Source organism: Candidatus Endolissoclinum faulkneri L2 (genome assembly GCF_000319385.1).
GTDB classification, from domain to species: domain Bacteria; phylum Pseudomonadota; class Alphaproteobacteria; order Thalassobaculales; family Thalassobaculaceae; genus Thalassobaculum; species Thalassobaculum faulkneri.
This window is the reverse complement of sequence record NC_019566.1, coordinates 115,343-173,013: the sequence shown is the minus strand read 5'-3', so window position 1 is coordinate 173,013 and position 57,671 is coordinate 115,343. Positions and strand designations below refer to the sequence as shown.

23 protein-coding genes, 3 tRNA genes and 2 rRNA genes (1 of these 28 cut by a window edge) are annotated in these 57,671 nt (G+C 33.6%); 10 read left to right on the top strand and 18 right to left on the bottom strand.

What is annotated here, in order from left to right:
- Positions 1-176, top strand: partial view of a glycosyltransferase family 2 protein gene (locus A1OE_RS00515; RefSeq protein ID WP_015087877.1) — the final stretch only. Its footprint begins 2,140 nt before the window's first position; 176 of the gene's 2,316 nt are visible here — the last part of the coding sequence; its start codon lies off the left edge, out of view; it ends in the stop codon at positions 174-176.
- A 1,291-nt stretch (positions 177-1,467) separates the two neighbouring features.
- Here the strand turns inward: A1OE_RS00515 and A1OE_RS00510 are convergent.
- Positions 1,468-1,541: transfer RNA gene (locus A1OE_RS00510), tRNA-Met, on the bottom strand.
- A 2,919-nt stretch (positions 1,542-4,460) separates the two neighbouring features.
- On the opposite strand from A1OE_RS00510, the gene A1OE_RS00505 reads away from it, so the two are divergent.
- Positions 4,461-7,436, top strand: a complete 2,976-nt coding sequence (locus A1OE_RS00505; protein ID WP_237737657.1) for a YhdP family protein — start codon at positions 4,461-4,463, stop codon at positions 7,434-7,436.
- Between the two features lie 34 nt (positions 7,437-7,470).
- On the opposite strand, the gene tyrS is transcribed toward A1OE_RS00505, so the two are convergent.
- Positions 7,471-8,724 (bottom strand): tyrosine--tRNA ligase, encoded by a 1,254-nt coding sequence (gene tyrS / locus A1OE_RS00500; RefSeq protein ID WP_148276830.1) that lies wholly within the window; start codon positions 8,722-8,724, stop codon positions 7,471-7,473.
- 879 nt (positions 8,725-9,603) lie between these two features.
- The gene (locus A1OE_RS00495; protein ID WP_015087868.1) at positions 9,604-10,254 is read right to left on the bottom strand and encodes an alpha/beta hydrolase; all 651 of its coding nucleotides are present in this window, start codon (positions 10,252-10,254) and stop codon (positions 9,604-9,606) included.
- A gap of 1,600 nt (positions 10,255-11,854) precedes the next feature.
- Here A1OE_RS00495 and A1OE_RS00490 point away from each other — a divergent pair.
- From A1OE_RS00490 to A1OE_RS00475, 4 genes are all read left to right on the top strand, one after another.
- The gene (locus tag A1OE_RS00490; protein WP_015087865.1) at positions 11,855-12,955 is read left to right on the top strand and encodes a cysteine desulfurase family protein; all 1,101 of its coding nucleotides are present in this window, start codon (positions 11,855-11,857) and stop codon (positions 12,953-12,955) included.
- Between the two features lie 1,550 nt (positions 12,956-14,505).
- Entirely contained in the window at positions 14,506-17,103 is a 2,598-nt protein-coding gene (gyrA, locus tag A1OE_RS00485; RefSeq protein ID WP_015087863.1) for a DNA gyrase subunit A, read from the top strand.
- 108 nt (positions 17,104-17,211) lie between these two features.
- Positions 17,212-17,754 (top strand): pantetheine-phosphate adenylyltransferase, encoded by a 543-nt coding sequence (coaD, locus tag A1OE_RS00480; protein WP_015087862.1) that lies wholly within the window; start codon positions 17,212-17,214, stop codon positions 17,752-17,754.
- Positions 17,755-17,844: 90 nt separating this feature from the next.
- Positions 17,845-17,921 (top strand) — tRNA-Lys (locus tag A1OE_RS00475).
- 1,025 nt (positions 17,922-18,946) lie between these two features.
- Here the strand turns inward: A1OE_RS00475 and A1OE_RS04535 are convergent.
- The 7 genes from A1OE_RS04535 to A1OE_RS04530 form a co-directional block, all read right to left on the bottom strand.
- Positions 18,947-19,078: a hypothetical protein gene (locus A1OE_RS04535; protein WP_272942671.1), complete on the bottom strand. Its 132-nt coding sequence runs from the start codon at positions 19,076-19,078 to the stop codon at positions 18,947-18,949.
- Positions 19,079-19,153: 75 nt separating this feature from the next.
- On the bottom strand, positions 19,154-19,324 hold the full coding sequence (locus A1OE_RS04465) for a hypothetical protein (RefSeq protein ID WP_237737656.1): 171 nt from the start codon (positions 19,322-19,324) through the stop codon (positions 19,154-19,156).
- 2,425 nt (positions 19,325-21,749) lie between these two features.
- Positions 21,750-22,883, bottom strand: coding sequence for a magnesium/cobalt transporter CorA (gene corA / locus A1OE_RS00470; RefSeq protein WP_015087858.1), 1,134 nt, complete (start codon positions 22,881-22,883; stop codon positions 21,750-21,752).
- A 2,021-nt stretch (positions 22,884-24,904) separates the two neighbouring features.
- Positions 24,905-27,613: a pyruvate, phosphate dikinase gene (gene ppdK / locus A1OE_RS00465; RefSeq protein WP_015087856.1), complete on the bottom strand. Its 2,709-nt coding sequence runs from the start codon at positions 27,611-27,613 to the stop codon at positions 24,905-24,907.
- Between the two features lie 1,387 nt (positions 27,614-29,000).
- Complete coding sequence (gene glyS, locus A1OE_RS00460) at positions 29,001-31,109, bottom strand: glycine--tRNA ligase subunit beta (protein ID WP_015087854.1); 2,109 nt, start codon at positions 31,107-31,109, stop codon at positions 29,001-29,003.
- A gap of 44 nt (positions 31,110-31,153) precedes the next feature.
- Positions 31,154-32,062, bottom strand: coding sequence for a glycine--tRNA ligase subunit alpha (locus A1OE_RS00455; protein WP_044283175.1), 909 nt, complete (start codon positions 32,060-32,062; stop codon positions 31,154-31,156).
- A 1,434-nt stretch (positions 32,063-33,496) separates the two neighbouring features.
- Positions 33,497-33,628: a hypothetical protein gene (locus A1OE_RS04530; RefSeq protein WP_272942670.1), complete on the bottom strand. Its 132-nt coding sequence runs from the start codon at positions 33,626-33,628 to the stop codon at positions 33,497-33,499.
- A 491-nt stretch (positions 33,629-34,119) separates the two neighbouring features.
- Between A1OE_RS04530 and A1OE_RS00450 the strand changes: the two genes are divergently transcribed.
- Together A1OE_RS00450 and A1OE_RS00445 are read left to right on the top strand one after the other, a co-directional pair.
- Positions 34,120-35,286: an ATP phosphoribosyltransferase regulatory subunit gene (locus tag A1OE_RS00450; RefSeq protein WP_015087849.1), complete on the top strand. Its 1,167-nt coding sequence runs from the start codon at positions 34,120-34,122 to the stop codon at positions 35,284-35,286.
- A 50-nt stretch (positions 35,287-35,336) separates the two neighbouring features.
- Positions 35,337-36,632 (top strand): adenylosuccinate synthase, encoded by a 1,296-nt coding sequence (locus tag A1OE_RS00445; protein ID WP_015087848.1) that lies wholly within the window; start codon positions 35,337-35,339, stop codon positions 36,630-36,632.
- Between the two features lie 1,985 nt (positions 36,633-38,617).
- On the opposite strand, the gene glmS is transcribed toward A1OE_RS00445, so the two are convergent.
- Both glmS and glmU read right to left on the bottom strand, forming a co-directional pair.
- A complete protein-coding gene (gene glmS, locus A1OE_RS00440; protein WP_044283322.1) occupies positions 38,618-40,441 on the bottom strand; it encodes a glutamine--fructose-6-phosphate transaminase (isomerizing) in 1,824 nt (607 codons plus the stop codon).
- A 4-nt stretch (positions 40,442-40,445) separates the two neighbouring features.
- Positions 40,446-41,801, bottom strand: coding sequence for a bifunctional UDP-N-acetylglucosamine diphosphorylase/glucosamine-1-phosphate N-acetyltransferase GlmU (gene glmU, locus A1OE_RS00435; RefSeq protein WP_015087844.1), 1,356 nt, complete (start codon positions 41,799-41,801; stop codon positions 40,446-40,448).
- Between the two features lie 2,188 nt (positions 41,802-43,989).
- On the opposite strand from glmU, the gene A1OE_RS00430 reads away from it, so the two are divergent.
- On the top strand, positions 43,990-44,349 hold the full coding sequence (locus A1OE_RS00430) for a DUF2852 domain-containing protein (protein WP_015087841.1): 360 nt from the start codon (positions 43,990-43,992) through the stop codon (positions 44,347-44,349).
- 1,302 nt (positions 44,350-45,651) lie between these two features.
- Here A1OE_RS00430 and pgmG read toward each other — a convergent pair.
- The 3 genes from pgmG to A1OE_RS00415 form a co-directional block, all read right to left on the bottom strand.
- Positions 45,652-47,031, bottom strand: coding sequence for a phosphoglucomutase/phosphomannomutase PgmG (gene pgmG, locus A1OE_RS00425; protein WP_015087838.1), 1,380 nt, complete (start codon positions 47,029-47,031; stop codon positions 45,652-45,654).
- A gap of 12 nt (positions 47,032-47,043) precedes the next feature.
- Positions 47,044-48,393 (bottom strand): UDP-glucose dehydrogenase family protein, encoded by a 1,350-nt coding sequence (locus A1OE_RS00420; RefSeq protein WP_015087837.1) that lies wholly within the window; start codon positions 48,391-48,393, stop codon positions 47,044-47,046.
- 2,523 nt (positions 48,394-50,916) lie between these two features.
- Entirely contained in the window at positions 50,917-52,164 is a 1,248-nt protein-coding gene (locus A1OE_RS00415; RefSeq protein WP_015087834.1) for an aspartate kinase, read from the bottom strand.
- Positions 52,165-52,332: 168 nt separating this feature from the next.
- On the opposite strand from A1OE_RS00415, the gene ubiG reads away from it, so the two are divergent.
- On the top strand, positions 52,333-53,139 hold the full coding sequence (gene ubiG, locus A1OE_RS00410) for a bifunctional 2-polyprenyl-6-hydroxyphenol methylase/3-demethylubiquinol 3-O-methyltransferase UbiG (protein ID WP_015087833.1): 807 nt from the start codon (positions 52,333-52,335) through the stop codon (positions 53,137-53,139).
- Positions 53,140-54,195: 1,056 nt separating this feature from the next.
- Here the strand turns inward: ubiG and A1OE_RS00405 are convergent.
- The 3 genes from A1OE_RS00405 to A1OE_RS00395 all read right to left on the bottom strand — a co-directional run bounded on the left by A1OE_RS00405 (position 54,196) and on the right by A1OE_RS00395 (position 57,368).
- Positions 54,196-54,272: transfer RNA gene (locus A1OE_RS00405), tRNA-Met, on the bottom strand.
- A gap of 62 nt (positions 54,273-54,334) precedes the next feature.
- Positions 54,335-54,449: ribosomal RNA gene (rrf, locus tag A1OE_RS00400) — 5S ribosomal RNA — on the bottom strand.
- A gap of 168 nt (positions 54,450-54,617) precedes the next feature.
- A 23S ribosomal RNA gene (locus A1OE_RS00395) occupies positions 54,618-57,368 on the bottom strand.
- Between the last annotated feature and the right edge of the window lie 303 nt (positions 57,369-57,671).

Genomic DNA, 57,671 nt, shown 5'->3' with positions numbered 1-57,671 from the left:
AAAAACAAAAACGTTTTTGTAGCGAAAAGCAATGGATGCAAAATCAATGGGGTAAGATACTTGATTATGATCCATATTTTAATCCTAATCTCAGCCTAGATAATGAAACTCCAACATGGGCATTTCCACCGCGGACTATCAAGCCTTGGATAGCAGTAGATAGGAAAAACAGTTAATGATTAATAGGTAAAATACTAAAAATAATATTGATTTTTTTTTAAAGCACTTTGTGCTGCATAGTCATTAAAAATGTTTTTAAAGACAGTTGCAAGCGTATTGCTTAAAAAGAAATAGCATATTTTCATAATACAAGTTATCTTATTTTAATTATACATTGTTAAATAATATTTTAATAGTTTAAATTCTTGAACGCTAAGTTGATTAGGCAATTTTCAACATTTTATGTTAAGTGTTGTGTTATTGAAGAAAAGTCATTATGTTAAATTTTATGCATCAACTTAGATTAGTTTTATGATTATAAATTATTTTAACTATTATTAAAGCACTGCCAATTATCTTTTGCTAATATATTTTTTTATTTATTGTTTATAAAATATAAGCCGATAAAAATGCAGCATATACAACTATCGAGCATTAATGCAGATTAAATCCTAATTTTAACAAAAAAATCTCAGTGATTTTTTAATATATCAATCTTAGATTTATTTAAGTCAGTTTTCATCTAAACTAGGTATAAGTTTTTCTTCTATAAGAAGTGTCAGATCTTACTAATTACACTAGAAAACAGCTAATTCGCAAGATGTTTAAAAAAGAATTAGTACCTTTATTTGATAAACACAAAATATTTTCAGCTGTAGAGTGCAGATACATAAATCGTAATTTAAGCTTATTGCGATAATGCTCAAAGAAAGGTTTATAGCGTATAATATCTAATAAATGATCTTAACCTTAAATAATAAACAGCAATTTATGTATTCTTATAATAAAAATGTTTAATTTATATCAACCAGTAACTAAACAATACTAGTTTTTATTATTATCAAATTAATCTTATCTTCAGTAGTACGGGGAAGTGAATTTACTACCCTTTATCTATAATACTGGAATAATAGCTAAAAATGGACAAGAAAATTAGATTATTTACAAAATAAATATAGCAAAAGCATTGACTTAATCTGCTATCATACTAACCTTACGCATGAGATATGCATTTGACTATAATCTAACTGAAAGAAGCAAATTAACCTTTATTTCATCTAGTAAAGCATTAAAAATTTTTTATAGAGATACCAATTTTACTTACAATTAAGGGATTATCTATTTGGCTCATTATACAAGCAGTTAACATAAAAATTAGTACAAGCAAATGCAAGTAGATTTTAATAAATAACTATTCTATATCATTTGCAACTACGATAGCAGTACCTGTACAAAGTATAATACTTTAGCAGTATCGTATTTTTAAACAATACTTGTAGTTTAATTTTATTATATTTGTAAGACTATTAGCGGAGGAGGGATTTGAACCCCCGCCACGCGAATTATGATTCCGCTGCTCTGACCAACTGAGCTACTCCGCCAAAAGTCACACAAGTACAAGATAAGCGATAGATTTGTCAAGTTTTATGATGCAACATTTAGAGTGTAAGTCTTAACTTAGTTTTTACTATTTTATATCTTTAAGATATCGCTATAAAAGATATAACTAATTGGATGCATAATAAAACAAAAGCTTATGCATTTTTACTATAAAGCTCAATTATTGTCAGGCTATATTGATAATATCAAATGTATAGTAATTGATTCTAGTCATAGATGAAATTTACTATAAATACTTATAGCATAAAATAGTAAATAAAGTTAAGTTAACTGATATAAATTTTTATATTATAGTAAAATTTATTATACCTTAGGATAATTGCCTTTGTTTTAAACTATAAATTATGATTTAGAATAATTGATAATTGTAATAATTTTATTTTATATATCCTATTATATTACTTAGTCAAATAACTATAAAGATTATTTTTTTTTGATAAAACACTTTTCGAGAAAAAAAGAAAAGGCAAATTAATTACCTATAATTTGCATCAATATTGAATGCTAATTATTTAGCTGGCCAATATCTAATTTTAGATAATCCATTGTATTGCGTTACTGCTAAAATATCTAAACTAATTACAGATAAAATGACACTAAACTTTAATTTAATGATGGTCTAATCAATCTAGAGTAATACTTCAGATAAAATAGGACAAAACGTAATCTTCTTATATATTAATTCTATTCTAAAATTATCAATTTTCGAAGATATGAAGATTATTACGAGAAATTAATACATTGTCTATACTAGACTTTTATAAATTTTTTTATTAAGATAGTATTGTGTCATAGTTTAAAAATATTAGTCTGTTTAAAAGATCACTCCGTAGCCTTGATTGTAAGGGTAATGGTAAATTATAAACATCAAAGGAAATCACCCTGACAAGAATTATCACAGATAATTCTTGTCAGGGTGATTAGCACGAATTTGATTAATCTTCTCACTCTAATAATCATTAAATTTATAATTATTATTATTCTTAATAATATTAAAAATTACTTGATTAATCAATCATATTACATACACAAATATATTCTGGTAAATTAATGCAAAATGATATAGAGGATATATATAATAATCCTATGTTATATAATGCATACCTATCGTGAATAGATACTTATTATAAGTTTATTATTGATCTAATTATTATTAATTTATCACCATAAATAATCATCGCTTTAATTTTTAGTAGATCATATTAAGATAATAATACTTAACATATTAAGAAAATCATTAATAATTATACAACAAATGATGTAAATAAAATAATCTTTTTTTAATGCTTTGATCCTATCATTCACATGGTGCACTAGTAATTATCTTTATTCTAGATTATTTATTCTAAGTGTATAAACTTCTACACTCTTTAGTTTGTTTAATTGAAGCACTTATATATTTTATAGAGTACTACTATAGTATGATAGCTTATATACTACTGCAATTAAACACAAAAATTATTTTAAATACTAAACCATAAGTATGCCAAACAGAGCGAAATTATATTTAAAATACCTTAAAGGAATTGCTTATGCCTAAGACAGTAAATAGTAAGAATAATTTACATTATTCTTACTATTTACGTTAAAAATAGCGTAAAGGAATCAAAACTTAAATAACCAAGCAATTAATTTGATGTCCAAGAATCATTTACATGTTACCCACTAAACTTTAGTTATTAAGTTTTGCTAGAAGTGAGGTCATTTACTATATTTTGCAAATCTAGAAGCTCTTTTGAACAAGTCCTAATTTACATTTTGATTCTAGATAGAAATATGTAAAATGCAATCACCAATCTAATAGCTAAATATAACTCTAATTAACTTCTCTAGTAAATACAATAAGCGTATGATCATAAGTAAGAGAATAAAGAAGATATAATAGCATTCAAAAATTTTTTCAGTAATATCATAATCAATGTTAATAATTTTAACTAATTGACTACAAAATACCCAAATAGATTAAAAATCTAATCTCGTAAAAAATACAGTCAAGCAACAGAATATTATAATATTCTATATGAAGATCTTAGTTTTATTATAAAAAATAAATTTATTATTTTACATAAATTGATGGTTTAAATAAAAAATATTAAAATTTAGTGACTTGTTAATGATAATGGGATCAACATAAAATAAATTAGCTAATAATATTTCGCTAACCTTTATCAAACTTATTTGTTAAACCGATTTTCTCTAATGTTTATCAAAACATAATGCAATGCATTATGTTTACTTTAAATAAACTACAAACAATATTATTGTTTATTAACACAATAATTTTTAACCATCTGTTAGTTGATTATAGTGAATATTATACCAAAAATCTAATTAGATAATATAAATTTAACGCTAATTCATTGTATATTATAACTACTAACATAATGTAGATTTGCTATATAATGCAGATTATCATTTATTCTTATTGGTTATAATTTTTCTATCATTGTGCAGTAATACGGTATTATCAATTTTATAGTTAACTATAAAATTATGTTTGTACCCATATTGTATGAATTACAATTCACTGCTCAATAAACTAAAAATGGCATCCTTGCACTAAAAAAGGTAAAAACCTAATAATTTTTAACTCAATCATTTAAGCAAAGCGAATAATAAGATTTTATCCTCTGAATGCCATGTCACCCTAAAATTCCTTGATTATGATAACATAAATAGCTTGTAGCTACCATAGCTCTATATAGCTAACATATAAATTACTAATTAAACTAATATAAATAGTGATTTATAAGAAAAGCTATAGATTGTTGTTTAACAAATCAATGATTTTTATTATAGAATTATTTATTAATCTATTTATTTCATTAGCAATTGGGATTTATGCATTTGCTTGCTTCTTCTCTCATCGAGAAATTGAGATTAATTGGGCGAAAAGCTATTTGGAAAATGCGCTAAACCATACGTATTGTGGAATTACAACGCAGATCGGCAAAGCTAGTCTCCGGATTAATATTAAGGACAGAAATATCGATTTAATTGTCAAAGATATAAAAATTATAGGATGTAATCATTTAGTAAGCGCACTAATCGAAAGTATTTCACTTCAACTTAGTTACGAATCATTATTGGCAGGAAAGATAGGGCCAAGATATATTAGCATAATTAACCCAACTATTGATATAGTAAAAAAAACTAATGGAAATGTTATGCTAACGAATAACACCATTCGTAGTTGTAAATCTATTACCTCATTGAATCTAAATAGTATGCTTAAGTTGATACTAGGAGAACGATCAAGTAAAGGAATGCTTTATTTTCTAAGAGAGGCTAGGTTTAGCGACGCTCGCATTCGTTTACTAAATAACGCACTTATACAAACCGATATGCTGGCTAAAATATCTGTTAATATTAAACTATTTTCTACTCATACGTACTTTCACATAAAAGGTTATGCTAAATGGTTTAATTCGACGACTACTCCAATTTTATTGTCTGGAAAATATCAACCTAAAAATAACTGTGTCAGCGCTCAAATGCAGTTCGCAACAGTATCAGCAGTAAACTTAACGGCATCTCACCCTCATCCAAGAGAAATATCCTGGATAGTTCTAGCAATTTCTGGCACAGTAACGGCTAATTCTACATTAGATAGCAAAACACCAGTGATCCATGCCAAGCTCAACTTTGGCGAAGGCAGGATAAATATTTCTAAAATAAATCCTGTTCCACTAGCTGTTTCTCGAGGTAATCTCAGTTTAAAAATCACGCCAAATGCAAAACAAATCTATGTTTATCTTTCTCTAGAGCTTAAAAAGGCATTACTGACAATCAAAACACACGCAATTCGTGATCCTGCTGGCTATGCAATAATTATAGATACAGCAATATCTAATTTTGCTGTTAACTTGATTAAAGATTTTTGGCCATTTCAACTATCTGACAAATCCCGTAAATGGATTACTAACAACCTAGTTAATGGTCAAATCACAAATGCTACTCTATTAGCTAAAGGACGAATTGACAGCACTAAGCCTATTTTGCATCCGCTCAACATCATCTATGGCACAATAAAATTCCAAGGCATAGATGCTTACTATTTTCGTCCATTACCACCCATCACTAAAACAAAAGGTTTAGTAAGATTCGATAACAGAAGCATAACAACTACTATTCAAAGCGGGCATTTGGGAGACTTATCAATCGAGTCCCTTAATATTGCTTTAGTTAATTTAGATCAAAACAAGAAAGAATATGCTCATGTTAATCTAAACATCCGGGGAAATACTCGAGAAGCTTTAAAAGTGATTGCGTTAGCTTACCCAAATAAAATTGCTAAAGATACACAAAAAATTGAAGGTATTTTTGGTGCTAAGGTTAAGCTAGATGTTCCTTTGATAAATAATTTCAATATAAATGATATCGGATTTAGTGTATCTGCTAACTTAAAGAAAGTTGTGATCCCAAATATTCTACACGACACACCTTTGACAAACGGCGATTTAGAATTAAAACTCAATAGATTTGGTATGTGCATTAAAGGAAAGGCAAAAATTGGTAAAATCCCAGTAATTCTGAAACATGATGAGCTGTTTCAATCAAATCGCCCATTTCGATCTCGTTCTTATGTCAGTGCTATTGCTGATGTATCCAATTTTACCACATTTGGTCTAGATCTGAGTGCTTATGCAAATGGCCCTATATCTCTTAATGCCTTAGTATTAAAGGATTTATCAGGCAATGTAACAGCAACAATTAAAGGTGATTTACAGTCAACTTCCATTGTTGCTTCTGAGCTAGGTTGGTCAAAGCCAATTGATGCCAAAGGCAGCTTTCAAGTATATATCACACACAATAAAAATAATATATTAACTATTCCTAGATTTGAGTTTCGTGCAAATAGTCTGTACGCTGCTGGCAAGGTTGCGTTTCATATCAATGGTGAAATAAACGCCGTATTATCAGCATTTTGCTTAGGTCGCACAAAAGCGACAGGTACTGTAAAACGCCAAGCAAATGGTAGTTTGCTAATTTTTCTCAAAGGTCCGAGCATTGACTTAGTACCAATCCTCACAATGAAACAACATAGCCAACATAATATGTTGGACTTTAATGGACAAAAAGTAGAAGCAAAGTTTGCTGCCGAGAGGATTTATTTAATTAGAGACATTAGATTAATGCCAGGAATACTGACAATAAAGCATAATGGCGTTAATGTAGATAATTTTAGCTTGATCGGACAGGTGAATGGTAATCCAATGCGCCTGCTAATACAAAAGGAACAGGGCAGCCAATTGTTGACAGCAGAAACTAATAATGTAGGTAGATTTTTGAATGCAATAGGCATTACTAAATCAATTAAAGGCGGCCGATTAAGAATTAATGGTATACTTATTACGCAAGGGCTAAATAATAATAAAATGGATCTGATTATGCGGATTGATAATTTTTATATTGTTGACCCACCATTCTTTGCCCACCTTTTATCGTTAATATCCTTCAGTGGCCTGCTTGATGCACTATCCGGAAATGGTATACGTTTTGCTGAAACCACAGCACATATATTGCTTACTTTAAACAAGATTAAAATCAAGAATGCCAGTGCTTATGGATCTGGCTTAAGGATCGAGATTAATGGAACAATTTTGTGGCCAAGCAAAATTGTAGATATAGTATGCCTGATAGCTCCATGCTATCCAATAGCAAAAATGACTAAAGAAATACCAATAGTCGGCAGCTTACTGTCAGTAGTCAATAGTATGCTACAAATAAAAATTGCTCTGAAAGGCAACCTGGAAAAGCCAAAAATAAAGATTAATACTTCTATTGCGCTAACTTCAAAATTTTTACTTAATATGCTAAGAATCTCAAAAAATCAGCTTATTGAATTCCTTCAGTTACTTCTGCTAGAAAGCTAAACTAAAAACTAAGTAGATATGCTATATTTTTTGATTATATAACCCGTAAGAGCGCGTGGCGCTTCTTGCCTATAGATATTTTAACAAAGCCCGCATCATTAATTTCTTTACCTGCTATGACGACTGATTCGTTTAAAATCGTTGAGTTATTCACACGAACGCCACCATCACGAATTAACCGACGAGCCGCACTCTTGGAACTAGCCAGTCCAACGTAAACTATAGCATTAACTGCAGATAAGCCTGCTTCTACCTTCCTACGGTCAATATCCACCTTCGGTAGTCCTTCACTAATACCTCCAAAATCAAAAGTACGTTGAGAGATTTCAGCAGCCGCGCTAGCAGCTGCCTTACCATGACACAGTTGAGTTACCTCATTAGCCAATATTTTTTTAGCTTCATTAATCTCTGTCCCACCCAAAACCGCTAATCTTGATACTTCATCGAGTGGTATTTCGGTAAAAAGCTTTAAAAAACGGATAACATCAATATCTTTTGTATTACGCCAATACTGCCAAAAATTATACACACTGAGCCGATCCTCGTTTAACCAAACAGCACCTTTTGTAGTCTTTCCCATTTTCACCCCAGAAGAACTGCTAATGAGAGGTGAGGTCAGTCCGTAAACCTTATTATTATCAACCCGACGAATCAACCTAACACCATGTACAATATTAGCCCACTGATCAGATCCTCCCATTTGTAACACACAATCATAACGTCTATGTAGTTCTAAGAAATCGTAAGCTTGTAAGATACTGTAGCTAAACTCAAGAAAACTTAGCGAATATTCACGATCTAGACGAAGCTTAACTGACTCAAATCCGAGCATTTGATTCACAGATATATGAGCTCCATAGTCGCGTAAAAACTTAATATATTCCAACTTATTAAGCCATTCTATATTATCAACCATCAGAACATCATGAGATACTTCCCCTAAGCTTAAACACTTATCAAGTATATTCTTTATATTGGATTTATTGTTGTATACTTCTTTTTCACTCAGCAACTTGCGTGCATCAAGCTTAAAAGATGGATCGCCTATTTTTGAAGTACCCCCTCCAATCAATACAATTGGCTCATTACCAGTTTTTCGCAGCCAACGTAGCATTATAATTTGTAGCAGTGAACCAATATGCAAGCTATTGGATGTGCAGTCAAAACCAATATAGGCTGTAATTTTATTGTTTGTTAGCTTTTGATCAAGCGCTTCCAGATTAGTGCACTGGTAAAGCAATCCACGTTCCATAAGCACATTTAAATAATCTGATTTAGGTATAAGCACAGCCAAATCCTCATTTTACATTAGTTTTTTAGGAAAAAAATCGCTGCACTATGCTAGTAATAGCTAGCATAGATTAGTGGCAATTTATTTCCATTAAAACCAATTTATACACTATAATGTGTGCTAATCATTCTAATCAAATTAGAATAATGTAATCAAATAGTTTTTTTTAAAACTTAATCTAACATTATGGAGTGCGGTCAGTTTAAGAAGAAGGGTAAAATAGTTAATCTATCTAAATAGAAATTTACTTATCTGTATTACAATAGCTGATTAATTATTCAATAATATATTTTTAATTAATTATTTTGCTATGGAAACAGTTCAGATGATAAATGTAATTTAAATGATAGCCTATAGTTTGATATATTAATTTATACTGATAATTACACAGACTGTAATGCTTTTATGGTTAAAAATTTCGATGAAATCTTAAGAATTACCTAGCTTGAGCCAAGCAAATTATAAAGGACTAATAGCAAAATAAGATCGATGTAATTAGCTGCACTACAATGCTTGGCTAAAGCAAACTAGTTATTTAAACATCTCAATTAATCTTCTAAAAAATAATTAGGTAAGATTATATTAGCTATTGTATAAAAATTAAGGTAATATATTCTGCCGAGATATAACAAAAAATCATTTTTAGAAGCGTCTTTATAATTATTGCTCAAAGTAGTAAATAAAAAAATTTTTTATCGGAAAACTTCATAATCAGTTTAGTTAGCAAACATTTTAAAGTTAAAGTACGAAGCATCTAGAACTATCTATTTGCTCGTGCTTTAACTTAGATAGCTTTCTGTGCGTTTAATATCGCTTTGGTTGTGTAAAGTGAAAGGATATTTAAATCAACAATCAACAAACGATAGTTAAATAATCTTATGTAGATATTCCTGTAACATTCATATCAAGATAAGCACCAACGGCCTGACTAAGATTAATTATCTGCTGGTCAAAAAGATGATTAGCATCTTTTATAACTTTATGAGTAATCCTGATGTCTTTTTGCGCCGAAAGCTTATCGACCAACTTCTTCACCAAATCAACGGAGACTATGTGGTCTTTGTCTCCGTTGATTACCAATCCAGATACTGGACACGAAGCAAGGAAGTTAAAGTCAAACAAACTGACAGGGGGGGAAATAATAACAAAACCGTTAATTTCCGGATGTCGCATCAATAGTTGCATTCCAATCCAAGCTCCAAATGAGAAGCCAGCAATCCAACAAAATCGAAAATTTGGATTATTGCTTTGTAGCCAATTTATCGCAGAAGCTGCATCCAACAATTCACCATCGCCGCCAGAATACGCACCATGTGATCGACCAACACCACGAAAATTGAATCTTAAAGTAGAAAATTCACGAGCAGCAAAAGTCTTATATAAGGAATATACTACCTTATTATTCATTGTGCCCCCATGCTGTGGATGCGGATGTAGAATCAAGGCAATTGGTGAATCTTTTTTCTCACAATGTAAATAACGCGCTTCGATCTGCCCTGCCAAGCCGTTGATCATGATCTCAGGCATTCTAATCACCTCTTTCGTAGTAAAGAGCTTAGATCAAAAGTACATAAAGTACTATTGATGTTTTATGGGGCATTGCATGTAATATTTTTTAAAAAAACATCATTTTTAAGTTAAGAAATTGATTAATTTCTTTTATATAATAAAGATGCACAATAATTTAAAATATATCTCTATCATAGTAACTATCTATAGTCCTAGATTTCTTATCTTGATCGTGTGATGTATTATATTACTTTTTATAAAAAATTATAATAAATTAAGATATTAAATTTATAAGTAATGTGTATTACTGTGCATATAAAATGCTTTCGTAATTATAATTTAATATTAAAGAAAAAACAAGTAATTAATTTATTTTTTAAATAACAAAGCAAAATTATTTAGATATTTCTTCTAATAAATTTTAGTTAATTATTATAAAGTTCTTAGCCAACAAGAAAGTCTAAAATATATTTCAAATAACCTATATTTTGCATTAAGCCGATAATTTAAAAATACTCTGTTAAAAAATAATTTAGTTATCCAAGATAGTTAACGAAAAAAACGCTTGTTGGCGAGTATAGTAAAAACTATCTTAAATAAACCTACAACCAAATAAATGTAATAGCGAGCTATTTTATTAAGATGAATAGAACCTGTTATCAATCTAGAAAATAAAGAAGTATTACTTGATCTTAATAAAATATTCGAAAGTAATTATTCGCTTCCTAAGCATGCGCTTAAAATTTCTACAGTTATCGATGGTACAAAGTTAAAGAAAAACAAGTTAATGTAAGATCAAATCATAATTTTTAAACTATCTATGTTTAATCGAATAATCTAAAACTAAAACAAAATACATGATACTTCTATATTTGAATTTTTTCAAAAAACAGTATTTACTTCATAAAAGTGAAAAATTCTAAAGTAGTTTATAGACAATAATGTTTTAAAATTATTTTTCGCTAGTGGATGTAGCACGATAAATGCCTTTTGTAAGTAATCTACTACTGGCGTAAACAATACCAATTGTTATAATTTTATTGATAAAAGCATCTAAACCGTGCACAATACTACTTTGTATTACAACAATCTAGTGCTATTTGGATAGCTATTATCCTTAACTAATAAATCAAATAAACTTACTCACTTTAAGTGCAAAAACCTAATTTAGATAGCTTTTCAAGCGCTAATTTTTTATTTAAATGTCACAAACTTCTTTATAATTTTTATTATCAATAGAATGTGATATTCTATTTTTATAACATACTTAACAATAAGCACTTTCGCTCTATCTAACAAGTAGATTCATCAATTTTATACTAATAATTTGATGAACGAAGTTTATAATACAAATCTTTTATCTCTGAATACATTAGTATTCGAGGCTTAAGTAAGTTATAATTAAATTATAGATTTGTTAAAATATTTAACATTTAATTAGATGATAATTAAAGAAAAGAAATATGCTTTTATTTGCATAAACAAATTATCTATACTGAGTATTTAATAAAAAAGATTATAGCAGACTAATTCAATTAGTTAGCATTAGATTAAAATCTTTACACTGCAGTATTAATAATAACTTTGATTAAAGTTATAAGTTAACTAAAATTAGGTCATGGTTTGTTATTTAGATTATAATGCTACTTCTCCCATACGTTCTTGCGTAATTGACGCTATGGTAAAAGCTGCATATGTTCATAGCAATCCATCTTCAGTGCATGCTGCAGGTCGAAAAGTTCGTAATCTTATAGAATCAGCTCGCAGCTCTATCGCTTCAATATTTGATAGAGCGAATGATAACATTATTTTTACATCCGGCGGAACTGAAGCTGATGCATTAGCGATTAGAGGTCTTAAACAAAACAATGTGTTGGTTTCGGCTATTGAGCACAATGCTGTGTTATCTGCTGCTTCGTACGCAAAACAAATACCCGTTACGAAAAACGGTGTTGTCAATATAACAGTCTTGGAAGATCTATTGGCTAATTGCAAGCCTGGTTTGCTCTGTGTAATGTGGGCTAATAACGAAACTGGCGTCGTGCAGCCAATAGCTGAAATTGCTCGCCTAGCTCATAATGCTGGTTGGTTGTTGCATGTGGATGCAGTTCAAGGTCTTGGTCGACTTGATCCATTGACTATCAAAGAAGCAGATTCTGTAGCGCTCTCTGCTCATAAGATTGGTGGTCCACCTGGCATTGGAGCCATTTTGATCAGAGATGGGTTAACTCTTTCCCCCCTTATCACCGGAGGTGGCCAAGAGCGTGGTTGGCGCGCAGGAACTGAAAACGATGTCGGTATTGCTGGTTTTGCTATGGCTATAACAGTAGCAGAAGCGGAAAGGAAAACAGAAAAGATTCGTCTAACGAACATGCGTAATCGAATTGTGACCGAACTGCTAAATCGCGCACCAGAAGTTCAATTGATAGGCATGCGAGCCGAATGTCTTTGCAACACTCTTTCTATTGCTTTGCCTGGAGTTGCTGCTGAAGATCAAGTAATAGCATTAGACCTAGATGGTATAGCTGTTAGCGCTGGATCGGCATGTTCTTCGGGCAAAGTAAAGCGATCACACGTTCTCGATGCTATGTATCCAAACGATTCGATTGCCGGTCAAGCAATTAGAGTCAGCCTTGGTTGGGCTAGCACTAGCGAAGATATTGATCAATTTTTGCAATTCTGGGGGGTAATGCGCGACCGTTATAGGATTAATCGATAGCATTGCACACAAATTTAGCAAATCATAAATTTCTATTTTTTCTAGATCAGTACCAAGTAATTAAAGGAATTTGTTATTTTTGTCCTATGATCAATTTCAATGTTTTGTTGTTTATTTGCTGATCGCATAAAAATTATATGTTGCATACACAGTTGTGATTTTTTTTCTTAATTTTTGTACTAATAAAAATTTATAAAGTAAATATCTTCAATTATAGATATTAGAAATAAATAATAGATCAATTTTATAATAACATTAAGACATGTAATTTGTTAGCTACTAATTATCCTAACATTAAGTATAGATAATTTAATTATTATTAATTATGATTTCTAAAAAATATTAATAATTAAGTGAATTATTCACAAGTTTAATTAACTTTTATTTTAACACTAAAATTAACGTAATCTTATTGATTAGTTATGTATTTAATCTAAGCACATTAAAATTCTACTAGAAGTAAGAGATACGATATTATTGTTAATTAATTTAACAAAATATTATAGTGAACTGAGAAATATTTTGCTCTTGATAGATCTCTTAAATCTAATTATAAATATTAATAATATTTAAATATACAGTAATTCTTAGTTAATTTATCATTATATTTATGAATAAGTTAATTTTGATATTAACTACAATAAGAGTAGATTTCTAGATTATCTACCGAATAAATTATTTGACTATAATATAATGTTTGTTTTCACTAAAGGCTATTAATTTCGGAACTAAATAAACATAAAGTTATACAGGTAGTGTATAACAAATAAATTATACGACGTCATATAATTTATTATTGGATATTTACTTGTAATCTTGTACCTTTATTAAAAATAAGATCATTAATAAATTCAAGTAATGCTTGATACTACATAAAATAATATTTGCTGGCGCAATCTATTAAATGTTGTCTTTTATTTTGTACATTTTATTCATCTCAATTTTAAGTAAATTTAACATGACTAATATTAATATATATATTTAAAAATTTTTTTAACAAAATAGGTAGTTGACATAATGCCTATTGTTGCTTAAAAAAGTACAGATAACTATTGTCAATGATATATAAATCAGGGAAGTAAATGAAAAATGCATTTTGCTGTAGTTGAATGGTTTGTTTTGTTAAATTGTAATTATCAGACTTAATTAATCTGTTTAAAAAAGCCTAATTAGCTAAAATTAGTTGTACTAGTACTCAGCTTATAAATTATTTGGCTTAAGGAATATTCTAAAATTAGTACTTTATATAAAAGTAAATAATCACCTTGGGTCATTTTATATCGCTGATAAATTTGTTGGTGAGGAATTGCAATTATTTTAATTAAAAAAACAAGATAAAAATTTATAACACTTTTGTTTTTTTTTTAGCCAAGCTCTTATTTTGATGTAGAGAAAATATATTTTATACTTATAGTATAAGCTAGTTAGTTATTAAAATATACTTAAGTGATTTTTTTCTAAGATTGTAATAATTTATCTTAGAATATAATTCTGTTCTATTTCTAAATAATTATTGATATCAATCGAAACTTAAGATCGGAATTTATTGGTTGTCTTACACAACTCCCGGTCCGCAACACATCGCTCCTGTCTCTATTGAAGACGAAATGTCACGCTCGTATCTTGATTATGCTATGAGCGTAATTGTTGCCCGGGCTTTACCAGATGTTCGCGACGGTCTAAAACCGGTACATCGACGTATTCTGTACACTATGAAACTAGGCGGATACGATTGGAATCATCACTACCGCAAATCAGCAAACATTGTGGGTGCGGTAATGGGACAATACCATCCTCATGGCGATAGTGCAATTTACGATGCTATGGTTCGTATGGTGCAAGAATTTTCCATGCGTCTGCCCTTAATTGACGGGCAAGGTAATTTTGGCTCAATGGACGGTGATCCACCAGCGGCTATGCGTTATACTGAAGTGCGGCTTGCAAAATCAGCCGAAGGCATGCTTCGCGATATTGATAAAGAGACTGTTAACTTTGTCGCTAATTATGATGATACCACAAAAGAGCCTTCGGTGCTTTCAGCAGAATTTCCAAACTTGCTAGTCAATGGTGCTGGTGGAATTGCTGTGGGTATGGCGACTAATATTCCCCCGCACAATCTAGGTGAAGTGATTGACGCATGCTTAGCGATGGTTGATAATCCCAATATCACCGTAGATGAACTTATGCTGCATCTACCTGGACCAGATTTTCCTACCGGTGGTTTGATTCTTGGTCAAGCTGGAATACGAGATGCGTATAATACCGGCCGAGGTTCAATAATATTGCGTGGAAAAGCAGAAATTGAAGAAATCCGCAAGGATTGTATGGCTATTGTCGTTACTGAAATCCAGTATCAAGTTAATAAAGCACGTATGATTGAGCGCATCCACGAAATAGTTCGAGAAAAAACAATTGAAGGAATTGCTGCTCTACGCGACGAGAGTGATCGCGAAGGAGTGCGTGTTGTCATCGAACTTAAACGTGACGCCATACCTGAGGTCGTTCTTAATCAGCTATATCGTTTCACTCCACTGCAAACAAGTTTTAATGTAAATATATTAGCCATAAATTCTGGCTGTCCAGAACAAATGAATCTTCGTGATGTTATCTGCACTTTCGTTCGGTTTCGCGAAGAAATGATTACCAGGCGAACCCGATTTCTATTGCGCAAAGCTAGGGATCGAGCGCATATTTTGGTTGGTTTAATGATCGCCATTACGAACCTAGATTCAATAATCGAGCTTATTCGCTTATCTTCCAATGCAAATGAAGTTCGTCGCCGTTTGTGTGAAAGACCTTGGCCAGCAGGCGATATCGCTCCCTTTATAAATTTAATTGATGATCCGAAACATAAAGTATTTGATGATGGAACATATATTTTATCAGACATTCAAGCACCTGCAATTCTTGAGCTACGTCTACAACGTTTAAGTATGCTCGAACGCAGCAAGATGATTAAAGAAGCAGAAGAAACATCTTCTAACATTAATGATTTTTTGAATATTTTAACGTCTCGTCCACGATTATTGGATTTGATGCGTGAAGAATTTATGCAATCTAAAAAAAACTTGTCTAATCCACGTCGAACTAAAATCGAAGAAAATGAATTCGAGCACGACATCGAAAATTTGATACCACGTGAGAAAATGGTAATTACCGTCAGTCATGCTGGCTACATAAAGCGTGTTCCGTTAATTACTTACCGAGCTCAAAAACGCGGAGGTAAGGGGCGATCTGGAATGTCAACTCGAGAAGAAGATGTCGTCAGCCAATTGTTTATAGCTAATTCACACGCACCAATCCTATTTTTTACATCCCGCGGTCAAGTATACCAGATTAAAGCATACCGCCTACCGGAAGGTACCCCACAATCCCGTGGTCGCCCTATGATTAATCTCTTGCCTCTAGCAGAGGGAGAGTGGATCCAGACCGTTATGCCAATGCCAACAGATAAAAAAAGTTGGAATAAGCTTCATATAATGTTTGCTACTGAAGCAGGCACCGTGCGTCGTAATACGCTCAATGATTTTACCAATATAAGCAAGAATGGAAAACTTGCTATGCGGCTGAACGGAAACGATCGCCTTATTGGAGCTATGCCTTGCACTGATGCCGATAACGTATTCTTAGCAACTAGCCATTGCAAAGCAATACGGTTTAGAGTAACGGATGTGCGACTATTTCACAGTCGCACATCCATAGGTGTACGCGGAATTAAATTGCTAGGTAAGGACAAAGTCGTATCTATGTCAATACTACCTGACTTTGATATTAGCGAAACTAACGGCACACAAAATGCTACAAAGACAGATAAAGTTTGCCGCAAACATATTCTGACAGTTACTACTAAGGGATTTGGTAAACGAACTATGATAAAGCACTACCGTCTCACCAATCGAGGTGGAATAGGAATTGCTAATATCACTCTTACGGATAAAAAAGGATTAGTCGCTGGTTCTTTTTCGGTGGGTGAAAACGATCAAATTATGGCAGTCACCGATAAGGGCCAAGTAATTCGCTGCACTATTAGAGATCTTCGCGAAACTACACGTCAAACTCAAGGAGTTTGCCTCTTCCGAGTAGCGAAAGAAGAAAATATTGTATCCGTCTCATTGGTTGGAGAGATTGGTGAAGAAGAAGTAGTGTAGGATGAGTTAAGTAATTAAAAGCATATTTATTTAATAAATAACGAAAATATTAAGTATTAGATAATATATCGCTGACATAAAATATAAATAAATAAAATAGGCGCTATAATGACTGCTAAAACAATTCGCGTGGGAATTTATCCTGGTACTTTTGATCCAATTACCAATGGCCATATCGATATCGTTCGACGTGCCAGCAAACTCGTAGATCACTTGTTGATTGCTGTTGCCCTAAATGCAGACAAGAGGCCTCTATTCAACTTACAAGAACGAGTCGAAATGGTACAAGAAGCAATTGATGAAATTATTTTGCTCAATCAAGCAGATGAATTTTATGGTAAAATTGAAGCAAAAACATTTGACTCATTACTAATACATTTTGCTCAATCTCGAGGAGCAAACGTAATAATACGTGGTTTGCGAGCAATCTCTGATTTTGAATCTGAATTTCAGATGGCTGGAATGAATGCTCGCCTTAATCCTAAGATCGAGACTACATTTTTAATGGCCTCGGATCGCCACCAATTTACCTCCTCACGTTTTGTTAAGGAGATAAGCAAATTAGGTGGAGAAATTTCGGAATTTGTTTCTGCTAGCGTTGCTAAAAGATTAATGCATAAGTTTAACAAAGAATTAGCTAGAATTATCTAAAAATAAATCGATAACGTATTATACTTTCTAATTTTTCTCTCTTTTACTTGATACAACTTGGAGTATTTCTAGAATTACTTGGTCTATGATGGGCGCGTAGCTCAGCTCGGTAGAGCATCTGACTTTTAATCAGACGGTCACAGGTTCAAATCCTGTCGCGCTCACCAAAGATATTGTATGGATGATTATTATTTTATAATAATGCATTGACTGCAATCGTATTGATTCAAATTATTATTTTTTAATCTTACATTAATGATTTTTTTTATGGTACTAACTGCTAGTAGCTTGTAAAGCTTAATTAGATTAAGGATATTATTAAATTATTAATAATAAGCAATATTTTTGTTAAAAAGAGCAAAATGCAATGAAACGCCGATCTTATTCATAGCTAAATACTTTCGTTTATACTGATTGTTAAAATTGGTTAAAGGATTAAAATAGCACGCTATACGCCAAAATAATTTTAGTTAGTATACAATACCTTAGTTGTAAAAAATTCAAAAAAAAAGATCTAAATATAAGACAAATACAAACTCCATTATATATAGAACAATAATTAGCCATAAAAATAATTTAATTAGTGCATGTTAAGCAAATAACGTGCACTAATTAATCGTCTGGTATTATCAGTAATACTGATTGTCCGATAACTATATAATACAAATTATACAAGCATCACTGCTGTTTAGAATATACTCTCTAATTAATAGAGAGTATATTCGCCGCTTACTTTTATGTTAATTATGTAGTAGCAGCATCTCTTATTATCTTTATTATATAAAGTTTTTATTTAAAACAGCTTATTATTCTACTTTTGATAATAAAAAGTATTAAGTAATTTATACAGATTTTTGCTACTATTGTAGTTAAATTATATATAGATTAGTTATTGCACACGGTATAAAAAAGTTAATTAATACTGAGCTAGTTTGCTAGTAAATAATCTATTTTTATCTACTATTACCACTACTGAACAAATATTGTTTAAAGAAAATAGCTAAATTGTTTAATATCTCTCAACGAGACTCAAACAGTTATGATACAGATAACTTCAGTTAATTATATTCTGAAAGCGTTACCATTAAAGATCCATACTAAGCAGTATATGCATTCTGATTGAGCAAAATCTTAGTATCATCGCGCATATCTTTCCGCGTTAAGGCAAAAGCTAGATTAGCTTCAATAAATCCTATTTTATTGCAACAATTAAACGCTTCCCATCAAACAACATTGCATTAAAATGCTGCAAACCATACCATGCGATAGTGCCAGTAAATTGAATTTCACCACCCACCATAGCTCTGCATATGGCCAAAATCATTAAAGATCTAAAGGCTACACTATATAATGGCCAATTACAGTGTATTTTGACAGCGCATCTTATGGCTGGCTGGCCTTAGCTTTGTGTTACAATTCCACACACTTCAACTAATTTACTGGTGATATTGCCAAGCCTAACAATACTATAACAGGAAACAGATTTGTCCGCAACTTGCAACAAAGCTACTACAATACCTGCGAGTTCATCATTAACATCAATCATCTGCTTTAAACACCCAGCATTCAATAAAATTAAATCTTCGGGAAGCAAAGAGCGATAGGTTCAGAACCAACAAAGTTGCGACCATACCACACAGCGTGCCTTAAACCAAGTGTTACCTAGTGAAGGTATAGTGAAGCAAAGAGATTGAAGCGTATTATTTTTTTTTGCCAAGAGATCAGCATTTCTTGAGGCTCATAAGAGATATCAAAATATTCCTCATCGCACTTTTGTCTCGTCCCGTAACAAATATTAGTTATTCAATACCAGCTTCTTCTAGAGCTTATTGAATTAAAGGATTATCAACAATAGCTAACATCTCTTAGGGCATAGATTTATTTGCAGGTAAAAATCTGCTACCAAAATCGCCAACAAGTAATATCGTCTTACGAAAATATATAGGCATTATCTACTCACTACTTATGCATCTTACTTTATTACCAGTATTATAGTGAAGTATGATTATTTTGCGCATCAAAAAAAGAAGCTGCACTAAATAGTCTGACTTTTAAAATCAAAGTAAGATATCATAATTGCTGTAAACTCCAATACTAAAATCGCTACTTAAAATATTACAGAGCTGTTCTATGTCTAAACATATCCCCAATTTCTTTAAAGGCGATAAGCTAATTTATGTCGCATAAAATTTGCAAGAATGTATATATCAAAAAAATAATTGCCTTTTAACTCCTTAAACAGATAAATATCTTACTGAACGTAATTAAAAATTGATCGGCTGTGATTTAGTAATTTACAATAGAAAGTCCAGGCATAGTACATGACATGGTTCAGCATTATTATCCCAAATAGAAGATGCATACAATAATTGCTAATAGTCTTTAGTTAAACATAGTAATTTACTGTGTTTAATGTAAATCTTATAAGTAAATAATCCATAGTAATATAACACTTAAAGGGTTGATATGTATTTATTTAAAAAAATAAATCATTAACTTATAGCTAAAAAGCAATTTTATACTAATATCTACATTTGTATTCGTATACAAATCTTTGACGTTGCTTATGCTGCAAATACCAAATAAAATAAACGAAGTAGGAAAATCAATAATAAATAAAAAATTAACTAGTACTTATATTTACTAGATTGATTGTAATAAGAAAGAGATTTTATTGTTAATTGCTATACTAACAAAAGGACCAAAATGAAGTGCATATTCAAAAAAATATATGTTAATAACTACCTAAAAAAAACAAGTTCCACTATCAATATACACATAATACTCATCTATATGAGTAAAATAACAAATTATTAAATAATCCAAAAAAAATCACAAAAATTAATTTACTAACTGCATTATTTGATGCACATAATCATGTAATTAAGATTTTAATAATCTTCCTTAAAGGAGGCCATTGTATGGTTTTGCGTTCAAGCAAAAATGCTAAAATTTACTTTAACAGAAGGAATCTTAGCCAAACTACTATCAATGGCGCTAATTTATTTGGATATTATTATTTTTAATAATATCCAAATAAATTAGTTTTAATATTAAATAAATAAAATCCTATTATTTACTGCAGTTTAAAAAAAAAGATGTACTATAATACAGTTGTTAGCAAAATCCAAATAAGTTGACAATCAATAATTAATGTCAATAATAGTATTGAATGAACAATATAATAATTTAAGTTAATATTAAATTATTATTAACTAATGTAGCCTTTAATAGGCTATTGAACTAGAATACTGCATAAATAGCATAATAAAAAACTTGTGGAATATAATACTATAAAGCAAAAAAAAATAAACCAAAAGATATCTAGGTGAAGGTTAGTATACTATTAATTATTAATATATGTTTAATGATATATGGTACTTTAGTATAATTAATTTAATATTAAATTATTTTTAATGCAATTTGATATGCTTGTCATCGATAATTGAGTTAGAATAGAACTAAATAGACATAGTTACAAACTATAAATAGCAATTATAGATAAGTTATGATTGATGTATTAACTATTCACTAGACTTTCTATTGGAAGATCGACTGCTTGATAGCAGTCTGTTAATGGCACTTTGCATAAAGTTTGCATATGAATATGCATTCAAGATTGTTAATATTCGCAATACGCTAATAATCCCAATAGAGATAAATAAATATCAAAAAATTATAATATTTGTATTCAAATATACACGTTGATTTATTTAACTAATAATATATATAAATAAAATATAATCATCATTTAGCCTATTAAAGTTCGCGTTAATTAAAATTTTTCAGCACAATTTATTGATCGACCACCATACAATAATTAAATCTTAATATAATTAAACTTATATTACCAAACATTACATACTATTATTTAGGATATTGATAATAGTTTAAGTAATCACTGGTGCTTCATATTTGAAATGAATATATCAATGAATTAACAAGTAAAAATAAAAAACTAGTCTACTCGTGCTGTTTTAATATCAATAAAATAACTAACGACGACGCTTAACCTTAGGTGGTTTAATCCAATGCTTGCATAAGAAATAAATTAACATCCCTATTCCACAAACCGCCATCAGGCCAAGTGAAAAAGGATAACCGTATCTCCAGCCTAACTCTGGCATGTTCCAAGCTGAAACAGATCGATCAAAATTCATACCGTAAAGACTCGCAATAAAGCTTAGAGGCATAAATATTGTAGCTATTAGAGTAGGTGTTTTCATGACATCGTTCATTCTAGCACTCATGAAGAAATGGCAAACTTCCAATAGACTTGAGGCAATTTCAAGCTCAGCATCAACAATGTCCACAAGCTGCGCTAAATGATCATAGCAATCACGCAAGAAAATCTTAGTATAATCAGTGATTAATCGACTATCATCATTGATTAATGATTTTACCATATCTCGTTGAGCATATATCGCTCGGCGTAGGTCAAGTAAATCACAACGCAACCGATAAATTTCATATATCTGTTCATCATTTGCATGTAGGATCACTGCCTCTTCCAATCTTTCCAAATCTTCACCAACAGCCTCAAGAATTGGAAAATAGCTATCAATAACTGTATCAATCAAAGTATATGCTAGATAATCTAATCCGTGCTGACGAAATTCTTCAATTTCCCAACGTATTCGATCTCGCACGAGATTCAAATATTCATCCACATCATCTCGAAAAGAGAGAAGGAAACCATTACCTAATAAGATAGATAACTGACGTAACTTTACACCACTAGCCATCGATGGAATACGAATTACAATAAAAATTTGATGATCATACGCCTCCATTTTAGGTCTCTGATGTGTGTTAATCACATCCTCTATAGCCAAACTATGCATCCCAAACTGAGCACCAATGTGCTGTATAATAGTAACATTTGCTAATCCTACTACTTCAATCCATAAGTTTTTTCCTCTACCTTTCAATACGCTAATTTCTTCTGCAGAAAGATCATTCTTCTCAAAAAACTGGCTAGTATCGTAGCTCACAAGATAAACAGTAGAAACTTGTGCTTTGGGATCCGCCACTAGGGTACCAGGTGAAGCGCCGACTTGTGTGCGTCTGCAATACCTTTTACGCAAATCTCTAGCCGCCACGATATGGCGCGGGTTAATCGCACCCATATTTGCCTGCCTTGACTTTTCCAGAATTTGCAGAAGGAATCTTGTAATAACTCCCTACTCAAAAAAAGTAACCAAGCTCTGTGCATGATAGGTTTTAATTGTATATACAATTAAAACCTAGTTAAATCTTACTTAATAATCATAAGTCTTTAACTTACGCGGAACAACAGAGCATTTCTCAGTTAATACAAGCTTACTGCTATATTTTGCATTTATAACATTAATTTTATAAAAAACGTATAAAGCTTGCAAAATTAAATATTTCCTAATTGAGGAAGTTAATATTTAGGACAATTAGAATACCTATCAATAGTATTGTTTAGCAGTCAAAATAATCCTTGCTAAGCTAATTTTACCTGTTTTGTCTATACTTTATTTTTTGCATCAGGTAAATTGTTATTTATTTATAATTCCATAACTTATCTATAAACGAGTATCTAACTACGACATACTTAAAATATTAAGTATGCTTGTGGGATGTGGTAACTTTAATAAACAATCCTTGCACAATCAACTTATTGTCAAGCTCTAAACTTACGTATTTAGGTATAAGCAAAAGTTAAAGAACTAAACCTACATATAATCCTATGAAGTATATAGATATTTTCATACTAGAACAGCAAGTATGATTAAATAATATTTTTAAGTTTATTTCTCATTTAATATCTTAAAGATAGTATATAATTTATCATTAATAATCTGCCGAATATATCTTATTCTATGCCGTTGTTACTTTGATACAAACTACTTGTTAATGCATTTCAATTATGCCGATAAATATAAACCAATTTAGTATAGTTGGTTTACTAAATGCTAAAAAAAACTTATTTTAATCAAGGCTTTTATCTTTTTCCTGTTGTTTATTATTAGTATAAATATCTATTTATTATATGTATTGGCTCTAATCAACTGACAAACGATGCGATTTTATCATAAGTGATACACAAAGCTCGAGCATTAAGAAATACTAAGAGTGATTTAATCAAAATTAAATTTTCTTAACTAATAAAAAGCAACATACGTATTAGCAAATATTTAATTATTTATATCAACAAGTTTAATTCTAAATAATATAAATATATACTTGCATATGTAAATTTATACATGTTGTTAACAAAGGATTTTTATTAAAATACTAACTATTAGTGAATAGCTAAAATTTACACGCTAAATTCTATAGTAGGCTATTTTTATCGATAAGCAATAGAATAATTAGAAAGCTTTCTTGGGTTAAAGTTAAAATTACAGTATCTTTTATCTACTATTTTTGAAAACTAAATAAAAAATTAAGAAACTTATATTCAAGTAAATTGCCAAATAACACTATGATTGGTATAACTTCCATTATTTATATAAATAATCCATATTTGATTATAAAATAAAAAAAAATTTATATAAACATAAACTAGCAAAATGGCTTAAAAGTACGACGAATTGAGTAAAATAACACTAGCTCAGTATTGTTACACAATAAAATGTAGTACAAGTATAATTTAATATCGGTTTAGTATCGTACGATCAATTCAGTTGCTTTTCACTCAAATCAACCTAATATTCGATTTAATCTTTCCAAGGATCTCTTATTTCCAGATAAATCATACAATAAAAGCATCAAACAATAACTAATCATGTATCAGCTAGTATGGAAAACTTGTTGGCGAATAATTACTATTACTTACCTGCGTCCACGACTTAAGCCTATTCCCTAAAATTTATCCCTTTCGATAAGTAAACAAAAAATGCATTTCCGTGCATTCATATATAATTATAAATTATACAACCATCTCAAAGTATAATAACGTCCATGAGACTATGGTTATACAAGTTAAAGATAATCATTCAAGATGAATGAATGACAGTATGCAATGACATTTAAATAGATTTTAAAGTAAATTAATAACTGCAATATCGCTAAAATTATAAAAAACTTTCTTCAGAGAATTGCTTTGTTAAAAAGTGTACCATCATCTTCCTCATCAAAAAAAACTGACTATGGAATAAAAGATAACACTCTAATAAACCTAATTTTTACAAATATAATCCGCTAAACTTTTATTATTATCCTTCACATCCTCACATGCAATGGTTGCTTGAGCTGCTGCTAACCGTGCTATGGGTATACGGAATGGAGAACAGCTTACATAATCAAGACCAACCTCTTCGCAGAATCTAATAGATGAAGGATCACCGCCATGCTCGCCGCAAATGCCAAGTTTAATATTGGGTCGTACAGAGCGACCGCGTTCAATAGCGATTTTCATCAATTCACCTACCCCTTGTTGATCTAAACTGACAAATGGATCATTCTTGATGATTCCTTTGTCTTCGTAACAATGGATAAGGCTATTAGTATCGTCACGCGATAATCCATAGGTAGTCTGAGTTAAATCATTAGTACCAAAACTAAAAAACTCAGCTTCCGCTGCAATCTTATCGGCTTGTAAAGCGGCACGCGGTAATTCGATCATGCTACCAACTAAATATTTTATTTTTATACCACTTTCCTGTGCCACCTCATCAGCTACTCGATTAACAATTGTTTTTATCAAACGAACCTCAACGTCAGTAGCGGCTAACGGAATCATAACTTCAGGAAACGGTGCTTGGTTACATTTAGCAACTTCAGTCGCTGCCTCAAATATTGAGCGCGCCTGCATCTCAGGGATTTCTGGATAGCTAATTGCTAAACGACAACCGCGATGGCCCAGCATTGGATTACTTTCCTTTAGTTCGGATGCTCGACGTTTCACCGTTTCTACGGACATTCCGGCTACCTTAGCAACCTCAAACATCTCTTCCTCTGTATGCGGCAGGAACTCATGAAGAGGCGGGTCAAGTAGACGAATAGTAACTGGTAATCCTTCCATAATATAAAATAGCTGAATAAAATCAGCACGTTGCATAGGTAGCAGTGTAGATAAAGCCTCCCGTCGGCCAGTTTCATTTGTAGAAACAATCATCTTACGCATAGCTACTATACGTTTACCTTCAAAAAACATATGCTCAGTACGACATAAACCTATACCTTCAGCACAAAAATCACGAGCAATCTGGGCATCAGAAAGAGTTTCTGCATTAGTGCGTATTCGCATACGACGCACAGAATCAGCCCATTTCATAATCCTAGAAAAACTATCTGAAAATTTTGGTTGAACAGTAGGAACCTCACCTAGCATCACTTCCCCCAAACTTCCATCAATAGTAATGCAATCACCCTCCTTTACTTCAGTATCATCAACAAAAAACTTCTTATTAACGTAATCTACACGAATATTATTAGCACCCGATACGCAAGGGCGTCCCATACCACGAGCAACGACCGCTGCATGGCTAGTCATTCCACCACGAGTCGTAAGGATACCATCAGCAACTTGCATCCCATTAATGTCATCAGGACTCGTATCAATACGTACCATGATTACTCGCTCACCCTTACGGGCCGCAACCTCCGCATGATCAGCAGAAAATACAACCTTACCAGAAGCTGCTCCGGGAGAAGCTGGTAACCCCTTAGCAATAATATTTCGTTGAGCCGAAGGATCAAGTGTTGGATGTAGAAGTTGAACAATCTCTTGTGGCTTGATACGCAAAACTGCTTCACGCTCTGAGATCAAACCTTCATCGCACATATCAACAGCAATCCGCAAAGCTGCTTGAACCGTGCGTTTTCCTTTGCGTGTTTGTAACACATACAATTTATTCTGTTGCACAGTAAACTCAATATCTTGCATATCGCAGTAATGCGACTCGAGCGTAAGACGTACATTGCTAAGCTGTTGGAATACTTCCGGCATAAGCTCTTCCATCGCTGGTAGATTAGAGGCATGTTTTCTTTTGCCTGCAAGAGTTAAACTCTGCGGAGTGCGAATGCCTGCAACTACATCCTCTCCCTGAGCATTTAGCAAAAACTCACCGTAGAATACGTTTTCTCCAGTTGATGGATCTCGAGTAAATGCAACCCCAGTAGCGCAATCTTGACCCATATTGCCAAACACCATGGATTGCACGTTAACAGCTGTACCCCAGCTTTCAGGAATACTATGCAATTTACGATAAACATTAGCGCGATGGTTTTTCCATGAACCAAACACCGCCGAAATAGCGCCCCAAAGCTGCTCATGAGGATCTTCAGGAAATGGCTTATTTAATTCTTCCTTCACTTTTGCCTTAAAACGGTAGACAAGTGTCTTCATATCTTCCGCACTAAGCTCAGCTTCAACAGAAATACCATTCTCCTCCTTAACCAAATCGAGCATCTCTTCGAAATATCCGCGATCAAGTCCCATAACGACATCAGCGTACATTTGAATAAAAATACGATAGCTATCATAGGCGAAACGCGCGTTATTAGTGCGCTTAATTAGTCCATTAACAGTTTTATCGTTTAGTCCAAGATTCAGCACAGTATCCATCATGCCAGGCATGGAAACTCTTGCTCCAGAGCGTACAGATAAAAGCAGCGGGTTATCAACATCGCCAAAAACCATTCCAACTTCATCTTCAATCTTCTTAATCGCTACTTCAATAGCACTTGAAAAATCATCGGGATAGACTTTACTATTCTCGTAATAATAAGCACAAACTTCTGTGGAAATTGTGAAGCCTGGAGGTACAGGAAGTCCAATAAAACTCATTTCTGCCAAATTAGCACCCTTGCTACCAAGCAAGTTGCGCATATACGCCCGACCATCTGCTTTACCTCCACCAAAAACATATACCAACTTTGTCATGTTTTTTCCCTTAATGATGTTTAGCATATCATCGATATAATGTGATTAAAAATTGTAAAATTACCTAAAATAATCGCGATGATTTTATAGCACGATAAGCTGAGATAAATATATTATATTTTAGTTTATTAATCTTAGATAGTCTTGTTTATCGTGTTATTGCTAATACAATTATTACTTGCTGCATTCACCATAAATAGTTGATAAAAGTATATTTTCTCAATAAGGAAGGAAATAGTTACTAGAGTCTGTATCTTATACAACGAGACGATAATCAATCATATGGAGGAAATCGACTTGTATTAGGGGTACATCCTATGGATACATATAAATTTAATTCACAATGAATGTACGTAGAGTCAATTTTTAAAGTAAAATCGCTTGTCTAATTAGCCTGATAATAGTGTAGTATTTAATTAAGTTATAGTTTGTACTATAGTTTTGCTGCAGTGCTTAAGTTAAGGTTAAGTTGACCAAAAGCCTTAATTCAAGGCAATTATCTTCCTTTTACTTTTAAGAAAAGAATAAACACTTTCAAATACTGCTTGATTCTTTTTGAATCAAGCATCAAGCATAAGTTTTATAACTTAACACCATATTAATATTAAATTTTGCAAATAACTAACAAATTCTAAATTTACAAAAAACTAAATAAGTTGACTAGCAAATATTATCTATTATTTATGATTTTTTTTAGATAGCTTATGTCAAGATTTGACTAAATCAAATTCAAATTCTTATTTAATCAATCATCTAAGCATAATTCTTCCATAGTTTACGTTAATAAAGAAATTAATTCCTTGAGGAATTAACCCCAAAAATAATAATCGGAATTAATCATCTAATTTTAATGTAACATGCAATACTATCATTACGTACTTTTGGCTAACAAACAACTCTCTGACCAGAGATAGTTGGCAATTAAGAATTTGTACTCAATATATAGCTACCATAAAATGCACACCTTTATTCTATAACTATACAATATATTCTAGATTGGTTGAAATAATTTTTTTTTAAAAATTAATCAACTAAACAAAAAACCAATAAAATTCATAAGATATCTATAGCCATAATTAAAAAGCTCTCTACCCTGCAGAGCTTTAGAAAAAGTTATATGATACAAGTATCAAGCCTTCGTTGTTAATAAAAATATCATTAAACCCAATCTATTATTAACACAACAAAAACATAAAGCCATCGAATGAATAAGATAGTTTATGGATTATTATACAAAATAATTCTTTAGTAGCAGTCAAAGCAAGTATCAATTAAGCTAATTAGCTAAAACATTATCTAAAAAGTAATAAAATACAGCACTATATACTACAAAATAGTACGCTTCTTGTTAAGAAGCAATAAGCGCTACAATGAATATTATTTCATTCTAGGGAGAGCTACTAGTTTTTATTAGCGAAAAATTAGCAATATTATCCATTACTTTTCTGATTGCATTGAGTAAGGACAGACGATTATTTCTCAATAGAGCATCATTTGCGTTAACCTTAACTCTATCAAAAAAAGCATTTATTGGCTCTATTAAAAGATACGCTGCAGCAGTAGCATTAATGAAATCATCGTTAGACAAATAAACTTTAATTTTAGTTGATATAGTCTGCAAAGCGTTATAAAGGTTAATTTCCTCAGTTTGGACTAAGTGCGAAAAATCGATCAATTCTGGTAGAACAAAATGAGAAGCACTGCATTGACGAATGTAATCTTTTTCCTCAGCGCGCAAAATATTAAACACCCGGCGGTAGCCGAATAACAACTTACTGCCATCCTTGGTGCTAAGAAAATCTCTTAGCACATCTACTCTAGTTAATAAACGCACTAAATCATCCTCTTTACCAGAATCGAATACAGCTGTAATTAGATCTTGAGGTATCCTATTTTTGCGCAAATAACCCTTCAATCGATCAATTAAAAATCTTAGCAACTTTTTATCAGTTTCCGCTACGCTGTCAACAATAGCAATTAAAGCACGAGCTTTTGCGAAGAGTGGAAGAAGTTTGATCCGTAGCCCGTTCTCAATAATAATCCGAATTATACCAAGAGCAGTGCGGCGTAACGCGAATGGATCTTTAGAGCCAGTTGGTATTTCGTTAATAATAAAAAACCCTATCAAAGTATCAACCTTATCTGCTATAGATAAGGCTAAGGAAATAGGAGAAGTCGGACATATGTCTCTAGGACCACGCGGATAGTAGTGTTCAGCAATAGCATCAGCTATATGTAAATCTTCGCCTGCATCCAATGCGTAGTAACGTCCTATTATGCCCTGTAAGTCCGGAAACTCGTTAACCATGCTGGTCGTTAAGTCAGCCTTGGCCAAAAGAGCAGCGTGATAAGCCTTATCAGCATTAGCACCAACCATTGGTGCAGTTGTGGCAGCTAGAATAGCAAACCGTTCTACCTTATCGGCCATAGTACCAAGCTTGCTATAAAACTGCACTTCACGTAGAGCCTTGCGCCGATCAAGCAAATTAATTGCTCGGTCTTTCTCCCAAAAGAATTTCGCATCACTTAGTCTTGCTCGTAAAACCTTCTCGTTACCAGCTACTATAGTCGCGTTACGAGTTATTTCACTAGACATGTTAGATACCATAACAAATCTATCTGCTAAAGTGCCATTTTTTTTATTGACTGCGAAACACTTTTGGTGTCTTCGCATTGAAGCAATTAGCACCTCCGGTGGCATAGACATAAATTCAGGGTCAATTCGACCCATCAAAGGCACTGGCCATTCGACCAGGCCACAAACCTCCTCTAAAAGTTCCGAGTCTTCGCGTAAAATTAAACCGTTGGAATCACACAAATAGCGTGCATCTTTCAGAATAATATCTTTGCGGTATTCTCGTTCAATAATAACAAAACTATTGAGTAATTCTGTACGATATTCCTTAAATGAGTTAACTACACGAACATTAGGTGCTAAAAAACGATGACCTCTAGTGCGATCGGTAAAAGTAAGTTCCGTCTTGCCTAAATCTAGAGTACCTTTTAATACTCTTCCATCAAACACAGCTAGAATATGGTGCAGCGGCCGTATCCAGCGAAAGTTATTTGTCCCCCAGCGCATGGATTTACTCCAAGGCATTTCTTGAATAGAAGACAAAATTATCTGTGGCAAAAGATCGGCTGTTATCTGACCGCTTTTCTCGATTGTTGCAAACCAAAACTCACCATTATTGGTGTTACGTCGCTCACATTGATCTAAAGTCACCCCGCTAAAAGTTAAAAAACCATTGATTGCTTTTTCCGATGCACCTACACGTGGTCCACGGCGTTCTTCTCTTATATTCGGCTGCCTACTTGGCAAGCCGTCAATCGCCAAAGTTAATCGACGTGGAGTTACATAAGAGTCAGCACGAGAAAAAATTAATCTAGTAGCGGAAAGCTTATTTATTAAAAGCAATTTTAGATCATTAGACGCTTGTACCTGCATGCTTGCAGGCATCTCTTCCGAGAATAACTCTAAAAGCAACTCAGCCATACTGGCTCCTAATTGCCTGATTAAACTTAATTTTTGCCAGCATTCTATGCTGTGCTATTCTCTACCCACTTTTCGCAGCAGGCCTTGGCTAATTTTCGTATACGACTAATATAAGCTTGACGTTCATTTACGCTAATTATACCACGTGCATCTATTAAATTGAATGCATGTACTGCTTTCAAACACTGATCATAGGCTGGTAGTGGAAGATTGACTTCCACTAGCTTGAGACAAGCAAACTCACAATCTACAAATCGTCGAAGCAGCTGATCAATATCAGCATATTTAAAATTATAAGCTGAAAACTCTAATTCCGCTTGTTTGTAAATATCGCCATAAGTTTTGCCACCCTCCTCAGTTGGAATACCATTCCAGTCAAGGTTGAATATAGTATCTTTCCCTTGAAGATACATTGCTATACGCTCCAATCCATAGGTTACCTCCAAACTAATTGGTGTACAGTCAATACCACCAATCTGTTGAAAATAAGTGTACTGAGATATCTCCATACCGTCACACCAAACCTCCCACCCAAGTCCCCAAGCGCCAAGAGTTAGGTTTTCCCAATCATCCTCAACAAAACGAATGTCGTGAAGGATTGGATTAAGTCCAATGGCAGAAAGAGATCCAAGATAAAGATCTTGACTGTCAAGTGGTGAAGGCTTTAAAATAACCTGTAACTGGTAGTAACGCTGTAGGCGATTGGGATTTTCTCCATATCGACCATCTGTAGGCCTACGAGAAGGTTGCACATAGACAGCGCGCCATATTTCATTCGGGTTAAGCGACCTTAAGGTTGTGTATGGGGCTAAGGTACCCGCCCCAACTTCCATGTCATAAGGCTGAAGAACTATACATCCCTTACTAGCCCAGTAGGATTGAAGCATCGAAATTATGGCTTGAAAATGGTTGTTTACCCGGTAAACACTGCTCTCCACGTTACCACTAGGCATATTTATCCTCTTGTTTCATTTAAGACATAATAGCTCATTTAAATACAAAGACTGTTTAAGCAAAAAACCGTAAAGATAGAAAATTAGCTGTTAATGCTATTAACTGCAAAATCAATCGAGTAAAAATCAATAAATTATACTGATAGCATCTTTATAAAGATCATTCGCTTGCTTAATCTGTATTTAAATTATGTACTACACTAACAATCACAAACACAAAATTTTGTAAAATGCCTATTTGTATTAATTGGGACTCGGCTCTTCCAAAGAGAAAGTTTATTATCTATAGTTTGATAAATATAAAAAAGTAGATACTGAATAAAGACTCTAAATTTATCAGATTGATTACACATATACCAGCTACAGAATACGCGCAGAAACATTCTATCTTATTGAATATTTTACATAATTTTATTTACTAATAAAGGATGCTATCGTTCTGCAAGATTTGTTAGAAAAAACATTGCAATTTAGCATGACATTTAAGTATAGCTTTCCTGGTGAATACTGAGGATAACATTCTTTTGATTTTGCAAAATATATTACTCATCAAGCATACTACCTAATTATTCTAAAAAATCTCTATTATTTGCAACCATACTTAATTTCTCATTTATAAAGTGCTATTTTTAATGGATTATTCAGTGAATACAAAATTAAGCTTTCTTAAGCTAAAGCACAGCTAATAGCATGATAAATATGATTTAGCTTAGTCAAAGATTACCTCATATTGTATAAATAGCTTATCTCAAGAGAGGACAAATACATATTTGATGTTATTTCCAGTAGAAATTAGACTTAAATAATTGCTAAAATTAGTTATAAGTAGCTTGAGCTTGTTAAACCGGTACATGAAAGAAAATGAAACAAATAACAATCTGGTCAATTAATATTTTAATGTTAATCTTAATTAAATTGTCAAAAATCAGCTATTCGATGATGGACTGCCTACATAATATTTGGCAAAAACCAAACACACAAGGATCGAATAGCTTTGAATTGATTTTTCCTAAAATTACAAGCAGATAAATCCTAGTAATGACCTATTAAAATAGCCTACATAGATTGTTTTAAGTCAATAACTTATGTTAGTTTTCCTAATAGCAACAAAATTAAATATCGGCCATCATTAGAACAAGCTCAATGGCTATACTTCAATGATCATATAGCTTCTAAATATATCCCACCCATCGAATTAATTATGAAACCACTTGCAAATCATCGAGGATCTTCACATTTTTTCCTGTTAATTTAAATCGGTGCTTGTCTTTTAGGATTTAATTAAATAAAAAATCCAACTAAATTATGGTTTACCAATAGCATACGAAAAATTTAAACCAAGAAGATAATCCAATTTGAATAAGTATACTTCACTATAACGGAAATATGTTAAATTTAAAAATCTCATTTCTAATAATACTTGCCTAATGAATGCTATTCAATAATGATAACCTGATTGCCTATCTCATCAAGCACCCGAGCAGATAATTCTTCCACACAAAAACAATACATCGTAATTATACTATTTATCGGTAAAAAGCTAACAAATACCCTCTCCGTAAGCATTAAACAATTGCCAATTCATGAATATTAATACAATTAGCTTAAAGCAAATTTAATTTTGATTAAATCACAAAAAATACTCAAGCAGATCTTTATAAAGTGCTTGGCAAAAACATACTCATTATTCATAAGATTTAATTAAGTTAATGGTGTCGAACAGCCAAATAGTTTTTTAATTATTTTAAGCTATTTAAAATTTGACAATATCTTTTAATATTAAAGATATTAAACGCCTAACCCTAAGATCAATTATAAAATTGAAATAGGTCGTTTTTTTTATTACCGCCCAAAAATTTAGTAAATAAAATATTAGAACATTATAATAGTAAACTCTATCTTCAATAGAATTGATCTATATTGGCTGAAGACAAAAACTCAAGATAAATTATATACTTTATATTATAATAATTTTTCAAAAAAAACTTTAATAATTTTACAATATATTTTAGTAATGAATCATTGTTATAATATAAATTGAGCTTAGAGTGCTATCTATGATTCACGATTCTATCATAAATCCTGAAAAAATAGTTACATTACCCATAGGATTTCGTGACATTTTATCTCCGCATGCCGATGCAGAAGCTAAAATGATCGATGTTATTATGTCAATCGCAATTAGCCACGGTTACATGAGAGTAAAGCCGACGCTAGTTGAGTTTGAAAACACTCTCTTCAATGGTCCTGGCCTCGCTATCTCTGAGCAAGTATTCCGACTGATTGATCCGATATCACAGCATATGATAGGGTTACGCGCTGATATGACAACGCAAGCAGCTCGCATTGCATCTACAATAATGATAGACGCTCCACGGCCAGTCAGACTTTGTTATGCAGGTGAGGTTTTGCTCACCACAACAAATCAGCTTAATCCAGAGCGTGAATTAGTGCAGATTGGTGCAGAACTAATTGGCAATTCAACCGCCGATGCAGATGCCGAAGTTATTTTATTGGCAATTGAATCATTACACACAGTTGGTGTGAAATCGATTTCACTTGACATAATGATTCCAGCTTTAGTACCACTGGTCTTAGCTGATATGCGATTACCTGCGGAAATTTTTTCAGCTGTTAGGCAGGCAATAAACCAAAAAGATATAGCTACAGTGGAGAGGCTTGCTAATAGCAAATCATCTGTATTAGTGGGTTTGCTTAAAGCTTTTGGTCCATGCGAAGAAGCAATGCGGGCTTTATCCGAGCTTGAATTACCTGATAAAGCTCGTGATTTTTTGGTTAGGCCAGCTGAAGTAATTAAATTAATCACAAACTTTGAGCCGAACTTGTCCATCACTGTAGACCCAGCAGAAAACAGGGGCTTTGAATACCATACTGGCATAGCTTTTAGTCTTTTTGCCCGTGGTGGAAGAAATGAAATAGGGCGTGGCGGACGCTATCAATCTGACAAAGATCCCAAAAGCACAGCAACAGGGTTTACTATATATTTAGAGCGCGTACTTCAAATCCTGCCTAAACATCAACAAACGCCAACTGTATACATACCTTACGGCACTCCCCGCGAGCAATCAATGGCTTTACGTACAAGAGGTCAAATTACGATAGCTGGATTAACGCCAGTCGTTGATAATTATGCTGAGGCTAAGCGTATGGGGTGTAAGTCTATTTTGCTTAACGGACAAACGATCGATCTGAGCCAATACTAAGCTTAATTTGCTAGGAATATTGAGTATTGAGCACTATAAGGAATAACGGTATGAGCAACATTGCAGTAATTGGAGTCCAATTGGGTGACGAGGGTAAAGGAAAAATAGTTGATAGACTGTCAGAAAATGCTGACGTTGTCGTACGTTTTCAAGGTGGCCATAATGCAGGTCATACCATAGTGATTAACAATCAAGTTTTTAAGCTTAGTCTTTTGCCCTCTGGGGTTGTTCGTAAAGGTAAGTTATCTGTTATAGGTAATGGAGTAGTGTTCGATCCTTGGGCTTTCGTCTATGAAAAAAAGAAAATCGAACAGCAAGGTATCACTTTAACACCAGAAAATTTGCAAATATCTGAAGTAGCATCCTTAATTCTGCCAGTTCACCGAATACTTGATCAAGCACGTGAGAAAAGTGCTCATGAGGGCAATAAGATTGGAACAACAGGGCGTGGAATCGGTCCAGCTTATGAAGACAAGGTTGGTCGCCGAGCAATACGTGTAGGTGACTTAGCTGAACCAGAAACTTTGAAGAGCAAGGTCGCATATCTTGCAGAATACTACAACCCTTATTTGCACTACTTAAATCAGCCAGATCTCGATACGAATAAGTTGGTATCAGACCTTATTGCAATTGCTCCAAAAATCTTACCTTATATATGCAGAATTTTTGAACAGCTAGCAAACGCCCAACGTGCTGGTAAACGCATCTTATTTGAAGGTGCTCAAGGGGTGATGCTTGATGTTGATCATGGTACTTATCCATTCGTTACTTCGTCTAATACTGTAGCTGGGCAAGCTGCTACCGGCTCTGGTATTGGTCCTACTTCAATCAAAAATGTGTTAGGAATTGCCAAAGCATATACTACCCGGGTTGGCGAAGGGCCATTGCCTACCGAGTTGACGGATGAAATAGGTAAATTACTGAGCGAACGGGGGCAAGAATTCGGAGTAGTTACTGGCCGTTCGCGTAGGCTGGGTTGGTTTGACGCTGTTATGGTACGGCAGGCGATACTCATAGGAGGTATAACCAGTATTGCTTTAACGAAACTTGACGTGCTCGACGGTATCGCCCATTTAAAAGTCTGCGTAGGATATAGAATAAACGGCAATGTAATTAAATATTTCCCTGCGGAAACAGCAAGACAAAGTAAGATAGAGCCAATTTACGAAACTATAAATGGCTGGACCAAAAGTACCAAAGGGGCTCGTTCTTTAAATCAACTTCCAACTGCTGCGATTAAATATATTAAAAGGGTAGAGGAGTTGGTAGATTCTCCTATCACGGTTCTATCTACATCCCCCGCACGCGAAGATACAATTATTATAAAAGATCCTTTTGCAGAATAATTGTGATTATAATCCACCACTCAATAATTATTTAATAAAAGATTATCTATATGAAACTCGTTATAGTCGCAAGTTCGGTGGTTGCTATTACTCTGCCTTATGCGTTAAGCAATATATAATTACTTTAACTAACATATTAGAACTATTCCATCAAGTTGATTAATAATCAAAGTTTATATTCCTGACCCAATTTTACAAGTGGTGAAATGCTAATTTCCGTATTCAGTAAACTAAATAAGCTACTTACAAGCGGTAAGCACAAAAAATAATATTCATTTCTGGCAAATAAGATCAGTATCTTAAGATCTTATTGATTGATCTATGAGTAAAATATATTGTTGCAATAATGCAAAATATTTTCAAAAAAAATCATATAGGCCAACTATAATTAAACGATTTATTCTACTACGATAGATTAATCGTTTAATTCACAAAGTAAAATATAACAATAGTTATTTATCTTTGGACACAAACAGCAATTTAATGTTAAGCAAAATTCGGATGGATATCTAGAGATAAGCATCATTAAGATTATCAAAACGATAAGCGTATTTTTATTGTAACAGATGCGTCTAATAGCATAGACAATCTCGGCCTAAATTACTTGAAAAAATAATTTTATTTTTTTTAATAAAACTAAAGCACAATAATTCAGTATAAATTAGTTTACTTAGTGTATAAATTTATTATTGAGTATCGAATAACGTAAGATTAGTAAATAATTAATATTAACAATACAATAAGCTTTTGTGCTAAAGAGATAATACTTATTTGAGTATTTTTCATATTAAAAATTAATTACTCAAATAATTGGCTGGTTAATCTAAACATTTAAAGTAATAAGTGAGTAACATAGTCAAGAAAAAGCTCAATTTATCATAATCAAAGCAATTAGTCTACTTACGAATTCAATTTTATATCAGCTATTGCTGAGGGTTCGTATACACTGATAAAAAATCACCGTCAATATACTCTAAAAATCAATCACAATTTTTAAACTCAATATTTCATATAAACTTAATACATATTAACGATAATATCAATTATAGAAATACTTATTATATATATCGTTAATAAAAACTTAACAATGATGAGTTTTTTTACTTTTGGTACAATAAATATGTGTTAATATCAAAACCAGTGTAAAATGATTGCTTTATTATATTAATAATAATACTCGCGAGAGATATTTGAATTGTTCTTAATTATCACAAAAATCTTTACTTTGAAGTAAATTAACTAAATGCTTTGTGCTATAATGAACAATTTATTTCTGACTGCTTAAAACTTAATTAGAGTATTAATAATCCTAGCAGCATTCTTTTGGCTAATTTTTTAATCATTACAATAATTTTTACACATTTTATACAATGATTATCTTTATAAGTAACTTAATAATTTGTATTTTTAAGTAAATAAAATCTCCTCTGGTACTACTTACACAAATCATTACAAATGAAAAAACATTTAAATCATGCTAGCTCGTACAAATTGTTAACTTTTTTACAAATTGTAATTCTATAAACTAGTTTACTTAATAAGAATACTATTAAATCTTCGTGCTTATTAGTCAAAATTAACATGTTATTTGACATAGCACTTACCCAATAACCTAACAAGCGCTATTAGCTCAGTCACCTGAATAAATATCCATAATGTAAAGCTATTTTTAGCAAAAACTAAATAAAAAATATTTATTCTTCTTGTTAGAACGATTGGTATACTGTAATAAGCAATATAGTTGACATGAATATAGCTTTAATCAAATTAATATCTTAAACAAATGTTCAACTGAAAAAATTCTAGTATAATATCACTTATCTTTATAAATCATGTTTTTTTATTTAAAATTTACAGATTAAAACAGAGATCAATTTATTGATCCGTAGAATACCTAATCATTCATAATCTTAAAAATAACTTATTTAGAGTGATTTATTCTCGCCAAAGAATAAAAACACTTTTTTATTCAAGCAAAGATATCTTTATTCAACTGTTACGCTTTTAGCTAGGTTGCGCGGCTGATCAACGTCAGTACCTTTTTCAACTGCGGTTAAATATGCTAATAGCTGTACTGGTATCGCGTACAAAATCGGCGAAACTTCTGGCTGTATGTCTGGCAGCACGACTAAATGATCAGCTGATATACCTAACTCTTCTGCACCTTTTGCGTCGGTTAGCAAAATTACTCTTCCACCACGCGCACGTACTTCAGCCATGTTGGAAGCAATCTTATCAAACAATCCATCACTTGGAGCTACTACAATTACCAGTGCATGTTCGTCAATTAAAGCAATTGGTCCATGTTTCATCTCTCCAGCTGCATAACCTTCAGCGTGAATATAAGTGATTTCCTTCAGCTTCAAAGCGCCTTCAAGGGCAATAGGATAGGATAAACCACGCCCTAAATAAAGCACATCTCGCACCCGTAATAAGTCATGAACAATCTTTTGATATTTACTAATATCCTTTAGTGCACTAGCTATTCTGCTTGGTACGCCCTCCAGAGCAGTTATTAAACGTAATGCATCACAATCTTTAATATTGCCTCTTGCCCAACCAAAAGCAATTGCAAGACCAAGAAATGCAGTAAGCTGAGCGGTAAAAGCCTTAGTCGAAGCAACTGCAAACTCTGGCCCCGCTCTCGTCAATAATACAGCATCAGATTCCCGTGCAATACTGCTTTCCGGTACGTTGACTAAAGCGAGTGTTTTTTGACAAAATCTCTTACCGTGCCGTAAAGCCAGCAAAGTATCAAGGCTTTCGCCTGACTGAGATACAGCGATGACAACACCCTTATCAGGTAAAACTGCTTTGCGATCTCTGAATTCAGAAGAGAGATCAACTTCGCAAGCTACGCCACCAATGCTCTCAAACCAATAACGCGCCGTTAAACCGGCATAAAAGCTAGTACCGGCTGCTAAAATAGTTATTTTGGATACTGCATTCACATTATCCAACGGAGCCGGCAAAGCCGCAACCCAAGTACCAGGATCGATTACTGCATGCAAAGTATGGGCAATTGCCTCTGGTTGGTCATAAATCTCCTTTTCCATAAAATGCCGAAAATTGCCCTTACCTATCATTCCCGTGGAAACAGTGGACACATATTCTGGTCGAGTTACTTTTACACCATAGCAATCAAAAACTGATATCCTAGAACGAAGCAGCTCAGCCCAATCACCATCGTCGAGATAAATAATGCGCCGAGTAAGTGGCGCTAATGCCACCGCATCAGAACCTACGTAGGCAACGCCTTCACCGATGCCGATAGCCAGTGGCGAAGCTTTTCTGGCAGCTAATAATAAATCTTCCTCCCCGGCAATCAATACAACAAAAGCAAATGCTCCAACTAACCTAGGCATTACCAGCGCCATAGCTTCGTGCGGTGTAGCACCAACAATTAGCTCACGGTTTAGTAAATGGGCTACCACTTCAGTGTCAGTAGCACTCTCAAAGGTAACACCGGCTGCTGATAATTCATCTCTAAGAATAGCATGATTTTCTATAATACCATTATGAACAACAGCAACTCTCCCAGCGACATGAGGATGAGAATTTTCTAGAGTTGGCGGGCCATGCGTTGCCCAACGAGTATGACCAATACCAGATAAGCCTTCTAATGGCTCGCGCTCTAGTAAGCTCTGTAAAGCACTAAGCTTACCAGCTGATCGGCGACGAGATAGCTTGCCGTCGAATACCGTCGCTATACCTACGGAGTCGTATCCCCTATATTCCAAACGACCTAAAGCATCTATAATCAAAGGTACAGCCGGATCAGCTGACAATACTCCAAAAATTCCACACATCTTTTTAGTCTTTCGTTTTCTTGTTAATAACATGTCGTTTGCGTAAGCGTTTTCCCCATCCAGGAATAGTCTTACTTTTACCGCGCACCACTAATAATTCATCGTTATTCACATTACTAGTTACAGCAGAGCCTGCCCCAATTACAGCTCCATCACCAATCATCAAGGGTGCTATCAGCACAGCATTTGAACCTATAAATGATTCAGCTCCAATATTGGTATATTGCTTATTGATCCCATCGTAATTACAAGTGATAGCGCCAGCCCCAATATTGGCAGCGCTGCCTACCCTAGCATCACCTATATAACTTAAATGATTAGCTTTAACTGATGACTCAATCTCAGCGTTTTTCACTTCTACAAAATTGCCTATATGTGCTGAAGCACCGATTCGCGTGCCGGATCGTAAGCGTGCATATGGCCCAATTGATGCACCAACGTTAACATGTGCATTCTCTAGATGACTGAAAGCATAGATTTGTGCACCTTGTTCTACCACTACTTTTAATCCAAATACCACATGTGGGCCAACGGTTACATCTTGTGCTAATTTGGTGTCATGGCTAAGAAAAACTGTGTCCGGTGCATTCATAGTTACACCGCCATCCATTGCTAATGCGCGCAATCTAACTTGCATCGCATTTTCTGCCCTAGCAAGACCAATACGAGAATCAACCCCTTGGGTTTCCACCGGATTGCAATTTACCACATCGCAATATCGTCCAGCAAGACGAGCAATACGAACTAAGTCAGTCAAGTAGAAATTATTTGTTTTGTCATTAATCTGTCGCAGCATGTCAAACATAACTGAAGCATCGATTGCCATCGCTCCACCGTTACATTTTTTAATTGATAGTACCCGAGGAGTTGCGTCTCGTACCTCAATTATTCGTTCTAATGTCCCATCTGGAGCGAATAAAAGCCGTCCGTAAAGTGCAGGATCCTCTGGTTCAAAACCTAAAACCACTACTGCTGGATTATCTATCTTTTTTCGTGCAATAATTAAATTAGACAAAGAGTGGGAACTGATCATTGGAGTATCCCCAAAACATACCAAAACAGTACCTCCACAGCTACACCAATCCTCTAGCTCATTAGCTGTAGACAGCACAGCATGTCCAGTCCCGAGAGGTGAATCTTGTACGGTAACAACAGCGCGTTTACTTGCAACCTCACGCACAAATTTATGAGCAGGAGAAGTTACTACTACAATTGGCTCGGCATTAATATCGACGACCGCATCCAACACCCATTCAAGCATAGACTTACCCGCTACTGGATGGAGTACTTTCGGTAAGGCTGATTTCATGCGCGTGCCCATGCCTGCTGCAAGGATTATTGCTGCAATTCGTTCGCTCATAACAATACCCTCCTTAGCTAGTATTTAAATAACACAATGCTTCTCTTACACCAAAGTCTCAATAAATTGTGAATACTAGCAGTGAAATACACTAACGCAGAAAAGATTGTGCAACGCGTTGCAATAAGGTAAGATTATTTAAATCAAAAATTATAGTTGCTAACTGATCAGTCAGAATAGTCTTTAAGCATACTTGAATATTCTTATTAGTACTAGATTGATCTATGCAATAGTCCAAACATCTCAGCAACACACAAAACATATCTTAATGTTATAGACTATAGCAGGACTATGATGATCAGAATTTGATAGTCTTGCGATTGATAGTATAAAATAATCCTAAGACTTCAATGCTAAATAGCTTACTTACTACAAGCTATCTTACAACTAAGTATCATTTAAGTATACAATACTATTCTAAATCAACCGTAGACTAAAGTAACAAGTAGATGTTAGTTGGTTGTTTCCGCAAAACCCGCTTCTTAATCTAACAATTTAAAGTCTATTATTAGTTAAAAAGTTAATAATAAAGCATTTTTTTGAATCTATAGGCTATCGCGCCGTGAACTAAAATTATAAAATTAAAACTAATTTATTGATGATTTAGCAATATTCTTCTGTAATCCAATTTGGTTGGGTTGTTTATAGATAGTATTTTTGATAACACAATTGATAGATGTAAATAAACCTGATCGTTAATTATTTTATGCCTAAATCTCTTAAACAATTTTATATTTAATTATTAATGCTAACTTAATCTTTATTACTATTTTTTGGCAAATTAATAAATAAATTAGGAATTTTATTACTGTATAATTCTTAATTAAAGATAATCATGCTAAAGTATTTCGTTTAGAAAAAAATTTTATCTATGGAATTTTTAGCTTGAAGCTATTTAAATAAAGCATGTCTACGTTGTAGACCAGGTACGGGCAGCTGGTGGGAGAATGATTAATTCTAATATTATGTTAATGCGATTTGCATTATTCTGATTGAGTTTTAATTAGTTATGAATTTATACCATAAATCTTGAAGTATGGTTTGTTATTGTTTATAATGTCAATACTTCATGCCTAAAGCTTTAAATTTCGATGAGTTTTAGGATTTTATCCTTATGGTGAAATAATCATGTTATTTATCGTTGCTATTTTATGTTGGTGGGTTTGTAATTTACCTGCTAATTGCTATATGTAGTCTCAATAATCTAAACTTAACAAATCCTAAAAGCTTTAAATTTCGATGAGTTTTAGGATTTTATCCTTATGGTGAAATAATCATGTTATTTATCGTTGCTATTTTATGTTGGTGGGTTTGTAATTTACCTGCTAATTGCTATATGTAGTCTCAATAATCTAAACTTAACAAATCCTAAAAGCTTTAAATTTCGATGAGTTTTAGGATTTTATTCATGGAGTGAATTATCATGGCTTGGTTACCTGATATTTTAGCGTTACCTTATATTTTGGAATGGTTGATAGATATCCTTTCTTAGACGTTGTGCTGGCTAATTATTTAGTCTCAATAACCTAAACTTAACAAATCCTAAAAGCTTTAAATTTCGATGAGTTTTAGGATTTTATCCATGGAGTAAATTATCATGGCTTGGTTACCTGATATTTTAGCGTTACCTTATATTTTGGAATGGTTGATAGATATCCTTTCTTAGACGTTGTGCTGGCTAATTATTTAGTCTCAATAACCTAAACTTAACAAATCCTAAAAGCTTTAAATTTCGATGAGTTTTAGGATTTTATCCATGGAGTAAATTATCATGATAGCTTGGTTCCTATTCTTTCTAAATGGTTTTTAGCGGTCCTTTCCTAACCGTTATGCTTTCAACACTGCTTTCTAATAAAGTAAGTTATGCACAGTTGTTCTATTAGCAGCTATTATAAATAGCTATTCATATGATTTCTTACTTCATTTAATGGATCTGTCTTAATAGCTGCTTTTTATTGTGTTAACTAAGGCTTGTTAGACCAAGTAGAATTATTTTTACTGCATTAAGATAATGATAGTTTAGCTGAAAATATTCAGTTAATGAATGAAAGCCATACAAACAACAATATATTAACTGCTTGTATGGCTTTTCTTTTGATAGGTCTTAATTTGCATTAAAAATAATTGATTCTCTTCTTTTTCCCTGCCTGGGGAAGACGATGTATCGCTAGGTAATTTTAGGAATTAAATGATTACTATGGAATTAATGTATAAGTTAGATAAGATAGGTAGGCTTCCTTTAATTGGAGTAATGCTTGCTGGCTTTGTTTTTTTATGGCCTATTGGATTGGTAATTTTTTGTTACATGGTTTGGAGTAAAAGAATGAATTGTTGTGATTTTATAAATCATCAATGGTCTAAGTTTAGACATTCCGATAATGGATCCAGTGGTAACAGCGCATTCGATGCATACAAAACAGAAACTCTTCGACAGCTTGAAGAAGAACAACGAGATTTTAAGTTGTTCCTCGAACAGCTTCGGCAATCAAAGGATCGTGCTGAATTTGAGCAATTCATGTCTCAACGTCGTTCTTCTTCAGTGAAGTAATTAACTTTTTAATATTGTTTTCTAATTATCTATTGAGCTTTGTTATAAAGCAGGGATTCTTAAAATAGATTTGATCTTTATTTATTTATAATGTTTTTATTTTGATAAACTTGCATTGTTCTTATCTTTTTATTATTTGATAAATTAATTTTTGTCTTATTCAACTTAATAAAATTTGCGATTTGTAAATATGTAAATGTTGCTTGCTTTTGTTTTGCATATTAAAGTTCTATAATTATAGAGCAATTTAATGAGATGAAATTTTAGACAACTGTTATATTACTAATAATTGACTATATAATTAGGTATTATAATATATAATACTTTTAAATAAAATCCGCAAAGTTAACATTTGACTTTTATCTCATACCAAAAACTTTGTCGAGTTCTACTCTTGGATGTTCATAAGAAATATCTTTTTAGCATAATTTCACATTTTTCATCCATAAGTTACTAACCTATTCGCGTAGGGAGTTTCAGATATGTGTTTATCAAAGTTTTTACACAAAATATATTCTTTAAATATTTATAAAAAAACACTACATACAATTAACTGTTCCTATAATAAAACTAAGAAGCTCTTTTTATAACAATACATAAGCATAACAAGTAAATTATACTATAGATAAATAATTTTACTTTAATTAAAAATAATGGTACAATTTTTTTTATTGATTACAACAATTTCCTCTAGGTTAGAATCATCTAATAAACATACCATCCGAACGGAGAATAGAATTAGCTTCCGTTAAGCAATTTAACGCCAAAAACCACTCTGCTATTTTTAGTAAAATGTTCAAAAAGCAAAGCGAGACGTGGCAGCGGTTTTTAGTCTTTTCTTAGAGAGCTAAAGATGTTACTTAGACCTTAGCATTGTAAACTTGATCATAACCTTTTTGTTAATTCATGCATAATCTTTTGGTTTATTTCGACAGTAGCATCGCGACCGGCGGACTGCATATTCAATCTAATTAATATCTCATCTATTAGATAGCCTATAACGTCTTTACTGAGCAAGCGTAATATAACACAATATCATACAGTTATTTACAAGAGTTAAGCTAAAAATTAAATTAATTGCTTATGTAATATAATCTTCTTTTTACGGTGAAACAAAGTTCTATTTTCTATTAGCAAAATTATTAACATCTGCATTAAACCTGCTCACCTCACTGATATTATCAAAAAAATTACTGATAATATCAGTGAGGTGAGCAGTGAAAATACCATAGACTATAAAATTTAACCACAAGCACAGATATAAATAAATTGCTGATTATAAAATATTAATTATGTAACCAATCAAAAAACCGGAATATTCTCCAAACCAACAGTACGGATAACGCGTACAACTTCGTTTTTAAGTAATTCGAGTGTATCTAAACTTTGAGCCTCACAACGTGCAACTAATACGTCCTGCGTATTAGAAGCGCGCAGTAGCCACCAACCATTTTTAGAGCTTACTCGCACTCCGTCAATATTGTTTACTGAGATATCATCACGACCGTCAAGCAATGACTTAACATTTTCAATTACAGGTAGTATTTGATTCTTAGCACAAGAAAATCGAATTTCCGGTGTACTTAGCATGTTTGGTAGATCCTGATTCCAATCAGAAAGTGAACGATATGATGTTGATAACAGCGATAGTATACGTAAAGCAGCATAGAGAGCGTCGTCAAAACCATAATAACAATCTTTAAAAAAGATATGCCCACTTCTTTCGCCGGCTAACAAAGCACCAGTTTTCATCATCTTATTCTTAATAAGCGAATGACCAGTACACCACATCAAGGGTAATCCTCCTAAATTAGTAACATGATCAAACAGCACTTGACTAGCCTTTACATCAGCTATGACAGCGGCGCCTGGATTTTTAGTAAGAATCTCAGTCGCATAAATAGCTAAAAGTTGATCACCACAAATTACTTGGCCACTTTCATCAATTAAGCCAATTCGATCACCATCACCATCAAAGGCTATGCCTAGATCTGCTTTAGAGGATAATACGGCACTTCGCAAACCCCCGAGTGTGTTTGGTAAAGTTGGATCTGGATAGTGATTGGGAAAAGTTCCATCTATTTCAGAATAAAGCACTGTATGAGTACCAGGCAACGCATCAACCATAGCGGTCACCACTGGCCCAGTTGTACCATTACCACAATCCCAAACTACTGAAAGTTCTCGGCCAAATCGATAATCCATTAGTAAGCGAGATATATAAGCATCCAAAACTGGTACACTTTTTACTTTTCCAAAACCTGATGTATAGCTACCTGTCCTAGCAATTTGGCTCATAATTTGTATATCAGATCCAAAGAATGGTGCAGTGCCCAACATCATCTTAAAGCCATTATAATCTGAAGGATTATGTGAAGCAGTAATCATGATACCGCCATCAACGCCTAAATGATGTACTCCAAAATACAATGCTGGACTTGGACAGACCCCTACATCTAATACATCTATTCCTGCAGTTATCAATCCCTTAATGGTATAGTGTGCTATCTCTGATGAAGAGACACGACCGTCACGCCCAACCACTACACGAACACCACCACGCGATATGACAATCGTCCCAAAAGACTTTCCAAGCGCATAAGCATCAGCCATTTGTAGTTCACTACCAACCAAACCACGCACATCATACTTGCGTAGAATAGCAGGATCAAATTGATGCATCTCAGTCAAAGCCTAAGCCTCACTAAAATTGTCACTTATATTACTCGAAGATTGTAAGTTACGACCAATACATATATAAGTGATGCCAACATCCTTCATTACTTGCGGGTCATATATATTACGCAAATCAATCATTACTGGTGTTTTTAACATAGACTTTATGCGAAAGACATCAAGCGCACGAAACTCGCTCCACTCAGTAATAATAGCAACAGCATCAGCTCCATCCATAGCCTCATAAGCATTTTGATAGTATTTTATTTCAGGTAGCAACTTAATCGCCTCATCTATACCTTCAGGGTCATATCCGTGCACAATAGCACCAGCTTTTACCAATTCCGGTACAATGTCAAGCGCAGGGCTGTTACGTAAGTCATCAGTATTTGATTTAAAAGTTAATCCTAGTAAAGTTATAGTTTTTCCAGCAACTGAACCACCAATCGCATCAACTATTCGAGCAGCCATTGCCTTTTTGCGTTTACTATTAATATCCACAACAGTTTCAATGATACGTAGCGGTGAGTCATAATGCTGCGCAGTCTTAATTAGCGCCATAGCATCCTTAGGAAGGCATGAGCCGCCATACCCAGGTCCTGGGTGCAAAAATTTATGCCCAATTCTATCGTCTAATCCAATGCCTAAAGCAACTTCATGCACATCAACCCCCATCCGCTCACACAGGTCAGCCATTTCGTTGATGAATGTAATCTTAGTTGCTAAAAAAGTGTTAGATGCATACTTAATCATCTCGCTTGTTTCTAGCTCAGTGAAAAAAATTGGAGTCTCAGTCAGTAACAGCGGTCGATAAATTTGACGCATAACCTCGCGCGAACGATCGTTACTAGCGCCAATCACTACCCGGTCAGGATGCATAAAGTCATCAATTGCCACTCCTTCACGTAAAAATTCTGGATTAGAACAAACATCAAAATCACAATTCGGACAGCGCTCACGAATAATATGTTCAACCTTACGACTAGTACCTACAGGTACAGTTGACTTAGTAATTATAACCGTATATTCAGCAATATTATCAGCAATTTCAGTAGCAGCAGAATAGACAAAGCTTAGATCAGCATGACCGTCGCTTAGTCTACTCGGCGGAGTACCAACAGCAATAAAAACGGCATCGCAACTGCTCACTCCTTCTGCAATATCAGTAGTAAAAAAAAGGCGCCAAGCCTTAACGTTATTGACAACCAAATCTTCTAGACCAGGTTCAAAGATTGAAATCTTGCCCTCTTGCAGCATGCGAATTTTTTCTACATCTTTATCAACGCAAACCACTTCCACGCCAAATTCAGAAAAACAAGCACCTGTGACCAGCCCGACATAACCTACGCCGATGATCGCAATTCGCATTAATCTACCTTTGTTGTAGAATCAATTATAAACGTTATAATTGATTATAGATATGCTAATGCCTAAATACAACAATAAAGCAAAACTATTATTTGCTGATCATAGTTATTTTACTTGTATAAAATTTAATTTCTTGCCTATAACAAAGAAATAGCGTGAATGTGAATTTTTTTTCATAATCTATTTGTTTAAATATAGTAAGCAAGTAATTAAATATACTTACCGATTAAATTAAGTCTAATTATTTTTACTGATGTAGTTAATTACGATTAATAAATAATTAATTTATTCTAATGCTTTTCCAGAATTAATTGTTTTGAATAATATATTATTATAATAAAATAAAGAGATTTTCAATGAAGCTTATATAGTTAACAAATAAATTTTACTTATTTCTATTAAATAATTTCTATATATTATTCATATGATAAACACTTAAGAATCACTTTAAAATTTACATTTTTGTCCAACTTTCTTTCAAGAATAATTAAACATAACTACGATAATCGCGTTCTAAAAATAAATCCATAATAATATTGATACAGCAAAACAAATTAAAATAGTAATACTAAATCTGCTTTTCTTCTTATCAAGAGTGATAAAATTCATTGATATCAATACTGTTAATGCCTATAGATAAAAAAATTGTAAACAATATCATTTGATAGCAAAGAAGAAAGCAATATAGCTATTAATAGCAAATCAGCAATCAATACAGCTAAACAGCCAAAGGGCGAAATTAGGATAAGGTTGTCAAACGATTTGTATCCTCACATCAACTATCATAACTGAAGTAATAGATACTTATTATACAAATAACAGCGAGTAACAGAAACATCATCCTCATCTTAAGGATCAAAATTAGCTTGTCGAATATTATTAAAGGAAAAAGTATTTTATACAGGTGGTCAGATTAATTAAGCTTTTGCTCAATGACTGGTACTTATATACTCAAAATCTAATCTATGAAATACAGCATATATTAGTACTAATTAGTGTTATAGTTGTAAATTTTCCTAGTAATAAAACCAACTTAACTAACCTTCAAAGCAGTAAAATGTTATATACTTATGTATATAAGCTGTGATATCTATATCGATATTTTCCAACCAGCATTTAGCCAAAATGGAATTACTTAACAGACGATAATCGTCAAACACTTTATTGTATAAGCATAAAGAAAAGATATTATGATTATGCATTGTATTATTTGTGAAATCTTCAAGAAAATATTCGGGGAGGTTTATCTCAGAAACTTATCCTTTATATGTCGCAAAAAACATTATCATTAATTAAATTAATTTAAGGCAAAATCTTACAATAAGTTTAAAATATCAGTAATTAAACTTAAAAATTTTATAAAATACTAAATAAAAACAAAATCTTAATGTTTTCTTATTTTTTTAAAAATTAAATTAAAAATAATTTCATGGATAATAATTTGTTCAGGTATTTTTTTGTCAAAAAAAACATATTCAATTGTAGATAACTACAAATATCTTATAACTGATACATTAAGCAGAATTGAATAAATACATTATTTTTGCTGTTTGCCTAGCTACTCCACAATATTATCATACTAATTTATACAGTACAACGTAATTTAATAGTATATCTCTGTCGCAAACAAAAGAACAGTTAATAAAATTGTGCCTTGCTTTCTAATTTTAAGATGCATCATGCAGTTAATATAAAGTTTATTCTTTATCACAAAGAATTTCAGAATTCTGATTAACAGCTACTAAGTTTTTAAAAAAAATAATATAAACAAGTTAACTGATAATAAATAGAGAAGGCATTGATTCTATCATTATAGAAAACCAAAAATATTCTCATAATATAAATCAGCAAACTATTGCTTTAAAAATAAATACTAATTTATAAAGTTAAATTTCTTTACTTCTGTGAATTGATTTAACTATATACAAAACACATTAGCAATGAGTAAATTACTATACTCTTGTATAACAAGAACTATAAAGCAACATGTATAATATTTATCCAAAATAGACCTAATAAGTAACGAATTCTTTAAAAATAGAATAACATACGATTATATAATTTTAATTGTATTAATATTAAGCCAAAATAACTTGTTGTTTCCTAGTTTTGGTATACAAGAGTGACCGTCAATAACATAATTTCTCGTGAGAACAATTTATCCGCTGATACTAATCACTAAATTATTCACCCCAAGAATAGAATTATAATTCCATATAACAATTCTTTCTCCAGAAAGTATTAACGAATTTAACAACAAACAATTATTAACAGCACATAATTAAGAACAAACGTAACTATAAAATGCGACTGCAAATAAATTATTATATAGCTAGAATTTAATTAAAAAAATATCAGCTAGTTTCTAACTATTTGGAATTAGTAAGGTAAATATTTTTCAAACATTGTTAAAATATAAACTGTGGATAGCTATCTATTTCTTAGTTTATTCAATTAATATAATAAATAGTAAAAGCATTTTTTAACAAAAATCTCATTATAGTACAAAGTAAATAATAAATTTTAATTATTACTTTTAATAAACTTACAATTAGCATCTAAACCATAAGCAGTATGAAGAGCTTGCAGAGCAAGCTTAAGATAACCAGAAGATATCAGCACACTAATTCTGATCTCTGACGTGCTAATTAATTGAATATTAATACCACACTCTGCGAGTGTACGAAACATTATTTTAGCTACACCTGGCTCGCTACGCATACCGACTCCAACCACCGAAATTTTGCAAACCATTGTGTTATAAACAATATCTATATATCCTAGATCTTTCTTTAAAACATTAAGGACATTACAAACAAGATTAATATTACTAGAACTAACGGTAAATGTAAGATCTACAAAATTGCCACTTTGGCTAACGCTTTGAACAATCATATCAACATTAATATCTGCGTCAGCTAGAGCTTCGAAAATTGTACCAACTACTCCAGGACAATCAGTTAGTCCGATTAACGTTACTTTAGCTTCATCAGTGCTGTAAGCAATAGCGGTGACAACCTGCTTTTCCACTAATTCTCCCTCTTCAACTATCGATGTGCCTGGCTTTTTATCTAAGCTAGAAAGAACTTGGATAGGCAAACCATGCAGAGCTGCCACGGCAACTGCTCGAGTATGAAGCACCTTTGCTCCTTGAGATGCCAGTTCTAGCATTTCCTCATGTGCAACAAAATCTATCTTGCGTGCTTTTGTAATAAAATGTGGATCAGTTGTGTAAACTCCTTCTACGTCAGTATATATGTCACATCGATCAGCTTCCAATGAAACAGCTAAAGCTACAGCAGATGTATCTGACCCTCCACGTCCAAGCGTGGTAATACTTTTATTGGGTGCAATGCCCTGAAAACCAGCAACGACAGCTACCTTGCCTTCGCCAAAATCCTTTCGTATAATACTAGTATCAATCCTGACAATACGAGCGTTACCGTGAACGCAGTCAGTATAAAAAGGAATCTGCCAAGCAAGCCAAGATTTAGCTTTTACACCTAAATTTTGTAACGCTAATGCTAGTAACCCAACAGTTATCTGCTCACCTGAAGCAACAACTACATCATATTCTCTGCTGCTGCCTTTCATTTGTGCAACAGCATTAGTCCAAACAACAAGCTGATCTGTAGTTCCAGACATAGCAGAAACTACTACCGCAACTTCGTTACCAAGATCAACTTCGGCTTTGACAAGACACGCGACATTCTTTATACGATCTGTGTTACTGACAGAAGTACCACCAAACTTCATAACGATGCGTGCCATCGTTTACTGACTCCGATTATTTTGGATATATTATGTATTTTTAGTGCTCTAATTAACACAGTTTTTGATAAACAAATTATTGCTGATAATATTAAAATCCACTTATAGTACTTAACATTAATTGAGTAGCAAATAGATTACTTGTATACTTTTACGGATAAATTCATCATGCTGAAATCTTTGTTCCGCCTAATAAACAAAGCCCAATCTAATCAAACCCAACAAGCATCGAACAATACTATTACGCATAATACATTCGACATAGGCGTAATCAATAATTTTGCAGAAATCGCCGAATACTGGTGGGATCCAGAGAAGCATTATTGGCTTTTGCACTGCTTAGTACCCGTGCGTATGCAATTGATTAAAGACTTTTTAGCCCCACTAGGAAAAAACACCAGCACACTTCAAGCACTAGCTGGTCTTAAAGTGCTTGATGTTGGATGTGGCGGCGGATTACTGTCGGAGCCAATGGCTAGACTAGGAGCAAAAGTAATTGGTATAGACGCTGATTCTGCAGGGATAGCTATCGCCATTGATCATGCGCTGAAGATGGGACTAAATATTGATTATCGAATTGCAGCACCCGAAGATCTAGTTGACAAAGATGATAATTTCGACGCGATAATAGCTAGCGAAGTTATTGAGCATGTGAATGAAAAATCACTATTTTTAAATGCTTTAGCATCACTGTTACAGCCAGGGGGAATTCTTATAATAACTACAATTAATCGAACTTTCTGCTCTTATATAAAAGCAATCGTAGGGGCAGAATACATCTTGCGCTGGGTTTCTCTGGGCACCCATAGATGGAATAATTTTTTGACACCGTCAGAGCTTACAGAAATGCTAAAGAAAATTAACTTCAACGTACATCCAGCTTTTGGATTCACATTTAAGCTAAACGAGAATACTTTTGCGCTATCTACAAATGTGCGAATAAATTATGCGGTAATAGCTCAAAAAAAAGTTTAATCATTTATTAAAATAACCCAATTCCTCAATAAAGAAAGATTTTTTTTACTAATGAGATTAAAGTTGTATCGTAAAACAATAACTTACAGCATTATTCTAGACCAATAAACAACTTTATCGTAATATTACAGGCTGTACTTGTTATTAAATATACTAACAAATACAGCTATTCACCTTATACAAATCCCACTAACAAATTAAACAACCTCAGTCATAACTAATTAGATTCTTGATGATTGTCAAGATTCATACTTTACTTCAAAGATATACTCCCAAATAGAATCAATATAATAATTAGGTAAAATATACTAAACACACAAAAGGAACATCGACTCACTAATTAATTTAGCAACAAATATTTACATTATTATTTTTATAAGTTATTTCTACATTAGAAAAAAAAAGATTAAAAGGCTCATAGGGAAATTAATTAATTAAAAATTTAATTAAATTAACAATTAATTATTATTAAGATAAGTAAAATTTGAATAGTTATTAAAATAATTTCGCGACGAGCATTTAAAATCCTCTACTCCACCGTAGGACAAAGATATTTGTCTAGATTTATTTCATAATGTTTATCAATAAGAGTTGAGTTTTGCTAAATTATCTTTTGAAATAACAAGACAATAACTGATAAAAACCTTTTTACATAATCTAAAAAAAAACAAGTATAATGTTTGGATAATTATGCCAACTAGCAGTAAACATTAACTAAAAATATCATCAAATCGATAATCAACTTATACTACAAATACAAGGACTGGAAAAATTAATATTATAAGTTCTATTCTTTTTTTATCTTTTTGATAAAAAAAGAATAGAACTTCGTACAAAAGCCCAAGAATTATACTTAACAAAACAATTTTATATCAATTACCTAACTAAGATAATAGAAAACATCAACTGGCAGATGGATAAAGTGAAAAAACATTTATTTTCAATTTAATAAAAATTTACTGATGTAACTAGATAAAATATTCTTCAGTTAAACAAGACAATAAAAAAACGTAAAAAAATGTTGAAAAATGTCTCTAATTTAAACCATAAATAAAATGGTTGCGGGGGCAGGATTTGAACCTGCGACTTTCAGGTTATGAGCCTGACGAGCTACCGGACTGCTCTACCCCGCGGATATAAAGCTTTTTATTTACAAACACATCAACATCATAAAATACAATCTACAGATTACAAGACCTGGCAGTGACCTACTCTCCCACGCCTTAAGACGCAGTACCATTGGCGCTGAAGGTTTTCACGGCCGAGTTCGGGATGGGATCGGGTGTAATGCCTTCGCTATAACCACCAGGTCATGAAATCTAACATAAAGGTCATTAATTAAAAAAGTAATTTAAGTATTAATGTAAATACTAAAATCATCTAGATGCTGTCCATATGCTGCCAGTTGCGCATTATTTTTATCACACGCTAGCCGTTGGAGGCAGACGGATTTAATCACAAAGTTAGTTGGGGTGTGATCGATCAAGCCAATCGAACGATTAGTACTGGTTAGCTTCACGTGTTAGCACGCTTCCACACCCAGCCTATCTACGTGGTAGTCTTCCACGGTTCTCAAGCGAGACCTAGTTTTGAGTGAGGCTTCCCGCTTAGATGCTTTCAGCGGTTATCCTTTCCACACATAGCTACCCGGCGATGCGGCTGGCGCCACAACCGGTCCACCAGAGGTGTGTCCATCCCGGTCCTCTCGTACTAGGGACAGCTCCTCTCAAGTCTCGAACACCCACGGCAGATAGGGACCGAACTGTCTCACGACGTTCTAAACCCAGCTCACGTACCACTTTAATCGGCGAACAGCCGAACCCTTGGGACCAGCTACAGCCCCAGGATGTGATGAGCCGACATCGAGGTGCCAAACACCCCCGTCGATGTGGACTCTTGGGGGGTATCAGCCTGTTATCCCCGGCGTACCTTTTATCCGTTGAGCGATGGCCCTTCCACGCGGTACCACCGGATCACTATGACCGACTTTCGTCTCTGCTCGGCCCGTCAGCCTCGCAGTCAGGCAGGCTTGTGCCATTGCACTCAACGGCTGATTTCTGACCAGCCTGAGCCTACCATCGCGCGCCTCCGTTACTCTTTAGGAGGCGACCGCCCCAGTCAAACTACCCACCATGCAGGATCCCGGATCCGGATAACGGATCTCGGTTAGAAATCAAAAAATTAAAGGGCGGTATTTCAAGGTCGGCTCCACACTAACTAGCGCCTGTGCTTCATAACCTCCCGCCTATCCTACACATTAATCTTCTAATTTCACTACAAAGTTGTAGTAAAGGTGCACGGGGTCTTTCCGTCTGACCGTGGGTACTCCGCATCTTCACGGAGAATTCAATTTCGCTGAGTCTATGTTGGAGACAGCGGGGAAGTCGTTACGCCATTCGTGCAGGTCGGAACTTACCCGACAAGGAATTTCGCTACCTTAGGACCGTTATAGTTACGGCCGCCGTTTACCGGGGCTTCAATTCAAAGCTTGCACCTCTCCTCTTAACCTTCCGGCACCGGGCAGGCGTTAGACCCTATACTTCGTCTGGAAGACTTAGCAGAGTCCTGTGTTTTTAGTAAACAGTCGCTACCCCCTAGTCTGTGCCACCCTCCACTGGTTGCCCAATAAAAGGTCCCCCTTATCCCTAAGTTACGAGGGCATTTTGCCGAGTTCCTTCAACATAGTTCTCTCAAGCGCCTCGGTATTCTCTACCAGTCTACCTGTGTCGGTTTTGGGTACGGTCTATTAAAGGTGGAGCTATTTCCTGGAACACTTAGACAGCTCTTTCAATCCAATAAGAAAAAACCATTTTCAGCATCCGTCACTACCACCAGGTTTAGGAATATTAACCTAATTCCCATCGATTACGGTTTTCACCCTCATCTTAGGGGCCGACTAACCCTGCGCGGATTAACCTTGCGCAGGAACCCTTAGACTTACGGCGAGAGTGTTTCTTACACTCTTTGTCGCTACTCATGTCAGCATTCTCACTTCCGATACCTCCAGGACTTTTTACAAAATCCCTTCGCAGGCTTACGGAACGCTCCGCTACCATTCAGTTCTTGTATCAACTGAATCCTCAGCTTCGGCGGGCCGCTTGAGCCCCGGTACATCTTCGGCGCAGGCGGGCTTATTTAGACCAGTGAGCTATTACGCTTTCTTTAAAGGATGGCTGCTTCTAAGCCAACTTCCTGGTTGTCTTGGCCTTCCCACATCCTTTCCCACTTAGCTGCCACTTAGGGGCCTTAGCTGGAGGTCTGGGCTGTTTCCCTCTCGTCCACGGACCTTAGCACCCATGGACTGTCTGCTGCATTATACTCGTCGGTATTCGGAGTTTGGTTAGGTTTGGTAAGGTTCGCACCCCCTAGCTTATCCAGTGCTCTACCCCCGACGGTAATCACGCAACGCGCTACCTAAATAGCTTTCGCGGAGAACCAGCTATTTCTGAGTTTGATTGGCCTTTCACCCCTAGCCACAGGTCATCCCCGCCTTTTTCAACAGACGTGGGTTCGGTCCTCCAGTGCGTGTTACCGCACCTTCAACCTGCCCATAGCTAGATCACTCAGTTTCGGGTCTAATCCAACGAACTTAACGCCCTAATTAAGACTCGCTTTCGCTACGCCTGCACCTAACGGCTTAAGCTTGCTCGTCAAATTAACTCGCTGACCCATTATACAAAAGGTACGCGGTCACCTCTTAAAGAGGCTCCCACTGCTTGTAGGCGTTCAGTTTCAGATCTATTTCACTTCCCTTATCGGGATATTTTTCACCTTTCCCTCACGGTACTAGTTCACTATCGGTCATCGAGGAGTACTTAGGCTTGGAGGGTGGTCCCCCCATATTCAATCAAGGTTTCACGTGCCTCGATCTACTCACGGGCAAAAACAAGCAATACCGGTACTGGGCTATCACCTACTATGGCCTAACTTTCCAGAAAGTTCCCGTTTTCTTGCAATTGCCACTGGCCTGGTCCGCGTTCGCTCGTCACTACTAACGGAGTCTCGGTTGATGTCCTTTCCTCCGGTTACTTAGATATTTCAGTTCACCGGGTTTGCTTCGTTGCTTTATGCATTTATACAACGATGACCCTAAAGGGTCGGGTTTTCCCATTCGGAAATCTCTGGATCAAAGCTTATTCGCAGCTCCCCAAAGCTTTTCGCAACGTATTACGTCCTTCATCGCCTCTCGATGCCAAGGCATCCACCAAACGCCCTTGAGACGCTTGACCGATCCCACCTCCAACGGACAACGCATGCATTGTATATTTTGTTAATGATTATAACAAAAACTAGAGTAAAAGCGGTGATATCCGTACTAAGACAATTAAAAATCTTAGCACTTATAAAACTACTAAAACTATTTATACAACTAACAAAAATGCCATTTAAGCAGAACCGCTCAGCATTACAGTCAGCACCAACCCAGTTTTGACAAATCTTAACAACTTTGCAGTTCTAAAAGATTTTTTAAAAAAAACTGGGTCAACACTCTATTAACCATGTCTAAAAAACAAAAAGCCTGCTATTACAGG

Excerpts from the sequence above, each read along its gene's own strand:
- glmS (WP_044283322.1), bottom strand. The coding sequence starts at position 40,441 with ATGTGTGGAATTTTTGGAGTATTGTCAGCTGATCCGGCTGTACCTTTG.
- A1OE_RS00420 (WP_015087837.1), bottom strand. The coding sequence starts at position 48,393 with ATGCGAATTGCGATCATCGGCGTAGGTTATGTCGGGCTGGTCACAGGT.
- A1OE_RS00490 (WP_015087865.1), top strand. The coding sequence starts at position 11,855 with ATGGTTTGTTATTTAGATTATAATGCTACTTCTCCCATACGTTCTTGC.
- A1OE_RS00430 (WP_015087841.1), top strand. The coding sequence starts at position 43,990 with ATGATTACTATGGAATTAATGTATAAGTTAGATAAGATAGGTAGGCTT.
- A1OE_RS00415 (WP_015087834.1), bottom strand. The coding sequence starts at position 52,164 with ATGGCACGCATCGTTATGAAGTTTGGTGGTACTTCTGTCAGTAACACA.
- coaD (WP_015087862.1), top strand. The coding sequence starts at position 17,212 with ATGACTGCTAAAACAATTCGCGTGGGAATTTATCCTGGTACTTTTGAT.
- ppdK (WP_015087856.1), bottom strand. The coding sequence starts at position 27,613 with ATGACAAAGTTGGTATATGTTTTTGGTGGAGGTAAAGCAGATGGTCGG.
- glmU (WP_015087844.1), bottom strand. The coding sequence starts at position 41,801 with ATGAGCGAACGAATTGCAGCAATAATCCTTGCAGCAGGCATGGGCACG.
- ubiG (WP_015087833.1), top strand. The coding sequence starts at position 52,333 with ATGCTGAAATCTTTGTTCCGCCTAATAAACAAAGCCCAATCTAATCAA.
- glyS (WP_015087854.1), bottom strand. The coding sequence starts at position 31,109 with ATGGCTGAGTTGCTTTTAGAGTTATTCTCGGAAGAGATGCCTGCAAGC.
- A1OE_RS00445 (WP_015087848.1), top strand. The coding sequence starts at position 35,337 with ATGAGCAACATTGCAGTAATTGGAGTCCAATTGGGTGACGAGGGTAAA.
- A1OE_RS00495 (WP_015087868.1), bottom strand. The coding sequence starts at position 10,254 with ATGCCTGAGATCATGATCAACGGCTTGGCAGGGCAGATCGAAGCGCGT.
- A1OE_RS04535 (WP_272942671.1), bottom strand. The coding sequence starts at position 19,078 with ATGATTTTGGCCATATGCAGAGCTATGGTGGGTGGTGAAATTCAATTT.
- A1OE_RS00450 (WP_015087849.1), top strand. The coding sequence starts at position 34,120 with ATGATTCACGATTCTATCATAAATCCTGAAAAAATAGTTACATTACCC.
- A1OE_RS04530 (WP_272942670.1), bottom strand. The coding sequence starts at position 33,628 with ATGCTTACGGAGAGGGTATTTGTTAGCTTTTTACCGATAAATAGTATA.
- pgmG (WP_015087838.1), bottom strand. The coding sequence starts at position 47,031 with ATGCATCAATTTGATCCTGCTATTCTACGCAAGTATGATGTGCGTGGT.
- A1OE_RS00455 (WP_044283175.1), bottom strand. The coding sequence starts at position 32,062 with ATGCCTAGTGGTAACGTGGAGAGCAGTGTTTACCGGGTAAACAACCAT.
- corA (WP_015087858.1), bottom strand. The coding sequence starts at position 22,883 with ATGGGTGCGATTAACCCGCGCCATATCGTGGCGGCTAGAGATTTGCGT.